This window comes from Perlabentimonas gracilis, from assembly GCF_011174675.1.
GTDB classification, from domain to species: Bacteria; Bacteroidota; Bacteroidia; order Bacteroidales; family Tenuifilaceae; genus Perlabentimonas; species Perlabentimonas gracilis.
In genome coordinates, this window is sequence record NZ_JAANIG010000016.1 from 1 (window position 1) to 57,671 (window position 57,671).

49 protein-coding genes, 3 tRNA genes and 1 riboswitch (1 of these 53 running past the window's edge) are annotated in these 57,671 nt (G+C 43.5%); of the genes, 25 read left to right on the forward strand and 27 right to left on the reverse strand.

The window, feature by feature from the left end:
• Positions 1–233: 233 nt before the first annotated feature.
• The 5 genes from pyrF to G8O23_RS08545 all read right to left on the reverse strand — a co-directional run bounded on the left by pyrF (position 234) and on the right by G8O23_RS08545 (position 3,657).
• A complete protein-coding gene (gene pyrF, locus G8O23_RS08525) occupies positions 234–1,067 on the reverse strand; it encodes an orotidine-5'-phosphate decarboxylase (RefSeq protein ID WP_166363773.1) in 834 nt (277 codons plus the stop codon).
• Between the two features lie 43 nt (positions 1,068–1,110).
• Positions 1,111–2,196 carry a peptide chain release factor 1 gene (gene prfA, locus G8O23_RS08530; protein WP_166363775.1) on the reverse strand — a complete coding sequence of 362 codons (1,086 nt, stop codon included), beginning with the start codon at positions 2,194–2,196 and terminating at the stop codon, positions 1,111–1,113.
• Positions 2,197–2,416: 220 nt separating this feature from the next.
• A complete protein-coding gene (locus G8O23_RS08535; protein WP_166363777.1) occupies positions 2,417–2,728 on the reverse strand; it encodes a hypothetical protein in 312 nt (103 codons plus the stop codon).
• A 138-nt stretch (positions 2,729–2,866) separates the two neighbouring features.
• Positions 2,867–3,460 carry a hypothetical protein gene (locus tag G8O23_RS08540; protein WP_166363779.1) on the reverse strand — a complete coding sequence of 198 codons (594 nt, stop codon included), beginning with the start codon at positions 3,458–3,460 and terminating at the stop codon, positions 2,867–2,869.
• 124 nt (positions 3,461–3,584) lie between these two features.
• Positions 3,585–3,657: transfer RNA gene (locus tag G8O23_RS08545), tRNA-Phe, on the reverse strand.
• A gap of 255 nt (positions 3,658–3,912) precedes the next feature.
• Between G8O23_RS08545 and G8O23_RS08550 the strand changes: the two genes are divergently transcribed.
• The 4 genes from G8O23_RS08550 (at position 3,913) to G8O23_RS08565 (ending at position 7,554) form a co-directional block, all read left to right on the forward strand.
• Positions 3,913–5,133 (forward strand): M16 family metallopeptidase, encoded by a 1,221-nt coding sequence (locus G8O23_RS08550; protein WP_166363781.1) that lies wholly within the window; start codon positions 3,913–3,915, stop codon positions 5,131–5,133.
• Complete coding sequence (locus tag G8O23_RS08555; RefSeq protein ID WP_166363783.1) at positions 5,133–5,780, forward strand: O-methyltransferase; 648 nt, start codon at positions 5,133–5,135, stop codon at positions 5,778–5,780. The genes G8O23_RS08550 and G8O23_RS08555 overlap by 1 nt, the downstream gene beginning before the upstream one ends.
• Positions 5,781–5,859: 79 nt before the next feature.
• Positions 5,860–6,735: a MerR family transcriptional regulator gene (locus G8O23_RS08560; RefSeq protein ID WP_166363785.1), complete on the forward strand. Its 876-nt coding sequence runs from the start codon at positions 5,860–5,862 to the stop codon at positions 6,733–6,735.
• Between the two features lie 321 nt (positions 6,736–7,056).
• Positions 7,057–7,554 carry an RNA polymerase sigma factor gene (locus tag G8O23_RS08565; protein ID WP_166363787.1) on the forward strand — a complete coding sequence of 166 codons (498 nt, stop codon included), beginning with the start codon at positions 7,057–7,059 and terminating at the stop codon, positions 7,552–7,554.
• 146 nt (positions 7,555–7,700) lie between these two features.
• Here G8O23_RS08565 and G8O23_RS08570 read toward each other — a convergent pair.
• The 5 genes from G8O23_RS08570 to accC all read right to left on the reverse strand — a co-directional run bounded on the left by G8O23_RS08570 (position 7,701) and on the right by accC (position 11,647).
• Positions 7,701–7,788, reverse strand: a tRNA-Leu gene (locus tag G8O23_RS08570).
• A 62-nt stretch (positions 7,789–7,850) separates the two neighbouring features.
• Positions 7,851–7,923, reverse strand: a tRNA-Gly gene (locus G8O23_RS08575).
• Between the two features lie 144 nt (positions 7,924–8,067).
• The gene (locus tag G8O23_RS08580) at positions 8,068–9,609 is read right to left on the reverse strand and encodes an acyl-CoA carboxylase subunit beta (RefSeq protein WP_166363789.1); all 1,542 of its coding nucleotides are present in this window, start codon (positions 9,607–9,609) and stop codon (positions 8,068–8,070) included.
• Between the two features lie 11 nt (positions 9,610–9,620).
• Positions 9,621–10,130: a biotin/lipoyl-containing protein gene (locus tag G8O23_RS08585; RefSeq protein WP_166363791.1), complete on the reverse strand. Its 510-nt coding sequence runs from the start codon at positions 10,128–10,130 to the stop codon at positions 9,621–9,623.
• A gap of 2 nt (positions 10,131–10,132) precedes the next feature.
• A complete protein-coding gene (gene accC, locus G8O23_RS08590) occupies positions 10,133–11,647 on the reverse strand; it encodes an acetyl-CoA carboxylase biotin carboxylase subunit (protein WP_166363793.1) in 1,515 nt (504 codons plus the stop codon).
• A 339-nt stretch (positions 11,648–11,986) separates the two neighbouring features.
• On the opposite strand from accC, the gene G8O23_RS08595 reads away from it, so the two are divergent.
• On the forward strand, positions 11,987–13,333 hold the full coding sequence (locus G8O23_RS08595) for a phosphomannomutase/phosphoglucomutase (RefSeq protein ID WP_166363795.1): 1,347 nt from the start codon (positions 11,987–11,989) through the stop codon (positions 13,331–13,333).
• A gap of 84 nt (positions 13,334–13,417) precedes the next feature.
• Here G8O23_RS08595 and G8O23_RS08600 read toward each other — a convergent pair whose 3' ends face one another.
• Positions 13,418–13,921: an LPP20 family lipoprotein gene (locus G8O23_RS08600; RefSeq protein ID WP_166363797.1), complete on the reverse strand. Its 504-nt coding sequence runs from the start codon at positions 13,919–13,921 to the stop codon at positions 13,418–13,420.
• Positions 13,922–14,029: 108 nt separating this feature from the next.
• On the opposite strand from G8O23_RS08600, the gene G8O23_RS08605 reads away from it, so the two are divergent.
• The gene (locus G8O23_RS08605; protein WP_166363799.1) at positions 14,030–14,794 is read left to right on the forward strand and encodes a hypothetical protein; all 765 of its coding nucleotides are present in this window, start codon (positions 14,030–14,032) and stop codon (positions 14,792–14,794) included.
• On the opposite strand, the gene G8O23_RS08610 is transcribed toward G8O23_RS08605, so the two are convergent.
• Positions 14,791–15,276 (reverse strand): hypothetical protein, encoded by a 486-nt coding sequence (locus G8O23_RS08610; RefSeq protein ID WP_166363801.1) that lies wholly within the window; start codon positions 15,274–15,276, stop codon positions 14,791–14,793. The two genes, G8O23_RS08605 and G8O23_RS08610, sit on opposite strands and share 4 nt — an antisense overlap.
• Before the next feature lie 129 nt (positions 15,277–15,405).
• Entirely contained in the window at positions 15,406–16,686 is a 1,281-nt protein-coding gene (gene glyA / locus G8O23_RS08615) for a serine hydroxymethyltransferase (protein WP_166363803.1), read from the reverse strand.
• Between the two features lie 608 nt (positions 16,687–17,294).
• Here glyA and G8O23_RS08620 point away from each other — a divergent pair.
• On the forward strand, positions 17,295–17,981 hold the full coding sequence (locus G8O23_RS08620) for a Crp/Fnr family transcriptional regulator (protein WP_166363805.1): 687 nt from the start codon (positions 17,295–17,297) through the stop codon (positions 17,979–17,981).
• A 12-nt stretch (positions 17,982–17,993) separates the two neighbouring features.
• On the opposite strand, the gene G8O23_RS08625 is transcribed toward G8O23_RS08620, so the two are convergent.
• Complete coding sequence (locus G8O23_RS08625) at positions 17,994–19,775, reverse strand: chloride channel protein (protein WP_166363807.1); 1,782 nt, start codon at positions 19,773–19,775, stop codon at positions 17,994–17,996.
• Positions 19,776–19,886: 111 nt separating this feature from the next.
• Between G8O23_RS08625 and G8O23_RS08630 the strand changes: the two genes are divergently transcribed.
• A complete protein-coding gene (locus G8O23_RS08630; protein ID WP_166363809.1) occupies positions 19,887–20,720 on the forward strand; it encodes a DUF3108 domain-containing protein in 834 nt (277 codons plus the stop codon).
• Between the two features lie 92 nt (positions 20,721–20,812).
• On the opposite strand, the gene G8O23_RS08635 is transcribed toward G8O23_RS08630, so the two are convergent.
• From G8O23_RS08635 to G8O23_RS08655, 5 genes are all read right to left on the reverse strand, one after another.
• Entirely contained in the window at positions 20,813–21,766 is a 954-nt protein-coding gene (locus tag G8O23_RS08635) for a methylenetetrahydrofolate reductase (protein ID WP_166363811.1), read from the reverse strand.
• Positions 21,767–21,866: 100 nt separating this feature from the next.
• Entirely contained in the window at positions 21,867–25,526 is a 3,660-nt protein-coding gene (gene metH, locus G8O23_RS08640) for a methionine synthase (RefSeq protein ID WP_166363813.1), read from the reverse strand.
• A 108-nt stretch (positions 25,527–25,634) separates the two neighbouring features.
• Positions 25,635–26,840, reverse strand: a complete 1,206-nt coding sequence (locus G8O23_RS08645) for a homoserine dehydrogenase (protein ID WP_166363815.1) — start codon at positions 26,838–26,840, stop codon at positions 25,635–25,637.
• A 195-nt stretch (positions 26,841–27,035) separates the two neighbouring features.
• Positions 27,036–28,070: a homoserine O-acetyltransferase family protein gene (locus G8O23_RS08650; protein WP_166363817.1), complete on the reverse strand. Its 1,035-nt coding sequence runs from the start codon at positions 28,068–28,070 to the stop codon at positions 27,036–27,038.
• 99 nt (positions 28,071–28,169) lie between these two features.
• Positions 28,170–29,456, reverse strand: a complete 1,287-nt coding sequence (locus tag G8O23_RS08655) for an O-acetylhomoserine aminocarboxypropyltransferase/cysteine synthase family protein (protein WP_166363819.1) — start codon at positions 29,454–29,456, stop codon at positions 28,170–28,172.
• Between the two features lie 290 nt (positions 29,457–29,746).
• A riboswitch (SAM riboswitch) is annotated at positions 29,747–29,850 on the reverse strand.
• A 140-nt stretch (positions 29,851–29,990) separates the two neighbouring features.
• Here G8O23_RS08655 and G8O23_RS08660 point away from each other — a divergent pair.
• Positions 29,991–30,317: a hypothetical protein gene (locus G8O23_RS08660; protein ID WP_166363821.1), complete on the forward strand. Its 327-nt coding sequence runs from the start codon at positions 29,991–29,993 to the stop codon at positions 30,315–30,317.
• 157 nt (positions 30,318–30,474) lie between these two features.
• Here G8O23_RS08660 and G8O23_RS17625 read toward each other — a convergent pair whose 3' ends face one another.
• Complete coding sequence (locus tag G8O23_RS17625) at positions 30,475–32,706, reverse strand: SpoIIE family protein phosphatase (protein ID WP_166363823.1); 2,232 nt, start codon at positions 32,704–32,706, stop codon at positions 30,475–30,477.
• 346 nt (positions 32,707–33,052) lie between these two features.
• Between G8O23_RS17625 and G8O23_RS08670 the strand changes: the two genes are divergently transcribed.
• The 4 genes from G8O23_RS08670 to pyrI all read left to right on the forward strand — a co-directional run bounded on the left by G8O23_RS08670 (position 33,053) and on the right by pyrI (position 36,021).
• Positions 33,053–33,937 (forward strand): DMT family transporter, encoded by an 885-nt coding sequence (locus G8O23_RS08670; RefSeq protein ID WP_166363825.1) that lies wholly within the window; start codon positions 33,053–33,055, stop codon positions 33,935–33,937.
• Positions 33,938–33,942: 5 nt separating this feature from the next.
• Complete coding sequence (locus G8O23_RS08675) at positions 33,943–34,557, forward strand: IMPACT family protein (RefSeq protein ID WP_166363827.1); 615 nt, start codon at positions 33,943–33,945, stop codon at positions 34,555–34,557.
• Positions 34,558–34,638: 81 nt separating this feature from the next.
• The gene (gene pyrB, locus G8O23_RS08680; protein ID WP_166363925.1) at positions 34,639–35,547 is read left to right on the forward strand and encodes an aspartate carbamoyltransferase; all 909 of its coding nucleotides are present in this window, start codon (positions 34,639–34,641) and stop codon (positions 35,545–35,547) included.
• Positions 35,548–35,565: 18 nt separating this feature from the next.
• Entirely contained in the window at positions 35,566–36,021 is a 456-nt protein-coding gene (gene pyrI / locus G8O23_RS08685) for an aspartate carbamoyltransferase regulatory subunit (protein WP_166363829.1), read from the forward strand.
• Positions 36,022–36,081: 60 nt separating this feature from the next.
• Here pyrI and G8O23_RS08690 read toward each other — a convergent pair whose 3' ends face one another.
• Entirely contained in the window at positions 36,082–36,543 is a 462-nt protein-coding gene (locus G8O23_RS08690) for a DUF4293 domain-containing protein (protein WP_166363831.1), read from the reverse strand.
• A gap of 11 nt (positions 36,544–36,554) precedes the next feature.
• Positions 36,555–37,370, reverse strand: coding sequence for a prohibitin family protein (locus G8O23_RS08695; protein ID WP_166363833.1), 816 nt, complete (start codon positions 37,368–37,370; stop codon positions 36,555–36,557).
• 221 nt (positions 37,371–37,591) lie between these two features.
• Here G8O23_RS08695 and G8O23_RS08700 point away from each other — a divergent pair, with 221 nt between their 5' ends.
• Positions 37,592–38,464, forward strand: a complete 873-nt coding sequence (locus G8O23_RS08700) for a nucleoside phosphorylase (protein ID WP_166363835.1) — start codon at positions 37,592–37,594, stop codon at positions 38,462–38,464.
• 13 nt (positions 38,465–38,477) lie between these two features.
• Positions 38,478–39,350 (forward strand): transglutaminase-like domain-containing protein, encoded by an 873-nt coding sequence (locus G8O23_RS08705; protein ID WP_166363837.1) that lies wholly within the window; start codon positions 38,478–38,480, stop codon positions 39,348–39,350.
• On the opposite strand, the gene G8O23_RS08710 is transcribed toward G8O23_RS08705, so the two are convergent.
• Positions 39,351–39,572, reverse strand: a complete 222-nt coding sequence (locus tag G8O23_RS08710; protein ID WP_166363839.1) for a (2Fe-2S)-binding protein — start codon at positions 39,570–39,572, stop codon at positions 39,351–39,353.
• A gap of 145 nt (positions 39,573–39,717) precedes the next feature.
• Here G8O23_RS08710 and rpsF point away from each other — a divergent pair, with 145 nt between their 5' ends.
• From rpsF to rplI, 3 genes are read left to right on the forward strand one after another with little or no spacing between them, the layout of a single operon-like run.
• Entirely contained in the window at positions 39,718–40,068 is a 351-nt protein-coding gene (rpsF, locus tag G8O23_RS08715; RefSeq protein ID WP_166363841.1) for a 30S ribosomal protein S6, read from the forward strand.
• A 3-nt stretch (positions 40,069–40,071) separates the two neighbouring features.
• A complete protein-coding gene (gene rpsR, locus G8O23_RS08720; protein ID WP_166363843.1) occupies positions 40,072–40,341 on the forward strand; it encodes a 30S ribosomal protein S18 in 270 nt (89 codons plus the stop codon).
• Positions 40,342–40,359: 18 nt separating this feature from the next.
• Complete coding sequence (gene rplI / locus G8O23_RS08725) at positions 40,360–40,806, forward strand: 50S ribosomal protein L9 (RefSeq protein WP_166363845.1); 447 nt, start codon at positions 40,360–40,362, stop codon at positions 40,804–40,806.
• A gap of 68 nt (positions 40,807–40,874) precedes the next feature.
• Here rplI and G8O23_RS08730 read toward each other — a convergent pair whose 3' ends face one another.
• Positions 40,875–41,252: a RidA family protein gene (locus G8O23_RS08730; protein ID WP_166363847.1), complete on the reverse strand. Its 378-nt coding sequence runs from the start codon at positions 41,250–41,252 to the stop codon at positions 40,875–40,877.
• A gap of 32 nt (positions 41,253–41,284) precedes the next feature.
• On the reverse strand, positions 41,285–43,957 hold the full coding sequence (locus tag G8O23_RS08735) for a putative LPS assembly protein LptD (RefSeq protein WP_166363849.1): 2,673 nt from the start codon (positions 43,955–43,957) through the stop codon (positions 41,285–41,287).
• An 80-nt stretch (positions 43,958–44,037) separates the two neighbouring features.
• Between G8O23_RS08735 and G8O23_RS08740 the strand changes: the two genes are divergently transcribed.
• The 3 genes from G8O23_RS08740 to dnaA all read left to right on the forward strand — a co-directional run bounded on the left by G8O23_RS08740 (position 44,038) and on the right by dnaA (position 48,016).
• A complete protein-coding gene (locus G8O23_RS08740) occupies positions 44,038–45,234 on the forward strand; it encodes an N-acetylmuramoyl-L-alanine amidase family protein (protein WP_166363851.1) in 1,197 nt (398 codons plus the stop codon).
• 11 nt (positions 45,235–45,245) lie between these two features.
• The gene (locus G8O23_RS08745) at positions 45,246–46,229 is read left to right on the forward strand and encodes an MlaD family protein (protein WP_166363853.1); all 984 of its coding nucleotides are present in this window, start codon (positions 45,246–45,248) and stop codon (positions 46,227–46,229) included.
• 350 nt (positions 46,230–46,579) lie between these two features.
• Complete coding sequence (dnaA, locus tag G8O23_RS08750; protein WP_166363855.1) at positions 46,580–48,016, forward strand: chromosomal replication initiator protein DnaA; 1,437 nt, start codon at positions 46,580–46,582, stop codon at positions 48,014–48,016.
• Positions 48,017–48,113: 97 nt separating this feature from the next.
• Here dnaA and cysQ read toward each other — a convergent pair whose 3' ends face one another.
• The gene (gene cysQ, locus G8O23_RS08755) at positions 48,114–48,938 is read right to left on the reverse strand and encodes a 3'(2'),5'-bisphosphate nucleotidase CysQ (RefSeq protein WP_166363857.1); all 825 of its coding nucleotides are present in this window, start codon (positions 48,936–48,938) and stop codon (positions 48,114–48,116) included.
• 432 nt (positions 48,939–49,370) lie between these two features.
• Between cysQ and G8O23_RS08760 the strand changes: the two genes are divergently transcribed.
• A complete protein-coding gene (locus G8O23_RS08760; protein WP_166363859.1) occupies positions 49,371–50,831 on the forward strand; it encodes an aminoacyl-histidine dipeptidase in 1,461 nt (486 codons plus the stop codon).
• A gap of 36 nt (positions 50,832–50,867) precedes the next feature.
• Positions 50,868–52,139 (forward strand): hypothetical protein, encoded by a 1,272-nt coding sequence (locus G8O23_RS08765; protein WP_166363861.1) that lies wholly within the window; start codon positions 50,868–50,870, stop codon positions 52,137–52,139.
• Between the two features lie 81 nt (positions 52,140–52,220).
• Here G8O23_RS08765 and G8O23_RS08770 read toward each other — a convergent pair whose 3' ends face one another.
• Positions 52,221–55,442 (reverse strand): GEVED domain-containing protein, encoded by a 3,222-nt coding sequence (locus G8O23_RS08770; RefSeq protein WP_166363863.1) that lies wholly within the window; start codon positions 55,440–55,442, stop codon positions 52,221–52,223.
• Between the two features lie 256 nt (positions 55,443–55,698).
• Between G8O23_RS08770 and G8O23_RS08775 the strand changes: the two genes are divergently transcribed.
• Positions 55,699–56,415 (forward strand): LytR/AlgR family response regulator transcription factor, encoded by a 717-nt coding sequence (locus G8O23_RS08775; protein ID WP_166363865.1) that lies wholly within the window; start codon positions 55,699–55,701, stop codon positions 56,413–56,415.
• A 3-nt stretch (positions 56,416–56,418) separates the two neighbouring features.
• A protein-coding gene (locus G8O23_RS08780; RefSeq protein ID WP_166363867.1) for a sensor histidine kinase crosses the window boundary here: on the forward strand, positions 56,419–57,671 show its 5' end (the start). The gene runs 2,005 nt beyond the window's last position; 1,253 of the gene's 3,258 nt are visible here — the first part of the coding sequence; it begins with the start codon at positions 56,419–56,421; its stop codon lies beyond the right edge, outside the window.

The following is a 57,671-nucleotide window of genomic DNA, read 5'->3' on the forward strand; positions in this document are numbered from 1 at the left end:
GAACCTTCGGTATAACAGTCACCATCGGTCGTTTGTCCGTTGGTAAAAATAAATAATAAAATTGTAAAAAAAATGCTTGGTTATTTAGGGTTAAAACAACCTGATACAAAGATAGGGTAGACCAATAGGCTGTGAAATAGCCCACAATGTCTATTTTCTTCTAAGTGATAGTACTTAGTCAGGCTGGTTGCAGGATGGCTCTGTATAAAAATATAGGTATGCCGAGAGATGAACTAGATCAGCCCAACCTCTTTCAGCAGTCCTTCCATCTCTTTCTGAAGTAGCATGGCTTTGGCGCGAGCTGCGCCAGCAAAACGCATCGATTGGTCGGTGTAAAGAATTCCTCGGGCCGAGTTTACCAGTAGGCCACACTGACTATTCATGCCATACTTGGCCACATCGGCAAGGCTTCCGCCTTGCTCGCCAACTCCGGGAACCAGCAAAAAGTGGTCAGGTGCAATTTTTCTAATCTCTTTCAGCATTTCGGCACGCGTGGCTCCCACCACATACATCATATTGTTCTCGTTGCCCCATAGCATCGACTTGCTTAGCACTTCTTGGTACAAGCGTTTTCCGCTTTTGGCATTCTCAATTAGCTGAAAATCGTCGAAGCTGCTGTTTGAAGTAAGCGAAAGGAGTATAACCCATTTACCCTCGAAGGCAAGGAAAGGCTCTACCGTATCGTGACCCATATAGGGCGACAGGGTGATGGCGTGAAAATCGAGATGATTAAAGAATGTGCGGGCGTACATCCGTGAGGTGTTGGAAATATCGCCCCGCTTTGCATCTGCAATGGTAAAGATATTGGGATGTTTGGTACGGATATATTTTACGGTTTTCTGAAGGCTTGTCCATCCGGTTGCCCCATACTGCTCATAAAAAGCAAGGTTTGGCTTATAGGCCACGGCAAATTCAGCGGTAGCATCAATTATTGCCTTGTTAAACTCAAAAATGGGATCTTCTTTTGAAAGGAGAAACTCAGGAATGCGATTAAGGTCGGTGTCAAGCCCAACGCATAAAAAACTTTTCTTTAGCTTTATTTGCTCAAACAGTTGCGTTGCATCCATAATTTTCCGCTAGTTGAGTTTTTCCTTAATCCGTTAGCTATGTTTATACGTCGCTCATTTTAAGCCTTTCAGCATTCTCGGCCATCTGCAACTTTTCAATTATCTCATCAATTTCGCCGTCAATTATTGCCGAGAGGTTATAGAGCGTAAGGTTAATTCTATGGTCGGTTACCCTACCCTGCGGGTAGTTGTAAGTTCTTATTTTTGCAGAGCGATCGCCAGTTGAAACCATAGTTTTCCGCTTCGATGAAATTTCGTCGAGATACTTTTGGTACTCAAGATTGTATAGGCGGGTTCTTAGCTCTGCTAAGGCCTTATCGTAGTTCTTAAGCTGCGATTTTTGATCCTGACATTGTACTACAATACCCGATGGGATGTGCGTAAGGCGAATGGCCGAGTATGTTGTGTTAACACTCTGACCACCCGGCCCCGATGCACAAAACGTATCCTTGCGAATGTCCTCGGTTCTTAAATCGATATCAAACTCCTCGGCCTCAGGAAGCACGGCAACCGTTGCGGCTGATGTGTGAACCCTGCCCTGGGTTTCGGTTTGCGGTACGCGCTGTACACGGTGAACCCCCGATTCGTACTTTAGAACGCCATAAACACCATTACCCTTCACGTTTAGCACCACTTCTTTGTAGCCCCCAACGGTACCCTCCGAAAAGTGTGACACTTCGTACTTCCAACCCTTACGTTCAATATACTTGGTGTACATACGGTACAAATCGCCGGCAAAGATGCTGGCTTCATCGCCTCCAGTTCCCGCCCTTATCTCAAGTACTGAATTCTTACCATCCTGCGGGTCGGCTGGCACAAGCATAAGCTTAATGTCAGTTTCTAGCTGTTCCTGTTCATCCTCAAGGCTTTCAATTTCCATCTTGGCCATTTCGCGCATCTCCTCGTCCTTCTCGGTATTGAGCAACGATTTGGATGATTGAATATTGCTTAGGATGTTTTTGTACCTATCGTATGCCTCTACAATGGGCTCCAGTTCGCGGTACTCCTTATTAAGGCTAACGTATCTCTTCATGTCGGCCATCACGGCAGGATCGGTGATCTGCTGACCAATCTCTTCAAACTTTTGCCGTAGCCCTTCTAACTTCGATAGTATGTTGTTTTCGCTCATATCCCTTTGAAAATTGGTGCAAAGTTAGAATTTTTATTCCAATTCTGTTTACGCCAGTCATACATAGTTAATCGAAATGAAAATAATTATAGGCTCTAGTTTTTGGGTGTGCGATACGTGCGAGGCAATCTAATACCTCACTTTAAGGTAAGATATAAGGCTTGCTTCGTTTGAGCTGTGTTCTTTGGTAGCCTTTTGAAGTTGGAAAGTAGGGGGTAATTTACTGTTTCTCTTCGCAGTCCTTAACGTAAATTCTAACGGTTTTAATAGAGAAAATACCGGCGGTACCGTAAAAGATTACCGTGTCAAAAAAATCTCTTTTCTCAACCTTTTCGTAATCCGTTAGGTTAATCATTTTCTCTGTTGTTCTAAGGGGAACCATTTCCCAGAAAAGGGCAATATCTTTTCCCTTAGTATGTCGTTTGGGTCTACAGTCGGTGGCGTCGTAGTTACCTACGCTAACTCGTTGTGCTCCGCACGAGGTAAGGATTATAAAGGAAAGTGAAGCGGCGATAAGTTTAGCTGTTTTCATATTGTTATAATATCTTAGGGGCAAATTAAGGCAACTTGCGGATGCTACATCAAATTAAAACTAAATTATTCAATTTTCAAAGTGTTTTAGAAATTGCACCTGTATTTCATCAATAATTGTGCCTCTTATGGGTTGCATTCACCCCCTATTTTTGAAAAGTTTTCTATTTAATGCTCCTAAAAATATGGAAAGCGAAATGAAAAAGAACAGCTCAAATATGCCATTCATTCCAAATACGAACAACATTAATAGCGATCCTCCTACCACAAGATAAAACATTAAAATAGACCAACGATATACCTTTTGATCGCTAATGGAGAGGTGCTTAATAAATAGATACAGTGAAAGGGTGAGGGAGATGGCAAACCCTGCTGCTACTAGAATATGAAAAATCATAAGCACAGGTAGCCTCTCTAGGGAGGGGATGAGCACAGTTAACAGCAGGAACACTAGCGCCCAAACCAAAAGTCTTCGTGCCCTTTGGTTGTGAAACGACTTTAGCACGAATAGCCTGATGATGAAAAAAGTAAGTAGCAATCCTGTAACAATGCCCCATATTATGAAGTTAAGTCTATATCCCAGTCGGTTCCCTATCATGCTTAGCGTGTAGTAGAATGGCGATTCCTTAGTGCCAAATAGGTAAGTTCCCAGAGGAATCATTATAATGGCAAAAATAGCCAGCCAGGTCACCTCTTTGTTTTTAAAATGCTGCTTTTTCAGCTTACTAAGCATATCAATGGTTTTTGCGAGTTAATACTGTAGCTTATTCTTCGCAATACTATTTAAATTCGTATTGCTCTATACCTTATTTGCTGCTAAATAAAAAAACCCCAACCGTTTAGGTTGGGGTTTAGGGTGGTGCCACCAGGAATCGAACCGGGGACACACGGATTTTCAGTCCGTTGCTCTACCAACTGAGCTATGGCACCAGCGTTTTGCGGTTGCAAAAGTATGCAAATTTATTTTATCAGCAAATATTATGTATAAAAATATTCGCTGTTTTTAGCATCGCGTTTGATTATCAGATTTCTTAGCCTTACCCTACGATGTTATTTAGATTGATTCAATATAGCTTAGTGCGTTTAGTGGTGTTTAAAAGATGAGCGACGATACGTACCGTTAAAAATATCCCTTTGGCATATCGTTGTAATTCACTACGTTTGCAGTTCAAAATTTTTTACCCAATGACATTTGACAATTACACGCTACAAAACGGTATTAGAGTAATACATGGGCGTACCGACTCGCCGGTAGCGTACTGTTGTATGATGGTGAATGCTGGTACTAGGGACGAGATGGAGCATGAGCATGGGCTAGCGCATTTTATTGAGCACGTGCTGTTTAAGGGGACTAAACGTCGTAAAGCATACCATATAAATAGTAGGCTCGAGGATGTGGGGGGCGAGTTGAATGCATACACAACCAAGGAAGAGACGGTAATTCACTCAACTTTTTTAAAGGAGGATTACCATAGGGCAATTGAGCTTACATATGACATTCTCTTCCGATCAACTTTTCCCGAAAGGGAGTTGGTAAAGGAGAAGGATGTTGTGCTCGATGAGATAAACTCCTATAAGGACTCGCCCTCTGAGTTAATATTCGACGATTTTGAGGAGTTACTCTACCCCAATCACTCGTTTGGTAGAAATATTTTGGGTTCAAAGAAGTACATAAAACGTTTTTCACGGAATGATATTTTCAACTTTATTGAGCGGAATTACAATACCGATCAAATGGTTTTTTGCTCCATTGGTAACATCCCCTTTTCGAGGGTAGTGAAGTTGGCTGAACGTTATTTTGGCTCAATATCAGCAAATCTTCGTAAGGTAACTAGACTTGATATTCAACCCTCACAACCATTGGTGAGAGAGGTTCGTAAGCGCACCTATCAACAGCATTGCATTGTTGGGTGCAGAGCCTACGATTTGCACGACCCTAACAGGGTGGCCATGTACCTGCTGAACAATGTGCTTGGCGGGCCGGGTCAGAACTCACGCCTAAACCTGGCCCTTAGGGAGCGTACTGGTTACGCTTATAATGTGGAGTCGTCTTACACACCCTACTCCGACACCGGGGTTTTCAGCATTTATTTCGGTAGCGATAAATCTAATTTTGATAAATCCCTCGAAATGCTGCACACTGAGCTGCGCGTGCTTCGAGAGAAGAGGCTTGGCGTCCAGCAGCTAGCCAAAGCTAAAAGGCAGCTAATAGGGCAAATGGCCATTGCAGCCGAGAATAATGAATCGCTTATGCTCAGCGTTGCACGGAGCTATATGTTTTACAATTCGGTTGAAAGTTTTAGTGACATCAATGCTCGAATAGAGGCTATTACAACTGATAATCTGCTCAGAGTTGCCAACGAAATTCTTTCGCCCGAGAGCTTAACAACCTTAATTTACAAGTAATGGAAACCGGTTTGTATCACTCCAACGACATGGAGGACTACCTCTTAAAGCATACTACTCCCGAGGATAAAGTGCTGTATGAACTGAATAGACATACCCACTTAACTAGCTTGCAGCCACGTATGCTGAGCGGTCCAATCCAAGGAAAACTCCTTGAGATGCTAAGTAGGATGCTTAAGCCCCACAGAATACTCGAGATTGGAACATATACGGGCTACTCGGCTTTATGCTTGGTCAAAGGGCTAGCCGAAGGAGGACAGCTACACACCATTGAGGTTAACGATGAGGTTTGTGAAACAGCGCTGGATTTTTTTCGTAGGGCAGGAGCTGAGGGTAAGATAACTCTGCATGAGGGCAGCGCATTAGATGTTATTCCACAACTCGACGAGGTGTTCGATCTGGTCCTAATTGATGGAGACAAGCGGCAGTACCCTCAATACCTCGAGATGGTATTACCAAAGGTAAAATCCAATGGGTACATTTTGGCCGACAATGTGCTTTGGGGAGGAAAGGTTTTGCTAAACGAACCCGATGATGCTTACACTAAAGGTGTTATGGATTTTAATGATATGGTTGCCGATGACAACAACCTGGAGCAGGTTTTATTACCCTTGCGTGATGGATTGATGCTAATTCGTAAGCTGTAACCCATAATTCTGTTCATCTGGGGTAATGAACCAATTTACCAATCAGTTGTTTAAACATTACTAACAACGCAAAATGATTATGTATAGCATTAAGCAGCTCTATGTTCTTACCGGCATAAAGCCACATACCATAAGGGTTTGGGAGAAGCGATATAGTATGTTTTCCCCAGAACGAACCGATACTAATATCCGAAGATACTCCGAGGACGATCTGAGGCTGGCCCTTAATATTAAGATGCTTTTAAGCGTAGGTTACAAGATTAGCCGCATCTCTAGGATGTCGCAGGACGAGATGTCGACCATAATAAATCAGGGTAATAAATATGTTGGCCCGCCTCCAGTTCCCGAAAGTTTGCTCACTGCTGCCATTAATATGGATGAAGATTCCTTTGTGGGGAAGCTGAATGAGTTTATTCGTGAGCGAGGCTTCGAGTGGACATATGAAAACCTCTTGGTGCCCTTTCAGAAACGGATGGGGCTGCTTTGGCAGTCGGGAGGCATTGTCCCTGCTCAGGAGCATTTTACCTCAAACATACTTCGAAACGCTATAATAAAGGCTACACTCGATTTGGATGTGAAGACATCACACGAGAGCCGGATCCTTTTCTACCTGCCCGAGGGCGAGCTGCATGAAATAGGTCTGTTGTATTTCAACTATTTAGCCCTGTCAAGGGGCTACAGCACAACCTATTTGGGGCAAACAGTACCTGTTGATGATGTGATAAAGGTCGCGTCTAAGCAAGATATCAACGTACTTTTCGCCTCGTTTACCGTTTCTATGCCCAAGGATGTTTTTGCTAAGCACTTCGAAAAGCTCAAAAACGAGCTGCCAAAGGCTACACTAATTGTTACAGGCCACTTAGTAGAGGAGGGAGAACTGGAGCTGCCCAAGGGAGTGCTAAAGGTATCGTCGGCCAATCAGTTTACACAACTTTTAATTAAGCAGGTAAAGTAGTGAAGCGCTTTATTGTTTAGGTAATACACTGAAGGTCAGTAATTAACTCTCTATTCTGTCAGCTGTTTTTCTAACGGTCTGATAAACAGTTGTCACTGTTTATCTTTGTATTTTTTACCACAAAACATTTATTTAGAATTAATTTAGACAAGATTCCGTCAAGCATAGACAGATCAGTCTATACCTTTATCTTTTTATTTAGAATACACATAGATATCAGGCTGTTTGGAGTGGTTTCGATTTGGTTTTGTTTAATCCTGTCGTATATTTGCATAGACATTTATTTAGACTGATTAAAAATAAAACTTAAACCATATCATTATGTCAACAGCAGAATTCAACACAGCACTTATTGAGCTTGAGCCAAATCTTGAAAGATTTGCCTATAGTTTAACTGCAAATCCTGAGGATGCTCGCGACCTACTTCAGGAGACTTATCTTAAGGCCTTAACCTATAAGGATAAGTTTGAAGATAATACGAACATAAAGGCATGGACCTTCACCATAATGAAGAATACCTTTATTAACAACTACCGCAAGGCAGTTAAGCAGCGCACCACTTTCGATTCGAGCGATAACCAGTATCTGGTTAATGGGCGCACCTTCGATGAGGGCCCTGAGTCGACCTTCTCGCATAGCGAGATAAACCAAAAGGTGAACGAGCTCGACGACGATTTCCGCATCCCATTCCAGATGCACACCTCAGGGTATAAGTACAAGGAGATTGCCGATAAGCTTAACCTTAAGATTGGCACAGTAAAGAGTCGAATCTTTTTCTCGCGCCAGAAGCTTATGAATGCATTACCCGATTATCAATAGTTTTTCCATGTTTTAGTTTAGGTGTTTACAACAAGTTAGATTTGTTAGCAGCAGCGGGGCGATTCGGAAACGGATAGCCCCGTTTTATTTTTTCGATGTGGAGTGTGCTAATACAAAAAGCCTGACGAGTGGTCAGGCTTTGGTTTTGGTACCCGGAGCCGGGGTCGAACCGGCACAGCCGCAATGGCTACAGGATTTTAAGTCCTGCGTGTCTACCAATTCCACCATCCGGGCCCATTACGAAAAGAAAAGTGTTGATAGAAAAAAAGCGGACTGTATCCGCTTTAAATCTGTTGAGCGGAAAACGAGACTCGAACTCGCGACCCCAACCTTGGCAAGGTTGTGCTCTACCAACTGAGCTATTTCCGCAGTATGTCAATTTTTCTACACTTCACTAACCATCCCCTCAATTGCGAATGCAAAAATATTGTATTTAGCCAAACCAACCAAAAAAAATGAGGTTTTTTTTAACCAAACGAACAAAAAAATCCTTTTTTGCTGATTAACATCCTTTTATAACACAATGTTCCCGTGCTTTCGCGCAGGCTGTTGCTGGCTCTTATTTTGCGTAAGTTCCAAGGCTTGAACTAGTTTAGCTCTAGTTTGCTTAGGATAGATAATTTCGTCGATATACCCTAGCTCTGCTGCTTTGTATGGGTTGGCCAGCGTTTCGCGGTACTCGTCAATGAGATTTTGACGATCGGTTTCGTTACTTATGCTGTGCCTATGGATAATGTTAACCGCCCCCTCGGGACCCATTACGGCTATTTCGGCGGTGGGGTAGGCGAAGTTTACATCGGCACCCACCTGCTTGCTCGACATAACGCAGTATGCTCCACCATATGCTTTTCGAGTAATTACTGTTATTTTAGGTACTGTTGCTTCGGCGTATGCATAAAGAAGCTTTGCCCCATGTTTGATTATGCCATTTTCCTCCTGATTGACTCCTGGTAAAAATCCTGGGACATCAACATAAGTAATTAGCGGAATATTGAATGCATCGCAGAATCGAATAAATCTGGCAGCCTTAACCGAGGAGTCAATATCGAGCACACCTGCTAGGTAAGCAGGTTGATTGGCTACTATACCCACAGTTTGGCCTGCCAGCCGGCCAAATCCCACCACAATGTTCTTTGCAAAGTGTGCTTGTACCTCGAGGAAGTTTTTGTCATCGAGTACAACAAGCAGTAGATCTTTGATGTCATAAGGCTTATTGGGATCGGCTGGGACAATAGTTTGAAGCGACTCATCCTCCCTAAATGGGTCATCGGTTGTTGGGTACTCGGGGGCATGCTCCATATTATTGGCTGGGATAAAACCCATAAGCTCGCGAATCAGCATCAATGCTTGCTCCTCGTTATCGGCCATAAAATGCGCAACTCCGCTTTTGGCGTTGTGGGTGGTTGCTCCCCCAAGTTCCTCTTTGGTCACATCTTCATGGGTTACAGCTTTTATCACATCGGGACCCGTTACAAACATGTAGCTGGTGTCTTTCACCATGATGATAAAGTCGTTTAGGGCTGGGGAGTATACCGCTCCACCGGCACAGGGACCCATAACACAGGTAATTTGAGGAATTACCCCAGAGCTTCTCACGTTGTTGTAGAAAATCTCGGCATAACCGGCCAAACTTTGCACACCCTCTTGAATTCGTGCGCCTCCCGAGTCGTTGAGACCAATGATGGGAGTGCCGGTTTTAATTGCCATATTTTGCAATTTGATAATCTTATCGGCATTCGCTCGGCTAAGCGTGCCACCCAAAATGGTAAAGTCGTAGGCATAAACGTAAACCAGCTGGCCATCTATCTTCCCATACCCAGTTATAACTCCATCGCCTGGAATCCTTGTTTTTTCCAGCCCAAACTCATACGATCGGTGGGTAACCAGCTTATCAAATTCATTAAATGTATTTGGGTCTAAAAGCTCAGCTATGCGCTCGCGGGCACTCTGTTTCCCTGCAGCATGCTGTTTGGCAATACGTTCTTCGCCTGCTCCTTGCTCGGCTTGTTTTACTTTCTGCTCAAACAGGGAGTACTTTTTTTCTAAGCTATCCATATTTCTTTAGGTTATTCTAGTTCGATAAGTGGTTGGTTGTTGGCCACGGAGTCACCTTCGTTAACGTGTATCTTTTTAACAATACCATCCAGGGTTGCGTTGTAGTCGCTTTCCATTTTCATGGCCGATATAACAATAAGGGTATCACCCTTGGTAACCCTTTGCCCTTCAGACACAGGAATACGGACAACCTTACCGGGCATTGGGGTGGTGATTATCTTTTCGGTGGATTCTATGCTATCCTTATTCCTGCTCTTTTGGTATCGGCTTTGCGCATCAATAATTTCAACCTCATAGGCTGATGAGTAGGTGTTCACAAAGTAGTTTTTGGGGCCATTGCCCGGGATCATCTCTACGCTGTACGATTTTCCGTTGTGTAGGATCGAGTACACACCCTCTTCGACCATAACGATGTCAACCTCATATGCAATGCCATCCACATCAATTGTAGCCTTTGAGCCATCCTTTTTAACAAGACGGACATTCGCCTCGCGATCACCAATTTTAATATCTATTGCCATGGCTAAATCCTTTGAACTGATTTTTTTAGTGCGTACTCCTTCCATTTGTCGTTTGTACGCGTTAGGGTAAAGTCGCCCATTGCGGCCTTTTCCATTTTATTGGTATAGTCAATGTAGGTGGCAATTATGGCCATATCGACACTAACAGTTTTTTCGTTGGCACAAGGGGTAAGCAGCTCCTCGCTATGCTTTTCAATAAAATGAGTATCGTATTTTCCATCCCTGAAATTCTTATTCATCATAATTCGTTCAAGGAATTTTGTTGACGTTTTAACGCCTGTAATCTTATACTCATAAAGGGCTCTTCGCATTCTATCGATGGCCTCGGCACGAGTTCTGCCCCAGGTAATAACCTTGCTAATCATGGGGTCGTAGTGCATAGGAATTTCGTATCCTTCGTATACATATCCATCGGTTCTTATACCCAGACCGTTAGGCTCGCTGATGTGCCGAACAACGCCAGGGCTTGGCATAAAATTATTGAATGGATCCTCCGCCGATATACGGCACTCGATGGAGTGGCCAAACTGGAATACTTCCTCTTGTTTAAACGACAGTGGCTCACCCGACGCAATGTTTATTTGCTCTTTTACAATATCAATTCCGGTTGTTCTTTCGGTGATGGGGTGTTCAACCTGCAAACGCGTATTCATCTCAAGGAAGTAGAAATTCCGATTGGCATCCACAAGGAATTCGATAGTACCTGCGCCCTCGTAATTCACGGCTTTTGCAGCAGCAATTGCGGCTTCGCCCATTTGCTCTCGGAGCTCGGGGGTAATGAACGGTGATGGCGTTTCCTCCACCACCTTTTGATGGCGACGCTGAACAGAGCACTCCCGCTCAAAAAGGTGCACAGTGTTCCCTTGCTTATCGGCAAGGATTTGAAATTCGATGTGGTGTGGCGATTCGATGTACTTCTCGATGTAAACGGTATCGTTGCCAAACGACGACATGGCTTCGGATTGTGCCATTTTTACAGCAGAGAACAACTCCCTTTGATCTCGGACCAGGCGCATCCCTTTGCCACCGCCACCTGCCGATGCTTTTATCATTACAGGAAGGCCTATCTCCTCAACTATCTTTTTAATGTCATTGGGGTTTGTTACGCTTTTCTGTGTTCCGGGAACCACAGGCACACCTGCAGCTATCATGGTTTGCCGAGCAGTAATTTTGTCGCCCATTTGGGTAATGGCCTCACTCGATGGGCCAATAAATTTTATGCCCACCTCACTGCACCTACGTGCAAAATCAGCGTTCTCCGACAGAAAACCGTACCCCGGATGAATAGCATCCACTTTGGCTTGCAATGCAACCTGAATAATCTTTTCGGCAAAAAGGTAACTTTCACGCGATGGCGATGGGCCTATGTAGTAAGCCTCGCTGGCGTATCGAACATGCATTGCAGCACGGTCAGCATCAGAGAACACAGCAACAGAACGAATACCTAACTCCCTGCATGAGCGAATTATGCGCACAGCAATTTCGCCTCTATTGGCAATCAAAATCTTTTTAATCATAATTAGTCCCTTAGCATTATTTTGATTTGTTTCCCAACAAAACAATCAAAAGATGTTTGTTATCTCGTGGCAAATATAAACAGTAAATATGTTGTACGGCATATAAAAGTATAAATTTAATGCTGGGCAGCATACAGAATGTGTTTAACGATCGTTTAATCAGAAAATTAGATGAATAAAAAAAACTACTCAAAATGGTATTTTATAGATATTAATGATTTCATCTTCTTAGTTCATTTAATTAGCATCTCAAATATTGTAAACAATTTGCCTCTGGCTTTGGTTTAGGTGGTTGATAAAAGGGTTAAAAATTTCTACTTTTGGGAAAAATTAATGATTATGGGAGCATTTCATGCATACGACATTAGGGGCATTTACAATAAGGATTTTAACAAGGACGATGCCTACAAGATTGGATACTTTTTGGTAGAACTACTTAGCACCAAAAAGGTGTTGGTTGGCCGCGATGCGCGGGTTTCATCCGATGAAATTTTCGGATATCTAGCCAAAGGCATTACCGATGCGGGTGCCGACGTGTACGACGTTGGCTTGGCTACTACACCCATGGTGTACTACTCTACGGCCAAGTATGAGTTTAATGCATCGGTTCAAATAACGGCTTCGCATAACTCCAAGGAGTATAACGGCATGAAGGTATCGCGCGAGAATGCCTTGCCCGTAGGTTACGACACTGGACTTAAGCAAATTGAGCAGCGAATTAAGGAGGGTGCGCCCATCGTTAAGTCGCAAACGCCAGGCGAGATTAAAAAGCTTGATGTTAGGGGCGAGTACTTATCGTTTTTGAGAAAGTATGTTGCCGATTACAGCAATTTGCGTATTGGAATAGATTGCTCTAACGGTATGGCCGCATTGCTAATTAAGGAGTTACTGGGTGATGCACCAGTTTACATATACGATGAGCTCGATGGGACATTCCCAAACCATGAGGCCAATCCTTTAGTGCCCGAAAATGTGGTGGATTTACAAAACCTTGTAAAAAGCGAAAAGTGCGATATTGGGGTAATTTTTGATGGCGATGCCGACCGGGTGATGTTTGTTGATGAGAACGGCAGGTTTATCTCCCCTGACTTGATGATAGCCTTGCTTGGACACTATTTCCTTGAGGAGAAGGGCGAAAAGGGGTTAGTGTTGCAGGATATTAGAACCTCCAAAGCAGTGGGCGAGTACCTTAAACCGCTAGGAGGCGAGATGCGCACCTGGAGAGTAGGAAGGGCATTTGCTGCTCACAAGCTGCGCGAAATTGGAGGTATATATGGTGGCGAGCTGGCAGGCCATTACTACTTCCGCGACTTTTACTACTCCGACTCTGGCCTAATGGCGAGCCTTCTTATACTTGATGTTATTGCCAAGTTTAAAAAAGAGGGGTACACATTGTCGCAGCTAATCTCGCGAATTGAAACCTATGCCAACTCAGGTGAGATCAATTTCCGCATCGAGCGAAAGAAGGATGCTATGGATGCAGTTCGTGATCATTTCACATCGCTTGAAGAACCCACCGCCTCGTTCGATTTTGATGGCTACAGGGTGGAGTTCCCCGATTGGTGGTTCAACATTCGACCATCGAACACCGAGCCGTACCTTAGGTTTATTGCCGAGGCAAAAACTCAGGATATGCTGGACGAGAAGGTTGCAAAGGTAAAGGAGATTGTCAAAGGTCTATCGTAGTACGCTATAGCAATTGATAGGATTGATATGATGAAGGCTGCAAACAAAATCATTTGTTTGCAGCCTTATCTGTTTCGTTAGGTATTACTGGGCGCTGGCCAATAGCTCCTTGTAGGCTTTCGATTTGGCCACCGCTTGGTAAAGCTCCTTGTCATTCTTTATCTGGTCGACAAAGGATTGTGATATATTCTTCTTTGGCATCTCAACTAGCAGATATACGGTATGCGTCCCATTCCTCTCTGCTGTATGCTTCTCAATTACTCGCGTGTCATGCAGGTTTGCCACAACCGATTCTCGTATAACCTGAACCCTTTCCTTTAGCACCTTGTTGTTACGTACAACACTTTGGAGGCGGGTGGTTTGGGTTTCTATTGTTGGCTCAACTTGTTTGGCCAAAGCAACACTGGCATTAAGCCTAGCCTTACGTTCAGCCACATCAGGGGTTGACGATGACCCCTCACCAACAGCATAAAAACTACCTCCCGATTTGGGCGGATTTTTTACCCAATCCGGAGTTCGTTGTCCAAATAGTTGGCTGTAAGCAAGTATGGGCAACGCTACAATTACTAGTGCAATAATCCGTTTCATGGCTTGTCTTTTTAATGATACTGGTGATGTTATACATAATTCGTGCCAGTAGGCTTTATGTAATAAGATTGCTATTTTTGTGTTACACAAACAGCTGATATGTGGTTTATGCATAATTTTTTTTCAACTATTACCTTTTTACTTTTCACTATTACCCCATCGTTGGCTCAGGTTGAAAAAGAGTTGTTGTTTGCTGTTGATAAGCTAGAGCATCCCATAGAGAACTCGAAATGGCTGGATACTAATATTCCAACGGTTTATATTGATAAGTACAAACCTGAGGAGATTCGGACAATTACTTTGGCCAATGGCTACGCATTGTATGCTTTGGAGTCAAGCGCCAGCTTGCCTTTGTCCGAGAGTAGTAAAGTTCCTATTGAGGTAGATATTGTTTACACTCATTATCCAATTAGTAAGGAGGACTGGAGAACCAATTACTATGAACTTATGGCAAATAGGATAAAGGAGCTGATAGGTCTTGATTCTAGCCTTAACTCACCCCAGGTGCAATGGCGCTTGGTAAAGCAGACCAGCTGTACCAATGAGCTGCAAGCGCAAAGTCTATTCCACGGTGTTGTTATAAGGTACAAACATTCGCTGCCCAAAGCTTTGAGTATAATTACTGATGTTTCGGTACGTTTACCTATACTTTATCTCCCCAAAGCAAATCTGCTTGCAGCAAATGCTGTGGACAGTGAAGACATTGACAATGAGCATCTGAAATCGATTCTATACCCAAGCAGTGTTTATAATCGGGATATGAAGCAGTACATACCCCCAGCAACTAGGCGGAAGGGGGAGCCAGGGTGTCCCACATTTACAACCCGTGCCCATAGGCCAAGGCAGAGCCTTTGGTCAAGGCTTTTTCGCTAGCTAGTTTCCTTGCTAAACTCGGCAACTTCCAGCTCTATTCCTTTGCCTTGTGCGTATGTGCTAACCTTACTTTTAATCTCAATAACTTTAGCGTAGGGCAGCCAGCCCAGCTGTACCTTTTTACCTTTACCCGATTTTTTTGAGAAGGTAATGTACGTTGGCCCTATTCGAACCTTCTTAATCACGTCCCACATGATGCTAGTGGGTGTTTTCAGAAAGAATCCAAATTGGTACTCAATGGCAAAATCATCGGCTTTAAAATAAATTTTGGCTTTACGACCTGCGTATGCAAAGTAGATAAAGCCTAATCCGTAGATACCAAAAGCAAGAAAAATCCATTCTCTGGGATCGTTTTGCTGATTAAGAATTAGGAACGATAAAATTGCAGCGGCAAAGAATAGGACCATGAGGATTACCAAAAACTTTTTATACCTGTTGCCAGTTTCGGTTGTTTGGTTTAGGTTAATATTGAAGGGTTCCATGGGGTATTGGTTTTAAGGTTGATCAATTCCAAAGGTAAAATAATTTTTATCAGGATGTTTATCTTCTTAATATAAAAAAAGCCCCTGGGGAATTATCCAGAGGCTTTTGCATATGTGATTTATGAATGGTTACCAAGCAAACAAGGGGAATCCTTCCATTAGCTTATTTACCTTCTCGCGAACCGATGCGATAACCTTCTCATCGTCGATATTCGAGATAACCTCGTCAATCAGATCAACTATGGTAGCCATATGTTCCTCTTTAAGGCCACGGGTTGTAATAGCTGGAGTTCCCACCCTAATTCCTGAGGTTTGGAAAGGAGAACGAGAATCGAAAGGTACCATATTCTTGTTGATGGTGATATCTGCAATAACCAAAGTGTTTTCAACCTTTTTACCAGTTATTTCGGGGAATTTTGGTCTTAGGTCAATTAGCATGGAGTGATTGTCGGTTCCACCCGAAACCACCTTGTAGCCCTTATTAATAAATGCTTGCGCCATGGCGGCAGCATTCTTCTTCACTTGGGCTTGGTACTCTTTGTACTCGGGCTGTAGAGCCTCGCCAAAGGCAACGGCCTTAGAGGCAATAACGTGCTCAAGAGGACCACCCTGAACACCAGGGAAAACGCTGCTGTTTAGAACTTGCGACATCATCTTGGTAACCCCTTTAGGAGTTTTTAGTCCCCAGGGGTTTTCAAAATCTTTACCCATAAGGATAATACCACCACGTGGGCCACGTAGGGTTTTATGAGTTGTTGAAGTTACAATATGTGCGTATTGTACGGGGTTGTCTAGCAGTCCGGCAGCAATAAGCCCTGCAGGGTGTGCCATATCTATCATAAGGATTGCACCAATTTTATCGGCAATCTCGCGCATACGCTTGTAGTCCCATTCGCGTGAGTAGGCCGATGCACCACCAACAATAAGCTTGGGTTTGTGCTCAAGGGCAATCTTCTCCATCTGGTCGTAGTCAACCGTTTCGGTTTCTTTGCTCACCTCGTACGATAGGGCGTTATACCATATCCCCGACATGTTAACGGGCGATCCGTGCGACAGGTGTCCACCGTGCGACAGGTCTAATCCTAGGAAAGTATCGCCGGGTTGCATAACGGCCATGAATACGGCCATATTGGCTTGTGCTCCTGAGTGGGGCTGTACGTTGGCGTATTCAGCGCCAAAAAGTTCCTTAAGCCTATCGATGGCCAGCTGTTCGGTTTGGTCCACAATTTGGCATCCGCCATAGTAGCGAGCGCCAGGATATCCCTCGGCATACTTGTTGGTAAGAACCGACCCCATTGCCTCAAGCACTTGGGGGCTTACAAAATTTTCTGATGCTATCAGCTCAATGCCGTGCATCTGGCGTTGTTTCTCCTGATCAATCAGGTTGAAAACTGTATTATCTCTTTGCATAGCGAAATTTTTTTTGTAAAAGTAATAGTTTTAATGGAGTTGTTAAAACTATTATAAAGCATAGTTCCTAAGCTGCCAATACAAAAAAAACTTTTGGTTCAGCGATGTTTCAGGGATTAATGCAAATCATAAGGTTCTATTCCGTGGCACAAACCCTTAGGTTTCCATAATTACTTGTAGTAAAAGGTTAGTGACATCTCATTTAATGTCCGCCATTGATAATTGCAATATTCACTTTATGTGGTGAAAATCACCGATGAAAAATATAATTTTATCATATTATATGTTTGAAGGTCAGTGTTTAGAGTAGCCATACCCGGTGCTTAAATCTATTTCTGGTGTTTCCAACTCATTATGGTGGGGGAATTGTTCATACATTAATTTTGCGATGGAATCACTATCGCAAATACAGCCGTAACTTAGGTTGTATGAAATTTATTCAATTCGTTTATCAAAAAATATGTTGGATTAACCTTCCGTAATGGTGCGTTTGGTCATAAATACCGGTATGTACGGTAACCTATGGTGTGCCAACCGTATAAAATTAATAGTTCAAAACTAACTTTATTGAGCAACTAATATATCTAAACGTATAAATATATTTTACTATGGATCAGAATCATCAAATATACCAACTGTTGGGGGATCATTGGTTAACAGCTGTTGTATCCAAGAACGATTTGCTAGAGCTATTAACCAAGACCACTTTGGTTACTTACAGGAAAAGAGAAACCATTGTGAAACGAGGTGAATTCTCTCATCATTTGGTGTTCCTGCTAAATGGTTACGTTAAGCTTGAGATTGAGGAAGGCCGAAGAGATTTTATTATCGATATTGATAGTGGTATGAAATTTCTTGGGTTACCCCTAACGCTTACAATTGATAAGCATTTGTTCTCAATTGTTACGTTAACCGATGCCAAGGTTGTGTTTATTCCTGTTTCTGATATCCTAGAGCTAATGAAGAAAAACTCAAAGCTGACTTCAGAAATTATTAAGTGCGGAAACGAATCCTTTGTTACTCCGATGCTAGAGAAGCTAACCAGCTCGGCTCAGAATAATATCCGTGGAAGGCTTGCCAAGCTACTATTACACCTATCAACAAAGGTTCACAAGTCGAACAACTTTGCACTGCTGATAAGCCGGCTTGAAATATCGCATATGATCGGCTTCTCGCGTGAGAATGTGATTAGGGTGCTGGCAGAGTTTAATGCCGAGGGAATTTTACAAATATCAGGAAAGAGCATTGAAATTTTGGCTCCCGAAAGGCTCGAAGAAATTACCCGATATAGCTAACGACATTGGTTGCTACTCATCGGAGAACTGAACTAGCACATTACGATAAGCCGAAAATATTTTCGACTTAGACACAAACCCTACGTATTTTTTATCACCATCAATAACAGGTAGGTTCCACGCTCCAGTGGTTTCGAATTTATCCATAACCTTCTCCATGGGTTCATCAATAACGATGAACTCAGGAGGGGTGGTCATAAGTTCTTTTACCTTAGTTGATTCATACTTATCGGTGTCGAACATGAGCTCTCGCACATCGTCGAGTAGTACTATGCCTATAAGTTCATCCACTTCATCTACAACTGGGAATATGTTTCTTCGCGATTGGCTAATTGTTCGTACCAGTTTTCCCAAGGAGTCAGTTGAATGAACAACGCTAAAGTCTTTTTCAACCACATTGCCAAGCCTCAGTAGGGTGAGTACTGCCTTATCTTTGTGGTGAGTGATAAGTTCGCCTCTCGCGGCAAGTCGCTTAGTGTAAATTGAGTGGGGTTCAAAGTACATTATGGTGATGTAGGCAATGGTAGAGGTTATCATCAGGGGGATAAAGAGGGCGTAGCCACCCGTTAGTTCTGCTATAAGGAATATGGCTGTTAGGGGTGCATGCATCACTCCAGCCATCATACCCGCCATTCCTACCAGCGTAAAATTACCCTCGTTTAGCGATGTGCCCACGGTATTGTTCAACAATTTTGCCATGAAATACCCTGCTACTCCTCCCATAAATAGCGTTGGAGCAAATATACCGCCCACTCCTCCAGCTCCGGTGGTTGCAGCCATAGCAAATACCTTGAAAACGAGCAGTAGTGCCAACGAGGCCAAAACTATCCATACGTTATCACGAAGTGGATATAGCAAGCTGTTGTTGAGAATGGCCGAAGGTTCACCATCGAGTAACGATTGCAGCGTGTTAAAGCCCTCACCGTATAGCGGAGGGAACAGAAATATTAGTAGACCTAAAACCAGTGCACCAACCAGTACCCTTTTGTATGGATTGGTAATGCTGGTGAAACGGCCCTCAAACTGCATAGCAGTTTTGGTAAAGTAATATGATATTAGCCCACAAAAGATTCCCAGCAGAATAAAGAATGGGATTTTGTATAGGGCAAAGGGTTCAATAATCTCAAAGGCAAAGGTTACCTCTCGTCCAAGCAAAAAGTACGAAATGGTGGTGGCGGTAACAGCAGCAATTAGGAGAGGAACAATTGAGGCCATGGTAAGATCTAGCATAAGAACCTCTAGGGTGAAAACCAAGCCAGCCAAGGGAGCCTTAAAAATGGATGCAATGGCAGCAGCTGCTCCACAACCCAGCATTAGGGTTATGGTTTTGTAGTTAAGCTTAAAAAGCTGCCCTATGTTAGACCCAATGGCTGCTCCGGTAAGCACAATGGGTGCCTCGGCACCAACCGATCCGCCAAAGCCAATGGTTACGGTGCTCGATACTATTGATGTGTAAGTGTTGTGTCGTTTTAACTTGCTTCCTTTTTTGGAGATGGAATAAAGTATACGCGATACCCCATGCCCAATATCATCTTTAACAAAGTACTTGATGTAAAGAACGGTGATAATTATTCCAATGCCAGGTAATGCTAGGTATAGAAATCCAAGAGTTCCTTGCTCCATAATACGCTGAATCAAGTCGCGGGTCAGGTATACGGTATTTTTCAGTATAACCGCTGCCAATCCGCTAAGTATACCAACCACTACGCTCAGAATGAGGATTAACCTCTGCTGACCAAGCCTCTGCAGCGCATGTAGCCATGAGTTTAGCGTATCCTGAATTTTTGCCTTCATTATTTGAATTTGGGTTTGGGTTGCAAAATTAGCAAACCTTAACGTTCATACCTACAACTTTTGTTTTGTTTTCTGAAAAATCGGTTCTATTATTGCCGTAAGTTAGCAATTATGGAAAAGTTAAGGCCAACAATTATAACTTTTACAGTGCTTTTGAGCATAGTATCTTCAAGCATCTATTCGCAGGAGGTGGTTAGCTGTGCCATTAAAAACAATTCGTTTGGCTCCGGCGAGCAGCTAACCTATGTGCTGAGCTACACATGGTTTTTTATATGGACAGATGTGGGAGAGGCCACCTTTACTGTTAAGCAGGATGAAAAGTTTGGGCAGGACGCATTACATCTGCATACCTATGGAATGTCGTATCCATTTTATGATGTTTTTTTTAAGGTTCGCGATATATACGAGTCTTGGGTCGACCCCAACAGCCTTCAACCAATATATTTTAATCGCGATATCAACGAGGGGGGGTATACCAAGGAGAATGAGTATGTTTTCGACTGGGAGAATGGATTGGTAAACGCTCGTATCCGAAGGCGGGGAGGGGAGAACCGTTTTTACGAAGTGCCAGTAAATCCTTGTACCTACGATGTGGTAACCGCAATATACGTTGCTCGCAACCTAGATTTCAGTAACCTTAGCCCTAACCAGTCGTTTCCCGTTGATGTGATGCTCGACCGCGAGGTGTACAATGTTAGCTACACCTATATGACACGTGAGCTTAAGAAAATTAAGAACATAGGAACATTTAGTACCCTAAAGTTTAGGGTTGAACTTGTTGCCGGCGATGTGTTTAAAGAGGGGCAGTACCTTTTCGTTTGGGTAACCGACGATGCGAATAGGATCCCAGTCTACATTGAGTCTCCCATTAGAGTTGGCACAGTTAAAGCTCGTATTTTAAATTGGGAAGGCCTTAAGTACAACCTAACCTCAAAGGTAAATTAGTTAATTCCCTTGTTTTACAGTACTTGTAATTTGTGCCGCATACATATAGCGGCACAAATTATTAGGTTTAATTACTATGATTGAGTAGTAAACTAATTGCAAACTCCTTTCGCAATCTCAACAATATTGTTTGCTCTACCCATGGTGTACAGATGAATTAGCGGTGCTCCGTTTGCCAGTAGCTCCTTTGCCTGCGCTGTGCACCATTCAACCCCCAGCTGCCACACATCGGAATTGGTAGCGCATCTGCTCATGGCTTTCGATAGTTCAGTGGGTATAGTAACCCCAAACATCTTAGGTAAAATATTTTGATGTTGCTTTATGGCAACAGGTTTTAGCCCCGGAATAATGGGCACAGTTATACCTGCCTTTCGGCATCTATCCACAAAGTCGAAGTACACGTTATTGTCAAAAAACATTTGGGTTACAATGTACTCGGCGCCAGCATCAACTTTTTGCTTGAGGTGAAAAAGATCGGCATCGGGGTTGGGCGATTCCTGATGTTTCTCGGGGTAGCCGGCAGCGCCAACCGAGAAGTGTGTTGGGCTGGGGTTATCGATATACCTCTCAAGGTAATCGCCTTGGTTCATCCTCATTATCTGGTGTAGCAAGTCGATAGCATGGGTGTGCCCCTCATGATGAGGTTCGAACTGCCCAGTAATTTTGTCGCCATCGCCCCGGAGAACAAGCAGGTTACGGATGCCCAAAAAATCGAGGTCGATAAGCGCATCCTCGGTTTCGTGCTGCGAGAAGCCACCACAGATAATGTGCGGCACAACATCTACCCTGTATTTCTCCTTTATAGCTGCTGCAATGCCCACCGTGCCCGGGCGTTTACGGACAACTGCTGGAACTTTTTTTCCATTCTGGGTAAGGTATGTTAGCTCCTCGCGGTGGTATGTTATGTTGATGTAGGGTGGGGCGAACTCCATCAGCTGGTCCAGGGTTGAGAAGATGGTATCGATGCTACTTCCCTTAACCGGTGGAAGCAGTTCGAACGAAAGGGGCGAGCCCTTTAGGTTATTTAGATGTTCTGGAATTGTCATTGTTTATCATTTCTATAGAACACGGATGACGCGGATTAAACAGATGAACACGAATAAAATTTATTTTAGTAATCTGCGAAAATCAGCAATATCAGTGTCATCAGTGTTCTATGTTATTAGGTATGAATTTTTCTGTTTCTATAGTCTCTCTGCCCATGCGTTGAGAGTAATCGTCAAGTTGCTCTTGGTCAATTTTCCCAACGTCGAAGTACTTTGATTGCGGATGAGCAAAGTAGTATCCCGATACCGCTGCGGCGGGTATCATCATCATACTCTCGGTTAGCTGTATTTTTGCATTTTCCTGCGCATTAAGTATGCTAAAAATAGTTGCCTTTTGCCTATGATCGGGGCAGGCCGGATAGCCCGGAGCGGGTCGAATGCCTTGGTACTTCTCCTTGAGCAGTTCGTTTGGCCCAAAATGTTCGTTAGGGGCGTAGCTCCATACTTCTTGGCGCACTTTTTTATGCAAAGTTTCGGCAAAAGCCTCGGCTAGCCTGTCCGCCAATATTTTTACCATCAGCGCATTGTAGTCGTCGCCTTGGGCGGCATACCCGTTTGCCAGCTCGTTGGCACCAAAACCTGTCGATACGGCAAAAAAGCCAATCCAATCGGGTGTTCCCGAGTTGGCTGGTGCTACAAAATCGGCTAGGCATAGGTTTGGTTCTCCATCGGCCTTTGGTTGTTGATTTCTGAGTTGAGGTAGTATGTGTTGCACTTTTTTTCTCGACTCATCTTCGTAAACCAAAATATCATCGCCTAGCGATGCTGCTGGGACAATGGCTACAACTCCATTGGCCGTAAGCAATTTTTGTTCAATGATTTTACCGAGTAGCGCATTGGCATCGTTAAAAAGCTTTGTAGCCTCGATTCCCTTAACAGCATCGGTAAGTATTTGCGGATATTTTCCCTTAATTTCCCATGAATGGAAAAAGAATGTCCAGTCGATATACTCCCTGAGCTCGTTTAGTGAGTAGCTGCTGAAGGTTTGTACACCCAAAAACTTAGGCTTTTTAGGTTGATATTGGTTGCTACCGTACTCCAATCTATTATTACGAGCATTGGCAAGCGATATAAGAGTTGTTGATTTTGCTGTATGCTTAGCAATGGCATGGTTATATTCGTTGTTAATCTGCTCTAAAAAATCGGTTTTATGTTTGGGCGATAGCAGCTTAACGGCTACCTCGCTTGCCTGCGAAGCATCCTTTATGTGAATCACTCCGCCGCTGTATTTATTGTTTATTTTTAGCGCCGTATGCAATTTCGATGTGGTTGCACCGCCTACCATTAGCGGAATTTGCATCTGGTTTTGCTCCATTTCGGAAGCTATGTGGGTTATCTCGTCGAGCGATGGGGTGATAAGCCCGCTAAGCCCAATAATATCGACCTTGTGATTGATGGCTTCTTCAATAATTTTTTCGCAAGGAACCATAACGCCAAGGTCAATTATTTCGAATCCGTTGCAGGCCAGCACCACGCTTACAATGTTTTTTCCAATATCGTGTACATCACCCTTAACCGTGGCAAGCATTATTTTGCCGCGCGAAACCGACTGCTTTTCCCGTTCCATTATGGGTTCGAGAATGCCCACAGCCATTTTCATTACCCTGGCACTTTTTACAACCTGTGGCAAAAACATACGACCCGAGCCAAACAGCTCGCCAACGGTTTTCATACCATCCATTAGCGGTTCTTCAATTATTTGAAGAGCCGATCTGTAAGTCTGTAGCGCAGCGTTTACATCGTCATTAATAAATTCTGTAATGCCTTTAACCAGCGCGTGTTCCAAGCGTTTTGCAACGGGCCAGCTTCGCCACTCAAAGGTCTTGCTGCTATCTATTCTCTCGTCTTTTACGTTTTGAGCATAGATTAAAAGCCTTTCGGTTGCATCTGCTCGTCGGTTTAGCACCAAATCTTCAGCTAGCTCAAGTAGCTTGGGCTCAATCTCGGTGTAAACCTGAAGCTGCGATGGATTTACAATGGCCATATCCATTCCAGCCTTTATGGCGTGGTAAAGAAAAACGGAGTGAATGGACTCGCGAACGGTATTGTTACCCCTAAAAGCAAACGATAGGTTGCTAACGCCTCCGCTAATCTTGACATAAGGAAGGTTTTCTTTTACCCATTGCGTCGACTCAATAAAGCTAACAGCATAGTCGGCGTGCTCTTTCATTCCCGTTCCAACGGCCAGAACGTTGGGGTCGATAATTATGTCGCAGGGATTTACACCTACCTTTTGGGTAAGGATTTTATAGCTCCGTTGGGCAATTTCAATTCTACGCTCGATGTTGTCGGCCTGTCCGCTCTCATCAAAAAGCATAACCACCATGGCTGCGCCGTAACTTTTTATGATTTTGGCCTGCTCAACAAACTTTTCTTCGCCCTCTTTTAGGCTTATGGAGTTTACAATACACTTGCCCTGTATGCATTTTAGCCCTGCCTCAATTATGCTAAATCGCGATGAGTCGATCATGAACGGTACTTTGCAAATATCGGGCTCAGAGGCAAGGTAGTTTAAAAAGGTTACCATAGCCCGTTCGCCGTCAATAATAGCATCGTCCATACAAATGTCGATAACTTGGGCACCACCATCTACCTGCTGACGAGCCACGGCAATGGCTTCCTCGTATTTGTTTTCGGCTATTAGTCTTGCAAATTTTCGAGAACCAGCCACATTGGTGCGCTCGCCAATGTTTACAAAGTTGGTGTCGGGACGGATTTCGAGTATCTCCAGACCGCTAAGCCTGGTGTACCTAGGCGTTTTGGGTGCTGTACGGGGCTTGTAGCCCTCTACTGCCTTGGTTATGTGCTTAATGTGCTCGGGCGATGTGCCACAACAACCCCCCACAATATTTAACAAACCTTTATTGAGCATTCGGTCAATTAGGTTGGCCATTTCGCGAGCCGATTGGTCGTACTCGCCCAGCTCGTTGGGTAGCCCAGCGTTGGGGTGAGCGCTTACAAAGTACTCGGTGTTTGCAGCTAACTCCTCAATGTATGATATTAGCTGCTCAGCACCCATTGCGCAGTTTAACCCTATGCTAAAGAGTGGGTAATGGCTAACCGACTCGATAAACGCCCGCAGGGTTTGACCCGCTAGGGTACGCCCGCTAGCATCGGTAATTGTTCCCGATACCATTACGGGAATATCAACATTTTTAAGGCTAGTGGCTTGCTCAATGGCAAAAAGCGCGGCTTTGGCGTTAAGCGTATCGAAGATTGTTTCAACCAGCAGAATATCTGCACCGCCTTCTATTAGTCCAAGTGCCTGCTCTTTGTAGGCATAGGCAAGGGTGTCGAATGTTACTGCTCGGTAGGCTGGGTTGTTCACATCGGGCGATATGGATGCCGTGCGATTTGTTGGCCCCATTGAGCCAGCAACAAATCGTGGTTTATCGTGGTTTGCTGTTGTAAACTCATCGGCAACTTTACGGGCAATCTGAGCCGCTACTCTATTAATCTCAAAAACCAGATGCTCAGTTCCGTAGTCGCTTTGCGCTATTGACGTAGCATTAAAGGTGTTGGTTTCAATAATATCGGCACCCGCCTCAAGGTAAGCTCGGTGAATCTCCTCAACCACATTGGGGCGGGTTAGAGATAATATATCGTTGTTGCCCTTTAGGTTGTTTGGGTGATTTTTAAATTGGTCTCCTCTAAAATCATCCTCGGTTAACCTATATCGTTGCAGCTGAGTTCCCATTGCCCCATCGAGAATAAGGATGCGTTGGGATGCTATTTTGATTAGTGCTTTTTTTCTTGACATATCAGTTTGATTATAGAATTAGGATTAACGTATGATGATTTAAGAAGTGGATATGCTCGGTACATTAATTCCGAAATCAAAAAAACGTAACTCCTTGTTCAGCATTCATTATACCTTTTCTGGTATATCAACAAACGCCACAAAAACATCCAGTTTCGATATCAACTTCTGCACCTTATGTAGATTTTTTAGGTTGATAGTGCCAATAACGTAGTTGTAATCTTTGCTGGTGTACTTCTCGTCGATGCTCTCAAAATCGAAATGCTCAAAATCTATCACGTTTTTATACCTCAGGTATATTTTTATTTGCACATCGTTGGTGAACTGGGGACTATCGAAGTACTTTCGTTTTTTGTATTCGTACTTGTACCCGTGCATACGGGCTGTAATGTCGGAGAGCACCGCACTACCCGTTGGAAAACCACCGGCCCCCTTGCCAAACATAAACTGTTTTTCGTAGAATTCGCCCTGTATCACTACGCCATTGTATTCATCTTCTACATTAAAGATGTAATCGTCGGCTGTAACCAGCTTGGGCATTACCAGTAGGCTAAACGAGTTGCCGTTTATTTTGGTAGCCTGAGCAATCAGCTTTATTTTTAGCCCTTTTTCCTTTGCAAACCGAATATCGAAGCTATTGAGCTTGTCGATTCCCAAAACAAAAACTTCGGATGGGTTAACTATGGTTCCAAAACCATGGGTAGCAAGGATTATCAGCTTATTTAGAGAGTCCTGTCCGCTCACATCGAGCGTTGGGTCGGCCTCGGCAAAACCCAACTCCTGCGCCTTGCGCAGCGCCAGCTCGTAGGAGCTGTTCTCGTTAAATATTTTTGAGAGGATGTAGTTTGATGAGCCGTTAAGAATACCTGTTATGCTTAGTAAGAGGTCGTTGTCGTAATACTCTTCTAGATTTCTGATTACGGGAATACTACCGCAGGCCGAAGCATCGTATAAAAGCGCAACACCATTTTTATTCTGAATTTCAATCAGTTCCTCAAGATTATTTGCTAGCATCTTTTTGTTCCCTGACACAACACTTTTTCCCGATAGCATAGCTGATTTTACAATCTTGTAAGCCTCATCAGCGTCGCTAATTAGCTCAACTACAAGGTTAACCTCGGGGTCACCTAGAATTGTGTTATAATCGGTGCAAAAGGCTTCTTTGGCTAGTGAGCGCTCTTTCTGAGGCTCCTTAATGCAAATAGATTTTATTATGGCTTTAGTAGTCGGACTCTTCTGCAGCACGTTGTACAGGCCTTCGCCCACCACGCCAAATCCGAAAAGTCCTATGGTTTGTTTTGTACTTGTTGTCATTTCTTTTTGTTTTTAACGCAAAGTCGCTAAGACACTAAATCTTTATTAGCGATTTGGCGAGTTAGCGTTTAGTAGTTCGTTTGTAATTATCCCACTCAGCTGCTCACTCTCAAGCAAGAATCCTATGGTTTGTTTTGTACTTGTTGTCATTTCTTTTTGTTTTTAACGCAAAGTCGCTAAGACACTAAATCTTTATTAGCGATTTGGCGAGTTAGCGTTTAGTAGTTCGTTTGTAATTATCCCACTCAGCTGCTCACTCTCAATAAGAAAGCCATCGTGTCCAAAGTCAGAGTCAATCTCGGCGTAAACAGCGTTGGGAATGTATTCTGCCAACCGTTTCTGCTCAATGGGAGGGAAAAGGATATCGGTTGATATGCCAACGCAAAGCGTTTTGGCAGTTACCTTTGCAAATGCTTGCTCGAAACTGCCTCGGCCACGTGCCACATTGTGCGTATCCTGACTGCGTGTTATGGAGTGATAACAATGTGCATTGAACCTATCGACCAACTTTTTACCCTGATACCTTTGGTAGCTCGATGCCCTGAAGTTTTCAACCTGCTCGTTATCCTTTTCACTTTGGGTAAGGTTGTAAGCCTCGTATCCACGGTAAGAGAGAAGTCCTAATCCGCGTGCAGCGGCCAGTCCTGCCTTACCACCATTGGGATCACCGTTGAAAAAGGTAGAATCGGCCTCAATGGACATACGCTCGGTTTCGTTAATGGCATTCGCCCATGCCGTTTGCATATAGCTGGTAGCCACTAGCATCATATGCTCAAACCTTTTGGGATGCATTATGGCCCACTCCATGCTTTGAAACCCACCAATGGAGCCACCAGCAATAAGGTGAATTTTTTCTATGCCTAGATGATCTCGGAGCAGTTCATGGGAATTCGCCCAGTCGCGTACGGTTATCAAAGGAAAACCGTTGAGCCATTGCTTGCCGGTTGCGGGGTTTATGCTTAGTGCACCCGTTGAACCATAGCAGCTGCCAAGAATATTAGCGCACACCAGCGTGTACTTATCGGGGTCGAATAGTTTCCCTTTTCCTACCATTCCGGGCCACCAGTCCTCAGCATCGGAGTTGGCGGTGAGGGCGTGGCAAATCCATATCACAGGTTTCGTCCTGTCAATTGTCGCCTCGGATATATGGTAGGCAATTTCTATGTCGTTTAGGGTTTCACCCGATTCTAGGGCGAATGTTCCTTTGTGGGTGTAGGTTTTCTTTATCATTTCATTATGATTTAAATGCTAAGACACTAAGTCGCTAATTTTATATTATGATTGAGATACTTTTGGTCTTGCGTATTTGCGATTTAGCGTTTTTTTAAATTATATCCTCCCAAAAGCACTTTCAAAATCATCAATAATATCATCAATATGCTCAATACCCACCGATACCCTAAGTAGGCTAGGGGTTACGCCTGCTGCTACCTGTTCCTGTTCAGTTAGTTGTTGGTGGGTAGTGTTGGCGGGTTGGATAATTAGCGTGCGCGAATCGCCAACGTTGGCCACGTGGCTAACAAGGTTTAGACTATCAACCACCCGAGTGGTTGCATCAAGGTTACCATCAACTTCAAAGGAGAGCATACTTCCAAATCCATTCCGCAGATATCTTTTAGCTAGATTGTGCGATGGGTGCTCGGGCAAACCTAAGTAGTTTACACATTTTACTTTAGGATGCTGTTGTAGCCATTTTGCCAATGCCAGCGCATTTTGGCATTGCCGCTCGGCACGGAGCGAGAGCGTTTCAAGTCCTTGAATCATCAGAAATGAGTTGAAAGGGCTTATGCAGGGGCCAAGGTCGCGCAGCCCCTCGCAGCGAGCGCGGGCAATAAAGGCAGCATTGCCAAACGCTTCGGTGTATCGTAACCCGTGGTAGCCCGCTGATGGTTCCGATAGCAATGGAAACTTCCCGTTTCGCCAGTTAAAGTTACCCGAATCGGTAATTACACCGCCCAGTGCCGTGCCGTGGCCGTTAATCCATTTGGTGGCCGACTGCACAACAATATGTGCACCGTGCTCAATGGGGCGACAAAGGTAACCTGCAGCAGCAAAGGTGTTATCAACAATTAGCGGTATTTGGTACTTGTTGCTCAGTTTGCTTAGCGCATCAAAATCAGGTACCGAAAAACCTGGGTTGCCAATGGTCTCAACATATATTGCTTTGGTGGTTTCATCTATTTGTGCCTCCAGGTCTTCTGTCTTTTCGCTTTTGGCAAAGCGAGTGGTTATGCCAAAGTTTTTCAGGTAAACCTTTAGCTGGTTAAAAGTGCCACCGTAAAGGTATGGCGAAGCCACCAGCGAATCGCCTTGCGAGAGTATGGTTGTGAAGGCTATTAGCTGTGCTGCATGCCCCGATGATACTACTAGCGAGGCCAGCCCATTCTCGAGGGCTGTGATTCGTTTTTCTAGCACCTCGGTGGTGGGGTTGGTTAGGCGGCTGTATATGTTGCCCTGCTCCTCCAGTGCAAAAAGTCGTTGCGCATGTGCACTATCCTTAAACCTATATGCTGTGGTTAGGTTTAGCGGTACGGTTTGCGATAGGGTAGTGGGGTCGGTATTATAACCAGCATGTATTTGGAGGGTTTCGTAGTGTTTGTAATGTTGTGTACTCATCTTATAAATGTAAAATGATAAATGTATAATATAGAATGATGAATGAACAGTGTAGTATGTATATGTTGCCCCCTGCAATCCCTTGGATTGCATAGAGATAAACCCACTAAGTGTAAATAGTAAGGGGCAAAAGGGTTACCAGCTGCGCTGGCCGCGCATGGAGCATGCGGACCCTTTCTGACTGCTACAGAGGAATGAAAACCTATGTTGGATATACGAAATAATTAGTCCAGCATTGGACAAGGCGTAAAACTGATGTGTGAAAGTTTGTGTGTTCATTTCTGGTTTTTAATTTATAACTCCCTATCGGGCAGGTTTTAGCACCTTTCTGCCTGTATGGCTGAGGTTGCTAGAGCATCAATGAGCCTGTTCTCTCCGCTCTTCTTTATAAACAAACCTTTTGCAAGGGATGGGTGGTTAAACACCGATGCAAATATAATGCATTTTTGGAAAAACAAAAACAATCAGATCTATTGCAAAAAAAATAGCAACATAAGCTAATTCCTTATACTTTTGTGCCCTATTAAAGGTGATATGGGACAGAAAAAGATTTCGGAGCGTAAGGTTATAGAGTATACTGCTGGATTAGTGGTGTTTACTGGTATTATTCGGTTTTTTTTCTATTCTGCAGGAACTGTTCTTTTCTACTTGGCTTTTGCCCCATTCCTTACATACAGGTTAGTATCAATTGTAAAGAGCCGAAAGGAGGATAAGTCGCCTATTAGACTATACCGTGGAATAGTAGTGACCCTAATGCTTGTTACCATTGCTCTTAATGTGGCCGGATGGCAAGAGGCTGATTTTTTTCTGATATTCTTACTAATGGTTGATTACCTGCTAGTAATTAACAAAAGGTTTTAGTTTAACTATCATTAGTGTCCGACTAAGTATTTTGTAAAATGATAATAATGCGATAGATTTCGAGCGCCTGCCTGAATGACGCAGTCAGGCAGGAAGCGAGACCATGAAGTAGCAGCGAAGCTAAATCTATATTTATTAGTCGGTCAGTAGTGTTTAATTATATCTTCACGCCAAGGAAACCCACATCATCAACCTGAGTTAAATTACCTTTCCACTGATTAAATGTTTCCTCAAGGGTTGTCTTTTGCTCTGCAAGCGGCAATTCGGTTAGGCTTAAAATTAGCCTGTATAGCTGTAGTGATTTAAATTTTCTCCTCTCAGGACCACCGAACTGATCAGCAAAGCCATCGGTAAACAAGTAAATAATGTCGCCCTCCAGAAGCGAAATGCTGTGGTTTACAAATGCTTTATTCTCGTAGAACGATCCTATGGGCTGCTTGGTGGGTCTTACGCTATACAGGGAATGGGTCTTTCCCTTGGCAATAGTTGTACTTGTGGGTTGGGGCTGTTCATTGGCTCTGCAAATATACAGCGGCAGGTTTGCTCCTGAGTACTTTAGCTCCTTTGTTTTCGGGTTAAAACAGCACAGGGCAATGTCCATACCATCGAATATCTCGTTAGGGTCTCTTTGCTTAAGGTGTTGCTCGAAAAGCGTATTAACGTGATATAGCACATCCCCAGGACTATTGATGCTTTGGTCGTTAACCACCTTGTTTAGGCTGTAGGCTCCAATCACGCTCATTAGCGCACCGGGAACGCCATGCCCTGTACAATCGGCCAAAGCAAATAGAACGCTGTCGCCTTTTTCTTGAATCCAGTAAAAGTCGCCGCTAACAATATCCTTGGGAATAAGTATGGTGAATGACTCGGGAAATAGGTTTGGGAGAGAATGCGAGCTCATGAGTATAGCTTTTTGCATACGCTGGGCATAGTTCAAGCTTTCGGTAAAATGCCTTGTTTTTCTATCCGAGAGTTTCTTTTGCTTTTCAACCTCATTTTTTTGAGCAATTAGAAGATCATTGGCTCTTCTTTTATGTAGGTACTCCCTAACGGCAAGGGCTATAATGGCAATAAAAAGGCCAATTGTTATCACCAGTAGAATCTGCCACCTTTTTTGTTGCCCTATAAGCTCTTTACTACGTTCCAGTTCAATGTTTTTAAAATGGATTTCCTCTAGGTGTTTGCGGTGTGTGGCTTGTTCCTCAAGCTTGTTAGCCTCGCTAATTTTTTGTGCGTTGAAAAGGCTATCGGTAATTCGTGTGTAGTGGCTAATATTTGTGTAAGCACTTACAATATTGCCAACCATATTGTTAACTTGCGACATACCCTTATATGCTTGCCGAACAATATCGGTAAGCCCTGCATTTGATGCTATGGATAGGCTATGCTTGTAGTTTGTGGATGCTTTTGCAAATTGGCTATTGCTTTTTTGCAGGTTTGCAAGGCATAGATATCCGTATGCTTGGCCTGTGTAATCGCCAATAGTCTGTTGCTGGGCAAGCGTTCTTTTTAAAAGGCTTTCGGCCTGAGCATAAAGTTTCTTTTTTGAAAGTATTTCGGCAATTTTAGCCTCAAGCCTTAGGGCTTTGATCTCATCCAGAGGGCGAAGAATTTCAAGGGCGCTATCGCAGCAAAGTTTTGCTTCTTCAAGCTTATCCTCAAGGATAAAAAGTTCAGCTTGCGCTACAATTATGTGAGCATTAGCATAATCAGATGATTTGCATTTTTGGGAAGCTAGCAGGCTTTTGGTTATGTCAATACATCGTTGCGATGTAGTGATATTCCCTAGCTGGTTGTGAATGGCGCTTAGCTGGAGCAACGAATAGATTAGCCTTAGCGTATCGTGGTTCTGCTCGAAGTATGCTTTCGATTTTAGTGCATACTCCATGGCACGACCTATATTGCCGGTTTCTAGCTCTACCTGTACAGTAACCGGAAGATACCAGCTTATCATAGCGCTATCCCTAAGCTGTTCGCTAAGCGATAAGCCTTTGTGAAGATAATCGAGCGATTCAATCCTAAGGTCCTTGGCCAAATGGATTTTCGATAGGAGAGTGCTAGCCTCTAGGATTTGATGCTCAAGACTTTGTTCTAGTGAGTTTACGTAGGCTGAGTTAATGGTGATAAGGGCCTCGTCGAGTTGCTGGCTATTTACAAAGTATTTGCCCTTGCTAATTAGTAAATTATGGAGTCCTTTGACATCGCGCTGGCGCTGTGCTCTCGAAACCTCAATGTTTATCTCCTCCAGCGATTTGCCAGGTGGTTCAATGCTCGCCAGCATTCGGTAGTTTAGGTTGTAGTAATGAGGATCAGGGAGTTGTTCACAAATGCCAGGGTTATTAACCCCGGTTGTTAGCATGATAAGGAACCAAATAGCTTTTCTAATCACAGGTTGATATTTTTATTGAACGTGCTGGGTACTATGCAAGCACAAATTTATCAAATTTATTCAATGTGAAGTAGATAATGCATTTCACTTTTAGCTGTTAAGCTTGTTGGCTAAAAAACTTCTACCTTACAATAGTAAGATTGGAATAGTCAATCATCCAAAATCCTTTCGTGTGGGGGGTGATGTTTCGCTTCAGATCGATAGACAAGTTGGTGCGCAAGTAACTTGCAAACTTGGTTGGAGAATGGTGACGATGTTAATAACTTTTTTAAAACATACTGCTTAGTCGGTATTTTTTCGATTGCAGAGAAAAAAAAATAAACTAATTTTACCCAAACTTTAAGGAATGATATTTTTAGTATTAAGTATTCTATCCTCTGCTTCAATTTACGTGGTCTTTAAGCTTATCGACCGTCATCGGGTTTTCACCTTCAGTGCCATTGTAATCAACTATATTGTAGCCTGCCTAGCAGGTTTTTTTTTGAGCAATAGTAGCCCCATTACTTTTGATGTTTTCACTCAAAATTGGATGCCCATAGCCTTACTGGTTGGGGTTATGTTCATTGTAATGTTTTACGTAATTGCCAAAAGCACGCAGAAGGCCGGGGTTGCCGTTACCACAGTTGCTGTTAAGATGTCGGTGGTTTTTCCCATCACCTTTTCCATATGGTACGATGCCAACGACTCCATTAATACGCTTAAGTTGCTAGGGATTTTTCTAGCGCTAACTTCTGTTTTTCTCACTGTTTATAAAAAGAGTGGAAAATCAATTAGTTCAAAAGCAATTCTCCTGCCAGCGTTTCTCTTTATAGGTATGGGTGTGGTCGATTCCTTTGTTAAGTATGCCCAGTCGGCCTACATCACCGGCGAGTTAGCCTCTACATTCTCTACCGTTGTATTTGCATACGCCTTAGTGGTAGGTTTGGTAATACTACCCTTTAATAAGCCAGCGCAGAAAAGTATCATTAAATTTAAAACCTGGGTGTTAGGGGCATTACTAGGGGTTGCCAATTTTGGTTCTATATACTTCCTTCTGCTCGCTTTAAATCATATAGATATAAAAACCGGACAGCAGGCTATGGGGTCGGTTGTTTTCGGAATAAACAACATTGGAATAGTTGTGCTAAGCGTAATTATTGGATTTCTGATATATAAGGAGCGACCCTCAAAAATTAACTGGCTAGGAATTGCCCTTTCGGGCGTATCTATAGCAGTTTTGGCAACAAGCTAATATTTATGGAGCAAAAGGATACATATAAAACAGTTGCACGGCAATCGGAAGGGCTATACAAGGAGAAGGGGAGCAAGTTTATTGCCTTGGCGTATCCCGTATCCACAGAGGAAGAAGTGAAGGAGATTCTTGCCGAACTCCGAAAGCACTACCATGATGCCCGCCACCATTGCTACGCCTACGTTATTGGGTACGATGGCCAGAGCTGGCGTGCCAATGATGATGGTGAGCCATCGAGCACAGCAGGAAAGCCTATTTATGGGCAGATACTAAGCCGTGAGCTAACCAATACCCTAGTGGTGGTGATTAGGTACTTTGGGGGAACCAAGCTTGGCGTATCGGGGTTAATAAACGCCTACAAAGTTGCTGCCTCCGAAGCGCTTGATGCCAATGAGCTAGTAGAGCGCACGGTGAATGATATCTACAGCATAACGTTTGCCTACCCAGCAACCAATGAGGTGATGCGATTAATAAAGGAGGAGGAGTTACCAGTGCTTGCTCAGCAATTCGATTCCAGCTGTGCTGTCACTGTTGGCATTAGGCAGGGCAAAATATCGATGGTGCTAGATAAGATTGATAAGATTGACTCGGCCGTTGCTGAGTACTTAAGAACCGATTAGCCATTTTCGCCTCGTTTAGTAACGAGGCTTTTTTTTGAAATTTTTTTTGACCCTTACAATAACTATAAAACTTGAACGATGATGAAAAACAAAAGCTTGGTAGCGATTAATGATCTAAGCAAGGAGGAGATCATTAAGATCCTCGATTTGGCTGAGGAATTTGAGAAAAATCCTATACAGGATATTCTTAGCAAAACTGTAGTTGCCACCCTTTTCTTCGAACCCTCAACCCGCACCCGCTTGAGCTTCGAGAGTGCCGTTAGCCGTCTGGGGGGGCGTGTAATTGGCTTCTCGGAGGCGGCCAGTACTTCGGTATCGAAAGGTGAAAGCCTAAAGGACACCATCCTTACCGTAGCCAACTATTCGGATCTTATTGTCATGCGCCATCCTATTGAGGGGAGTGCACGGTATGCCAGCGAGGTATCACCAGTTCCCATAATCAACGCTGGCGATGGAGCCAACCAGCACCCTACCCAAACTCTGCTCGACTTGTACTCAATACGCAAGACCCAGGGGACGCTTCAAGACCTCAACATCTTTTTAGTGGGCGACCTAAAGTATGGCCGTACCGTGCACTCGCTGATGATGGCTATGAGCCAGTTTGGGGCAACATTTACCTTTGTTTCGCCCAATGAACTAAAAATGCCCAACGAGTACAAAATGTTTTTGGACAGCCAAGGGCTTAAGTATTACGAGCAGATCGATTTGAACGAGAACCTCGATAAGGCAGACATAATCTATATGACCCGTGTACAGCGTGAGCGTTTTTCCGACCCGTTGGAGTACGAAAAGGTAAAAAATGTTTATGTACTAAGGAACAAGATGCTTGGGAATACGAAACCAACCATGCGTGTGCTACACCCACTACCAAGAGTAAATGAAATACATACCGATGTGGATACTAGCCCAAAAGCATACTACTTTCCACAAGCGTTAAATGGGGTGTATACCCGTATGTCAATAATGTCACAAATTCTTGGTTTATTATAATCGATAAAACTACAAGCGATGAAAGAGATGAAACTAAGCGTAAGCGCTATAGAGAATGGTACGGTAATCGATCATATCCCAGCACAAAATTTATTCAAGGTCATATCTATACTTGGTTTAGAGAGAATAGATAACCTGATTACATTTGGAACCAATATGGAAAGCCAAAGGCTTGGCCAAAAGGCTATTATTAAGATAGCTAACAAGTTTTTTGAGCGTGACGAGATTAATAGGATTGCCCTAGTTGCTCCCCATGCCAAGCTAAATATTATTAAAGATTTTAATGTTGTTGAGAAACAGGTTGTTGAGGTTCCCGAGAGCATAACGGGTATTGTGAAATGCGTAAATCCGAAATGCATCACCAATGTGGAAGCCATTAAAACAAAATTTAATGTCATCGATAAGCAGTCAGTGGCTTTAAAGTGCCACTACTGTGAGAAAATTACCGACCAGGAGCATATGGTTTATTTGTAGGATGAAAAAAACCCGAGTACTGCTCGGGTTTTTTTATTTTACTATTCAGTCAAGCTATATTTACCGCAATCTATCTAGGCTCCGAACCAATGCCTCATCGCGGGCAATTGCTCTAAGGGCAAGGAAAACTAAAATTGCAGCTGCAAGCGGGAACATAAATATTATGGAGTAGGAGGTAGCCCCATCAACCATCGACTGAGCTGATCGAACATAGTAGTACATCAAGCCCATGAGCCCTAGGAGTAAAACAATATTTACTACGCTTAGCCGAATTTGCAGCATCCTTTTCTTAAATAGAAAAATGGTTGCCACGCAAAGCCCTAAGCATAATCCTATTAAAATGGACATGGGCATAGAGCCAAACTCAGGAGCAGAATCGCTATTTCCAATCAGACCCTTAAACCCTAACTCGTAAATTGTTCCATCAGCAGTGCCAATAATATGCGCAACGGGCATAAAAACTACGAATACCATTAGGATGGTAGCAATAAGAAGGAATACGGTTTGAATCCTTTGAATCATAAAAAAAATATTTAGTTACCGCCAAGAATAATTGGTAGCCCATCCTTTCCGCTACCCACAACAATAACTTTGGTATTGGGCGAGTTTGCGAGCGCTGCAGTGGCTTCAATCCCTCTCATCTTAAGCAGGTTGGTTGTTAAGCTGTTGTTGATTATCTGGTTAGCACGCGATTCACCTTCGGCAGCAATGCGCCTACGTTCTGCTTCGCTTTTTTCCCTTTCAAGCTTAAACTGATACGCTAAAAACTCTTGCTCTTGGGTTAGCTTACTCTCAATGGCTTGTTGAATCTGGGCAGGTAGATTTATACTCCTAATTAGCAACGCCCTCATATCGATGTAGTTGCTGGTTAAAATCTTGTTTGTCTCCTCAATAATGGTTTGCTCCACTTCGCTACGTTTGGTCGAGTAGATCTCCTCGGCGGTAAAACGTCCTGTAACCTGCCTAACCGATGAGCGAACCTCTGGGATTACTAGCTGATTTATGTAGTACTTGCCAAAAACCTCATGGAGGAAACCAATCTTATCGTAAATAGGGTTAAACCTAACGGATATGTCAATAATTACCTTAAGGCCATTCTTATCGAGCACATCCATGGTTTCCTCGGCTTTTTGCTCCTTTACATCGTATACGTGCAGGTCGTTCCAGGGCGCAATAATGTAAAATCCTGGGATTTTGATATCCTCCTTGTCTAGTCCACTGGTAAAAGGTCTGAAGATGATAGCACGTTCGCCGGGTTGGATAATATGGAACATACGGCTACTGAAAAGTAGCAGAACGATTAGGGCAACCACCCCAATGATAATAATGATTTGCTTGTTTTGTTTCATTGTGATATTGTTTTTAGGTTTCAAAATTAATTCAGTGTTTAACCCTACAAAGATATGATATTTGATTAGAATAGAGGTGTGCGAATAGCTATCTTACCCTCATCTACGTAAGTGGCTGATAATGCTGTTATAGATGGTATCCTAGCGTTTAAAAATTAACTCCTAAAATTTGTTGTTACCGAAATTTATTTACTTTAGCAGTGTTAAAATAGGAGGACATTATGAGAATTATTGAACCATCAGAGCTGATAATCAACCCGAATGGAAGCATTTTTCATTTGCATTTACGCCCACAGGATGTAGCCGATACCATTCTGCTTGTTGGCGACCCTGGTAGGGTCGATACTGTTGCTTCGTTTTTCAGTAAGGTTGAGTTCAGCGTTACCAATAGGGAGTTTAAAACCGTAACCGGTTTTTTTAATGATAAGAGGATAAGTGTTGTGTCAACCGGTATAGGTACCGACAATATCGACATAGTTGTTAATGAGCTGGATGCTCTGGTGAACATCGATTTGCAGACAAGGCAAGAAAAACCCGAGAAACGACAGCTAACCTTGGTGAGGTTGGGAACATCTGGCGCCCTGCAAGCAGATATTGATGTTGATAGCTTTGTGCTAACAGGTACTGCCATAGGTTTCGATGGCCTGCTTAATTTTTATAAGGGTCGTAACCAGGTGAGCGATTTAGTTATGGAGGAAGCCTTTATTAAGCATACCAACTGGAATACCCTTTGCGCCAAGCCCTACTTTGTCCACTCACACCCCGACTTGGTAGATATGTTTAAGGATATGGCACGCATAGGCATTACCATATCTGCCCCTGGCTTCTATGGCCCCCAAGGGCGCGTACTTAGATTACCCCTGGCCGACAGCAGCTTGAACCATAGTATCGAAACATTTGACTTCAGTGGTCAAAAAATCACCAACTTCGAAATGGAGAGCTCTGCTATCAACGGATTGTCGTTGTTGTTGGGGCATAAATCTGTAACCATGTGCGCTATTATTGCAAACAGGGTAAATAAGACCGCATCGTCCGATTATAAGCCACATATTAAACGACTAATTGAGCAAACGCTTATCCGTTTAACCCGGTAAAAACCGCTAGCGAATGAGGCCCAAAGAGTTTGCCGCTCTTGTTTCCTTACTAGAGGATCCCGATCAGGAGGTGTATAAGTCTATCTCCAACAAGTTGGTAACCGAAGGCATACCTTTGGTGCCATTGCTTGAGCAGGCTTGGGAAGTTTCCGATAGCGACATACTGCAGAGTCGAGTGGAGGATATTCTCCATAAAATTCAGCTAAACACCGCCAAACGAAACTTGGCTGACTGGGTAGCCACAGGATGTAGCGACTTGCTTGCAGGTGCAGTATATGTAGCTCAGTATCAGTACCCCGATATTGAGTACGAGGTTGTTGAAAGCTACATCGATAAGCTTAAGCAAAAGGTATGGATGGAGCTGAACGAGAGCCTAACGGCTCTTGAAAAGGTGAAGGTGCTTAACCATATCCTGTTCGCTTCATGTGGGTTTGCAGGCAATGCCGATAACTTTTTTGCACCCCAAAACCATTTCATCAATCAGCTTATTGAGACCAAAAAGGGTGGCCCAGTGCTCATCTCAATCTTTTACTCGCTTGTAGCTCAACGCCTTGGGTTGCCAATATATCCGGTAAGCCTTCCTCGAAACTTTTTGGTAGCCTATAAGAACAGGTACGGACATACTGCTGGTGGGGGTGAGGTTGAGCAATCCATCCTCTTCTACATTAATCCATTTAACCAAGGCTCTGTGCTAGCCCGGAAAGATATTGAGCAGTTCCTCTCGCAGAATAAGATACCACCTAAGGAGGAATACTTTTTACCCTGCACAAATTGCAGCGCCATATCCCAGCTTTTGGGGAGCTTACTTTTGTCGTTTCAAAAATTGGGGCAAACCAGTAAGATTGATGATTTGAAGTTGTTGCTCGATATTCTGCATAAGCAGTAGCTAAAAGTCAATCCTGAGCTGCATTCCCTTGGAGTTGATTTTTTCAAGTTCTACCTCAATCAACTCCATTACAAGCGGCTTACACCTCCCACAACCAGTTGTGGCTCGTGTTAGGTTTTGTACATCCAGTATCGATCTGGCGCCACTCCTTCTAACCGATGATTTTATCTCGGCAGGGGTAACCGACTTGCATTGGCAAATAAACTTTGAAACCTTGTGCATGGTGTAACGAATGTTTGCTGTTTACAGGATGCAAGTATAGTAAATACATTTGTAGAGTAAAAAATAAGCCGAAATCTTTTGTGTAATAGTGAAAAAGATGTACTTTTGCGGGCTAATTATAAACATTAACCAAATCGTTTAAACTATGTTAAATCAGTACGAAACCGTTTTCATAGCTACTCCCGTTTTGTCTGAGGCCCAGATGAAGGAAGCGGTTGACAAGTTCAAAGGTGTAATCACCGGCAATGGCGGTGAAATAGTACACGAAGAGAACTGGGGACTAAAGAAATTGGCCTACCCCATTCAGAAAAAATCCACAGGATTTTACTACCTCATTGAGTTTAAGGCTCCTGGCGATCTGATCGACAAACTAGAAATTCAGTACCGTCGTGACGAGCGCGTTATTCGTTTCTTAACCTTCCGTATGGATAAGCATTCTGTTGAGTATGCCCAGAAGAAGAGATCAAAGGTTGAACAACAAAAGAAGGAGGAGTAAAACATGGCACAGAATCAGAGCGAAATTAGATATCTTACACCCCCAACCGTAGATATCAAGAAGAAGAAGTACTGCCGTTTCAAGAAGAATGGTATTAAGTACATTGATTATAAAGATCCTGAATTTCTTAAGAAGTTCCTAAACGAGCAAGGTCGTATCCTGCCTCGTCGCCTTACCGGAACCTCGCTTAAGTATCAGCGTAAAGTTGCCACCGCTGTGAAAAGGGCACGCCATTTGGCATTGCTGCCATTTGTAACCGATTTGTTGAAATAAACTCTGGAGAACAAAGCGATGGAAATTATACTAAAACAAGACGTAGCCACACTTGGCCACAAAGACGATATCATCACTGTAAAGGATGGTTATGCACGCAATTACCTTATACCACAGGGTTATGCAACTGCTGCCACCGAGTCGGCAAAGAAAGTTTTAGCCGAGAACATTCGCCAGCGAGCTCACAAAGAGGCTAAAATTAAGGGCGATGCTGAAGCCATTGCTCAAAAGCTCGAAGGGCTTAAGCTTACCATTGGCGCAAAAACTAGCACCACTGGAAAAATCTTTGGTTCGGTTAACACTATTCAGATAGCTGAGTCGTTGAAGGAGAAAGGCTTCGATATCGATAGAAAAGTTATCCTTATCAAGGAGGAGCAGATTAAAGAGGTTGGCTCTTACACTGCCGAAATTAAGCTTCACCGTGAGGTGAAAGTTAGCATTGAGTTTGAAGTTGTAGCGGAGTAATCGCTGTAACTTTTACATAACAAAAAAGGCCTCGGATTCGAGGCCTTTTTTGTTTGATAAACCGTTCGTTATCGAACAGCAATAGCTTCTATTTCAACAAGTACACCTAGGGGAAGTTTTACCACTCCGTATGCAGCTCGCGCAGGCATTTTCTCGGTAAAGTACTTGGCGTAAACCTCGTTCATGGGAACAAAATTGTCCATGTCGTTGAGTAGGCAGGTAGTTTTTACAACATTCTCGTAGCCAAGTCCAGCTTCTGCCAGGATGGCGCCCATATTCTTGAGAACCTGCTCGGTTTGCTCAGCAATACCACCCTCAATAATTTTCCCAGTTTCGGGTACAACAGGAATTTGACCCGAAATGAATACTAGTCCACCTGCTTCAACGGCTTGGCTATATGGGCCTACCGCTTTAGGTGCTTTTTCGGTATTAATTATTTTCTTCATACTAATTAATTGTTTGGGGTTTAAGAAATATACTATCTATCGTAATGGCTTTGACGACGAGAGAGCTTAAGATCTCGAAGCGTACCCGATTTAACGTTAATTTTAAAGCTAAAACTCCTTAGGTATCCCAGGGGTACAACCGAAAGGCTCATCTCCCAGCAATGCAGGTCTCTAAAAAAGTTGAGCGAAGTGGTGGTTAGCTTCTTGCCTTTAAAGTCGTACCCCGAGCGGAAGCCAATCTTCCATTTGGGCGAAAGGCTAACATCGCCTGAAAAAGAAAGCGTTTGGGTTGTAACAGGTTCAAGCCGCTGTTTAGCGTATGAAAAGGAGTAGTCGAACCGCATATTCCAAGGTACATCAAAGTCAACGTAGTCGCTATCGATATACCCTGTGCCTATGCTTTCGCCAAACATAGGATTGTCCATATCTCCTCCCATCGGCATGCCGTCTAAACCTCCCCGCATGTCCCCCCTGTGAGCATCGAGACTACCTCCGTGGCCACCCGATCCACCGCCACCTTCGCCCCCACTTAGCGAGAAGCTCACACCAGCACGAAAACTTGTTAGCCTAAATAACTGACGGTTAAGGTCAAACTGAAACTCTTTAACTTTATTACCTCGCTCATCAAGGCCATATGGATCGAGAGTTCCAGAAAAGTTGATGTTAAACATTTCGAAGAGGGTGGTGCGGGCAGTTACGGAAACTGGGCTCCAGTTTATGGAGTCGGCAAGCATATTATATCCGGTGTTGAGGTTAAAGCTTTCAAGAAGTTTTATTTTTCGAGTGTTAGAGGTCGTGTCCTTGTCGCTAAGTACCTTCATCTCAACATTATTGGTAAGTCCAAAGCTTACTACCCCACTTTTGCCCTTGCCGGGACTACCAAAGAGGGCTCCCTGAAAGATTGAGTATTCATGCTCGCGGGTGCCAGCCGAGTCAGCTTGCACAGTCTCATAAAAGCCATACTTGGCCTCGCTAAAATCGGGCCTGTACGAGAGTGATACGTTGGGAGTCATTACGTGCCTAATGGCTTGTACTTTCGATGTTGATCGAAAATTGTACATTCCATAAAGTTTGGTGCTTGCCGATACCGATGAGTTGTACTGGTAGGCTCGTTTAAAACCCTGAACATCTTCGGTTACAATTTTCTGCTCCTCCTGATCCCAGCGTTTGGTTATTGTTTTGGTGTACCAGCTCTCGTTGTAGCTTACCGAGGGGCTAACTGTGATGTAGTTAAGCACATTGAATGAGGTTGATATGGGAATTCGATGCTGCATTCCGTTCCTCATCTTTTCAAATGTACTTAGCGATAGGATGGAGTCAGTTCGGGTATTTACTGAGTTGTCGAGGTTACCACTGTACGATAATCCAATCTTTTCGTACCATGCCGGAGCGCCAATATTGTTCTTGCGCTTAAATGGATATATTCGGTTCATGTTCAGCGCCATCTTTGGGAAGCCAATGTTGATCGTGCTATCCCGGTTGTTTTGCGAGTGGTTCATCGATGCGGTCATGCTGAAGGGTGTTCCTGGCCAAACCTTTGAATAGGAAACGCTTGATGAGATAGAGTTGGTTAGGAAGTTATCAACGCTTTGTGCATTGTAACGGTTATGGCTTGGCGATCCCAGGTTTAGCCTTGCCTGAAATGTAGAGTTAGGGTTAGCCTTAGGATCTTGGCTGTGGCTCCATCTTAGCCAGTACGACTGATCCTTCATGTAGTCGGGGTACCCCTTTTCGCCCAGTATATTCTGCGAAAAATCGAAAGCAAAGCTGCCTGAGTATCTATAACGCTTACGGTAAGAGGTAAGAAAGTTGGTTGCCCATGATCCTTTTGAGTAAATGTTCCCTGTTACTTTAAGGTCAAAGTAATCACTCAGCCCAAGGTACATCCCCCCGCCACGTAGGAAAAAGCCTCGCTGAGCCTCCTCGCCGTACTCTGGCATCACAATTCCCGAGGAGCGTCCTTTCTTGCTGGGGAAAAAGCCAAAGGGGAGAATTAATGGGAATGGAACATCCTCAATAACTAGGAAGGCTGGCCCAGTAATCAACTTGTCGTTAGGGAGGAGCTTTGCTTTTGAGATGGAGATGTAGAAGTGCGGCTCCTCATGATCGCACGTGGTGTACTTTCCACCCATTACATTTATCGACTTGTCGGGCATAAGCTTGGTGTCGTGGCTATGCAAAAAGCCATCGGCCTCCTCGGTAATTACCCCATATATCTTAGCCTTTTGGGTATCGAAGTTGTAGCGCATGCTCTCCATATTAAACACCTGTTCCCCCTCTTTAAATACTGGTTTACCAATAATATTCCCAGTGGAGTCAGGTCTTCCCCTTGCAAATACAATGCTGCTTTCCATATCGTACTCTATGTATGCCGCAGTTAGCTCCATACGTTGGTACTTTACCTTAGCATCGCCCCATAGGTATACCTTCTTCCCATCGATGGAGTAGAGGAGCGAGTCCTTGGCCTCTTTAAAAATGGGATCGTCGATGGGCGATTTGGTTTTAGGTTTTAGGGTATCGGCTGCTATGGTTACCGAATCCTTAGGAAGAGTTAACGAGTCGGTACTTATACTAAGGGTATCTGTTGGTATGGTTGTTGTGTCGGGCGATTGTGCAGAATAATTGCTAAGATTAGCGGCTAGTGTGTTTGGATAAACGTAGTTAGTCGCTAAAAAAGAAAGAAATAAAAAAAGAGTTGCTCTCAAATGCAATTTTAGTGCTATTTTTGTGGGATAATACTTAGAAATCGAGCTCAAAACTACTAAAAAAAAGAATCTTTGAGCATATGCGAGTTGTAAATAAAATTAAAAACATAATAACGGGCTTTCGGCTAGCCGTAGTATGGGTTGTAACCTTATTTTTACTCTTCCCCTCTGTTGGTTTTTCACAGGAGATATACAAGCTGCGGAAGGTGGTTATTGACCCAGGCCATGGCGGGCGCGATGTAGGAGCTTCAGGCAAAAAGTCTTTGGAGAAGGATATTGTGCTTAATGTTGCCCTGTTAGTAGGTAGTTACATTGAGCAGCACCTCCCCGATGTGGAGGTTATTTACACACGCAAAACGGATGTTTTTGTGCCCCTCGAAAAGAGGAGCCAAATAGCCAACGAGAATGAGGCTGATCTTTTCATCTCCATCCATTGTAATGCAAACCCAAGCCGATCGCCTTACGGAACTGAAACCTACGTAATGGGGTTACACAAGTCGCAGGACAATTTGGATGTGGCCATGCGCGAGAACGCTGTAATTGCATACGAGGAGGACTATACATCAAAGTATGAAGGGTACGATCCAACCTCAGCTGAATCATACATCATCTTTAGCCTGATGCAGAACTCCTTTCTAGATCAAAGCCTTAATATCGCTAGCCTTATTCAGGATGAGTTTAGGGAGCGCGCTAGGAGGCGCGACAGGGGCGTTAAGCAGGCAGGATTTGTGGTGCTATGGCAAAACTCTATGCCTAGCGTACTGGTTGAGCTAGGTTTTTTAAGTAACCCCAAGGAGGAGGAATACCTTATAACATCCGAAGGGCAGGCGTATCTTGCCTCAGCAATATTCAGGGCGTTTAGGGAGTATAAGAGTTTGGTGGAATCGAGGAGTGCGTTCACTGCCGAAAACCAGTTCGACCAGGTGTTGTCGTCGAGTAAAACAGTGGAGGCAACCACTTTAACAAGCCAATGGAGCGATGAGCAGCAGGGAGCAAAGCCAGCAGCTATTGGAAATGGGCTACACTACAAGGTACAGGTAACTGCTTCTAGTAATCCCATCCCAGCTACCTCACCAATATTTACAAAGCTAAGTAATGTTGAAGAACTTGCCGTTGATGGCCTGTTTAAGTATTTGGTTGGTAGCAAGTCCACATATACCGAAACAGTAGCCTTTTGCCAGCAAGTGCGAGAGCACTTCCCCGATGCATTTATTGTAGCATTTAAGGATGGCAAGCAGATTCCTTTAGATCAGGCTCGAAGAATTTCATCGAATTAAAATGTAACGTTATGAAGATAACTCGTGAAGCAAAGATTGGATTATTCACAGCAATATGTTTAGCCACCCTGTTTTGGGGGGTTAACTTCTTAAAGGGTAAAAATGTTTTTAGCCGAACCAATACATTTCATGCAGTTTACAATAGGGTAGATGGCCTAAAAGTTACAAACGATGTGGTGCTTAGTGGTTATAAGGTGGGAACAGTGAAGAGCATAAAATTTGAGGAGGGGCATACGGGTCGAATAATTGTAACGTTGCTTATTGAGAAGAAATACCTTGTGCCCAAAAATTCAGTTGCCAAACTTATTAGCTCCGATATTATGGGGGGAAAGGCCATTCGCCTTGAGCTCGCTCCCAATCAAGAGTACCATTCACAAGGTGATACGCTAATCTCGTCCATTGAAACAGGATTGCTCGATCAGCTTATTTACGAGATGGTTCCCATTAAGGAGAAAGCCGAAACCTTAATGGAAGATTTGGGTAAGGTTTTAACAGCTGTTGATCAGGTATTAAATCCACAAAATCAAGAGAACATCAATAGGAGCTTCGCCTCGCTAAGCAGTTCCCTGGAGAATATAAATAGCGCATCGAAATCTCTTGATGAGCTGCTTAACTCCGACGAGAGTGACCTAAAGAAAATTCTTAGCAATATGAATGAGCTAACCCACAGCTTAAAAAGTAACGCATCGGGTATCGACACTGTTATTAACAACTTTGCTGCAATTAGCGATACCATTGCTAAAGCTAACCTAGGGCGCATATTAGCTCAAACCGACTCGGCGTTGATGGCAGTAAACCAACTTATTACAAGTATTAATGCTGGGGAGGGGTCAATGGGGGCATTGATGCACAACGATACCTTGTACAATAATTTGGAGCAATCGGCAAAGAATTTAGAGCTGCTGCTTTACGATATGAAAGTAAATCCAAAACGTTACATCAACTTTTCTCTCATCGATTTCAGCCGTACCCGATATGTCGAATCAAAGGATTAAGCGCTGATATTTTATAATGCACTGTAAAACAAGGCAATAGTCCTATGAGGTTAATTCACAGTGACTTTGTATTTTTGAGTCACTTTACACTTCTTAGCTATTGCTTAAGATGTATGCTGCAAAGTTTTATCCCTCAACTTTTTATAGTTATCAACAACCTAGTGTTCAGATTAACAGGAGGATAGGGATTTGTGTGAAAAAAAATAAAAAATATTTGCATGATATATAACCGTTTAAATGAGGTTTGACAAAAGCAACATTTTTTTTGTTTTTTTTTCAGTAATTTTTTCACAATTTTGTTCTCCCTACTTCGATTAACCAAAAGTTTTAACATATAAATAGTAAGCATTGTGAAGGTTGTTGATTACCAGGAAGCCTGGGGTAATTGTCTGAAAATCATAAAGGATAACGTTCCTCCAGTTAGTTTCAAAACATGGTTTGAGCCCATTGTACCGTTAAGACTTGAGAACAATGTTTTAACCATTCAGGTACCAAGCCCATTTTTCTACGAGTACCTCGAGGAGCAGTTTATCGATATCCTCAGAAAGACCCTACGAAAAGAGTTGGGGCAGGGTGCAAAGCTCGAGTACAACGTTGTGATGGAAAATCACAGCGCCTTATCGAGTAAACCTGTAACCGTGGTGTTGCCAACACAAAACAAAACCGAGCTTAGGAATAAGCCGGTTTCGATGCAGCACACAAGCAATGGCGATTACAAAATCAAAAATCCATTCGTAATCCCTGGCATCAAAAAGCTGCATGTCGATCCGCAGCTAAACCCCGACAATACCTTTACCAATTATGTTGAGGGAGAGTGCAACAGGTTAGCTCGTTCGGCAGGGATGGCAGTTGCCAATGCACCTGGTAAAACGGCATTCAATCCTTTGCTCATATATGGGAATTCGGGACTTGGAAAAACCCACTTGGCTCAGGCCATTGGAATCCGAGTAAAGGAAAAGTCGCCCGAAAAGGTGGTTCTTTACGTTAACGCCGTTAAGTTTCAAACACAATACGTGGAGGCCGTTCGTAATAACAATACCAACGACTTTGTGCATTTCTACCAAATGATTGATGTGCTGATTATTGATGATGTGCATGAGTTTGCCGGTAAGGAGAAGACTCAAGATACCTTTTTCCACATCTTTAATCACCTACATCAGGCGGGGAAGCAAATTATTCTAACATCCGATAAACCACCTGTAGAGCTGCAAGGACTTGAGCAGCGCCTGTTGTCGCGATTTAAGTGGGGCCTTTCCGCCGATTTGCAATCGCCCGATTTTGAGACCAGGGTAGCCATCCTTCGTCAGAAGATATATAAGGACGGTATTGACTTGTCCGACGAGGTGGTTGAGTACATTGCAACAAACATCACCAATAATATTCGCGAGCTGGAAGGAGCCCTTATATCGTTGTTGGCTCAGTCTACTCTAAACCGTAAGGAGATAACCATTGAGCTAGCCTCCGAGATGATTGATAAGCTGGTTAAGAATACCAAGCGCGAAATATCAATTGATTACATACAGAAGATTGTAAGCGAATACTTTGGATTACCCAGCGATGTGCTGCATACCAAAACCCGTAAGCGCGAGATTGTGCAGGCAAGGCAAATTGCAATGTACTTCTCAAAAAGTTTAACCAAAAGTTCGCTATCTACCATTGGGAGTTTGATTGGGGGCAAGGATCATGCCACCGTGCTGCATGCATGCAAAACCGTTAATAACCTTATAGATACCGATAAACGGTTTAAAAATCAGATTGAGGATATAGAGCGTAAGCTGAAATTATAATAACTTTGGGGGTATAACTCCCAAAAAAGGCAGTATGCTGAATTCAGTATGCTGCCTTTTTTATATATGTATTCAAACTTGATTTGAAGTTTAAATATTACTCGTGCTTAACAACAAACCATGGGTTTTCAATATCCTCCTTGTTGTACGTAAGGCGCTTACCATCGTCAAGGGATAGCACTTTGCAGCCTGCACCTTCGGCTACAGCCTGACCTGCGGCCGTGTCCCACTCCGTGGTGGTTCCGAAACGAGGGTAAATGTCGGCATTACCCTCCGCTACCATACAGATCTTTAGTGATGATCCCCTGGCAATGATTTCAACCTCATCTTTCTCCTTTATAACCTTGTCGATAAAATCTTGCGTTTCGGGAGAGGTATGCGATCGGCTGGCCACAATTACGTAGTTGTTCCGTTTTGATGTAATGGGGAGTTTTTCCGATTTGTTGATAAACGAATCAATCTGCGATTGCTCATCAATTGGATTTGAAATGCCATTTACTCTATACGAACCAAGCCCATTGATTGAGAAATACAGCTGGTTTAAAACAGGAACATACACCACGCCCAGTATTGGGTAACCTTGGAACACCAAGGCAATGTTAACAGTAAACTCACCGTTACGCTTTATAAACTCTTTGGTGCCATCAAGAGGATCAACAAGCCAAAAGTACTCCCACCCCTTTCTCTCTTCGTAGAGGAGGTCTCGACCCTCCTCGCTAAGTACAGGGATTCTGGTTTTCATTAACGATTTTACAATTTCATCGTTGGCTAGCCTGTCGGCAAGGGTTAGTGGTGTAGCGTCCGATTTGAGGTTAACCTGAAAGTCATCGGAGTTGTACACTTTCATTATTAATGCACCTGCCCTAACTGCTGCGTTAATTGCTATAAAGAGCAAGTGCTTAAGTTCTGGTAGTTCAATCATTTTAAACTGTTTTTGCATACCAGTACAGCATGCAATTCATCTTTTTGTTGTCGAAAATTTGTGAAGCAAAATAATAACAAAACGATGTAAAGTCAAAATGAATAGTGAATATAATTACTAAAGACCATATTATCAGTCTAAAGTATGGTTGTGTATGGCTGGGTATAATGAAGATCCATCGTATGGCATCTATGGGCATTGTTCCGATCGAATAAAGATCGCTGCTACTATTCTGCAACCACTTTTATGTTCTACAAAATGCTTTGGCTAATAGGTTAAGGCAGAAAAGGCAAAGAAACAGAGGTGTAATAAGGGTAGTAAACTTTATTCACATAATCGGCTAAAGCCTATTGTGTTTTAAAAATTAATGCAATATTTGCATGAACTCATTTAATGCGATAAGTTTACGGGAATATTTAAAATACCAAAGTTATGAACGGAATAGAGAAACTGGCTCCTGCTGATATTTGGAAATACTTCGCTGAAATACTTCAGATTCCACGCCCCTCTAAGAAAGAGGAGAAAATAATGGAATACCTTATCAATTTTGGCAAGGAGCATAAACTAGAGACCCTAACCGATGACGCTGGCAACATACTCATACGTAAGCCTGCCACCAAGGGGATGGAAAACCGGATGTCTGTTGTTCTGCAAAGCCATATGGATATGGTTTGTGAGAAGAATAGTGATGTTACCCACGATTTCAACACCGATCCTATTAATGCCTATGTTGATGGTGCTTGGGTAAGAGCCAAGGGGACTACCCTTGGAGCCGACGATGGAATTGGAATGGCAGCCCAGCTGGCAATTTTGGCCTCAAAGGACGTGCCCCATGGCCCTCTCGAGTGTCTGTTTACTGTGGATGAGGAGACAGGGTTAACTGGAGCATTTGAGTTGAAACCCGGTTTTATAAAGTCTGATATACTTATCAACCTCGATTCCGAGGATGAGGGAGAACTATTTATTGGTTGTGCTGGCGGGATGGATACCGAAATTACATTTGCCTATGATACAGAGAAAGTTCCGAGCGACTTCAAACCCTTCCGTTTGGCAATAACTGGCCTCAAAGGTGGTCATAGTGGCGATGATATCGATAAAGGGTTGGGCAACTCCATTAAAATAATTAATCGGTTCCTTTGGAAGGGATCAAACAAGTACGATTTACGCATCTCTGAGTTGGAGGGGGGTAATTTACGCAATGCTATTCCCCGTGAGGCGTTTGCCACCTTTCTAATTCACCAGGATGATGAGGAGAGTATGATGGAATTCTATGGACAGTATAAGTCCGATATTTTTGCCGAGCTTAGCGCAGTGGAGCCAAACCTAAAGATAGAGATCAAAGAGGCCGATATGCCCCAATGGGTTATTGATGAGCCAACGCAATTTGACCTATTAAATGCCCTATATGCCTGTCCTCATGGGGTCATTGCTATGAGCCACTCTATCCCTGGGCTGGTTGAAACTTCAACAAACCTTGCCTCAATAAAGTTTATACAGGATAACCAGATACTTGTAACCACTAGCCAGCGGAGCTCTACAAACTCTTCAAAGGTTGATGTGGGAAATATGGTGCAAAGCGTTTTCCGCTTGGCCAATGCCAATGTGGTACATACTGGTGGGTATCCTGGCTGGACACCAAATACCAATTCTACCATTTTATCGATTACTAAGAGTTCGTACCAAAAACTGTTTGGTACCGAACCCGTGGTAAGGGCAATTCATGCTGGGTTGGAGTGCGGTCTGTTCCTCGAGAAGTATCCTAATCTTGACATGATTTCGTTCGGGCCAACCATTAAAGGAGCTCACTCACCCGATGAGCGTCTCGATATTGAATCCAACGATAAGTTTTGGAAATTGTTAGTTGATGTGCTGGGGAATATTCCAAAAGCATAGGATCTATTTTTTTATTGAATCTTAATATTTTACCATATGCGAAAAACTAAATGTGGTTGGCTTCTGGCGTTAGTTCTGGTTGCCAATGGTATCGGTTTTGTACAATCAGCAGTAGCTCAAGAGGCCGACGAGAAGGATAAAATAACATACGATTTTTACGGATACATTTCGCACGAGGTGATTTTCGATACGCATCGTTCGGTGTTTACCCGCGATGGTGAGCTGTACCTTTACCCAGCAGCTCCAGCTTATCATCCCGAGACAGACGAACTGATTAATGCTAACTCCCAGCTTGAAATGTTATCGTTACAGTCTCGGCTTGGGGTTAAAATTGCAGGACCCGATGTACTTAATGCAAAGCTTAGCGGGATGGTTGAAACCGATTTTTTTGCAACAGCCGAGGCTTACAAGCACCACCTTAGGGTAAGGCATGCGCTGATGAAGTTGCAATGGGAAAAAGTAAGCCTTACCCTTGGCCAGTATTGGCACCCGATGTTTACTCCAGAGCTCTTTCCACACGTTGTTTCATTTGGTGCTGCTGCTCCATTCAACCCTCTGAACCGATCGCCACAGGTTCGGGTCGACTACCTTCCTTCGCAAAGTATAAAGGTTGTTGTTGCAGCCTTGGCACACGGTTATCATTCATGCGTTGGACCCGAAGCTGCTCAACGCAATTCGGGCTTGCCCGACATGCAGTTACAGCTGCATATAGGTAATAAGCCCAACTTCACTACAGGGTTTACCCTAGGATATATGTGGTTACAACCCTTGGAGGAAGTGGCTGGCGGAATTCGATACTATAGCCCCGAACTTCTGGGCGCATACAATCTACAATGGTTTGGAAGAGTTAAGTTATCGAACCTTACCCTACAGGCTAAGATGTCGTATGGTGAGAATATGACCCATTTTGTGATGATTGGTGGTTATGGTCGCCTCTTGGACGATGCAGGAAATACGACTAATTATGGCTATGCCAATTTAAGAACTTATGCTGGTTGGCTTGAGGCTATTTATTCCTTTAACGAGCACTGGAATGCTGGTCTTTTTGCTGGTTCAATGGGGTCGTTGGGAGCCAAGGAAAGAGTTGATGTAAATGGCCCCATTTGGTATGCACGAGCAGCCAATCTGGCAAGTGGTTTACGTATTTCTCCACGAATTTCATATACCCATAAAAAGTTTAGCTTAGCAATGGAGTACCTATACAATACGGCCAACTATGGAGAATCGTTTACTGAGTTTGGGGTTCCTCAGAATGTTGATCATATGATGAACCATCGCATTCTTATTGCATCAAAATATACTTTCTAAGGCTACGGAACTAAATTCTACAGATAGAAAAAAGAGGCACGATTTCGTGCCTCTTTTTTCTATTACTCTATTTCTAAACACCTACATTTTAACAAATCGTTTGTTGATTGGCATTTTCTCTTCATCTACAGAGATAATGTAAACCCCTTTGGCAAGATCGCTTACGTCAATCTGAGTGTCGAGGTTGTAAAGGAATTCATCCTTAACTAATCTACCCTGAACATCGTAAATCTTAAGCGAAACGTCACCCCTTATGCCGTTAAGGCTAACGGTAATCATATCGCTTGCTGGGTTGGGGTACACGGTGTAAATCTCGCTGGTTTCCATCCCAAGATCATCAGCAAAAGGCTCGGTGGTTAAGGTTGATGTTTTAGTTTGCACCACATTAATCGTGTAATCTTCAACCTCGCCATAGCTAAAGGTTTCGCAAGCTGTTTGGGCAGCGTTATACTTCATGCTAACCCTCATGCGGGTTGTACCAAGAGCTGCACCAGTAGGTATTGTTACGTTGGCCGATAGAAGGTTGCTGCTCGATGAAGAACCATAAACAACACGCTCATCGGTATCAAAGGTACCGTTCTGGTTAAAGTCAATCCAGATGGACCAGTACTCGGTGTAGCTGCTACCGCTGAAACCGGCTTGAATGTATATTGGTAATGTTTCGCCACGAGCAACGGTTGCCGTCATGCTAGTAAAGTCAGCATATCCTCCATTCTTACCCGATGTGTTGTCAACCTCAGCAAATTGGACTCTTTGAATCCACTCGTAGTTTGCATTGTTACCCTTGCTGGTGCAGTAAGTTAGTGAAGCGCTTTGCGTGGTAAATGTTGATATGGCCGAGTAGGCGCTGCTACCATTCTGGTTGTTGGCTCTTACCTGCCATTCGTATGTTGCACCTGCAGTTAAACCGGTTGCATTTGCAGTAGTTGTGGTAACATTAGAAGAACTCCAGCTGCCACCCTGCTGACGGAACTGCACATCGTACGAGGTTGCTCCAGTTGAAGCATTCCAGCTTAGGCTTGCGCTTGATGTGGTGATGTTAGATGCGGTTAGGCCTGTTGGTGTTGCAGGAGGATTTGCTTGTGCGGCAACAATCTTTACAGTGTAATCTTCAACCTCGCCATAGCTAAAGGTTTCGCAAGCGGTTTGTGCTGCATTGTACTTCATACTAACCCTCATGCGAGTAGTTCTTGGTGCCGTTCCAGCAGGAATTGTTATGGTTCCGGTAACAGTCGTTTTGCTCAACGAACCTGCATCAAACATAAGGTCGGTAGCATCAAAGGTTGCGTTTCCATTCAGGTCGATCCAAATTTTCCAGTACTCGTTGTAAGTGCTGCTAGCGAAACCTGGGGTAAGGCTTATGCTATAGGTTTTACCTGCCTCTAGGGTTATTTCCTTAGAGGTAAAGTCGGTGTAACCGGCTGCTCCTGAGGTGTTGGTAAACGAACCAACCACAACCTTAGATATCCATTCGTACGATGAGTTATTTCCCTTGGATGTACAGTATGATGCCACATATTGCTGAGTAGTGAACGAAGCAATGCTTGAGTAGCTACTGGTACCTGCGCTATTTTTAGCCCTTACCTGCCACTCGTAAGTAGTGCTCGATGCCAGGTTGCTGGCATTGTAGCTGTTGGATGTAACGTTGTAGGTATTCCAACTTCCACCCTGAGGACGGATTTGAATGTCGTATGATGTGGCTCCACTTGTGGCACTCCACGATAGGGTTGCGCTGCTGCTGGTTACATTGCTAGAGTTTAATCCTGTTGGTGTTGAAGGAGGATTAGTGTTGAACATTCCCTGTAGGGCAACCAAAGCCTTTTGCGCATTAAGCCTACCCGATCCGAGCTTACCAATGTAACCTGAGTTAAGGGAGTAATGATCGTCCACATTATTTTTCAGAAGACTTGCTACTTGGGTGTTGGTAAGTATTACCCCGTTACGTACTGCATTTGATATTAGCAATGCGGCAACGCCTGAAACATGAGGGCAAGCCATAGACGTTCCTTGGTAAAAACCATAGGAACTGTTGGTTAAGGTGCTCAATACGCCCTTTGGATCGGTCGATGAGCTTTGCTCTCCACCGGGGGCGGAGATATCAACCCAGTCGCCGTAGTTTGAGTAGTAGCTTCTAACATCCTTATTATTTGTAGCTGCCACAGCAAAAGCACCCGAGTAGCAACCAGGATACCAGTTGCCAGTTTTATTGTCGTTTCCAGCAGCAAAAATGGTAATACCACCATTTAGCACGTTTCCACCACCATTAGCATTGAAATAATCGATGGCATCTAGAGTAGCCTGATCGTACACGTTAACACTGGTGTAACCCCAGCTGTTCTGCGAAATGGCGGCACCATTATCGGCAGCGTATATGGGAGCTTGGCCAAATCCTCCGCTGGATGTATTTGTGAAAACTTGGCATGACATAAGGCGAACACCATCGTTCGATCCCGTTCCACCAGCAACACCAGCAACACCAGTTCCGTTGTTGTTAACGGCAGCAACTGTACCTGCTACGTGGGTGCCATGGTCATGCGCTTGTATTGTGGTTGAGTTGGATACAAAGTTGTACCCTTTGCCCGACCACATATTGCCTGCCAAGTCGGGGTGGTTGGTTTGGATACCACCATCAACTACGGCAACTATTACACTTGATAGGCCGCGCTCCATATCCCATGCTTCGGGTAGATCGATATCCTTATCAGCAGTACCGCCTTGCTGACCTGTATTGTGGTAGTGCCACTGCTCGTTATAACGTGGGTCGTTGGGAGTCCATTTCGATTCTTTTGTAGCCTCTTCCTCACGATCGTTATTCTTATCATCAGGAATCACATTACTAATAAGGCGCTTCTTGTAAACGGGTTCTGCTATTTCAACCTCATCTAGCTTGGAGTACTCTTTTACCATTTCTTTCACATCAGCCTTTGAGTCAACCTCTACGACAAACCACAGGTGAAATCCCCATACTTTATGCCGTTCTCTGTATTCTGCTGACTTTGGAGACACATCGTACATCCCATGAAGTAGGGGCTTGTAAACCGAAGCACCGTAAGTTTGGTTTAGCTTGTCGAGCGAACCAATTCCGGTTACTACGTACCCACTCTTTTCTGCCGTCATTAAAACATCCGGAACAGATTTCTCAAGAGTTGGTTTCAGCTTAATTTGTACCATCCCCGGCTCGTAAGCATCTGCTGGTACGCTGTTTAAATCAATTGGTGGTCTTTCTCCTTTAACCACAGATCCCTGTGCAAAGGTCAGCGATGACATTAACACAATTGTAAAAAGGAATAGAAGTCTTTTCATACGTAGTACTTTTAGTTAATGGTTTAGTTTATGGTTGTTGGTTAAAAAAATAATGATGTTTGTAATTGGGAGGCAATATATGTATTAGTACTTAGCTGTTTTTTTATTTTCGACCAACGACAAGTATCTACCCACCAAAGGCAAGGTGTGTGTTTGTTATCTGTTTAAATTATTTTTTTCGTGATATTGTTCAGGTGTAATTAATTTAATTTGGCTATATTTCGAGCGATATGTAACACGTTTTAGCTGTACACACATGAGGTTACGATGCGCAATTGTTGATGATGAATCGCTATCCATCGACATACTTCAAGGATATCTTTGCCGTATCCCTAATATCGAGGTAGTAGCTACTTTCAATGATCCTATTTCTGTAGTAGATTTTTTGAACGAGCATCAGGTCGATTTTCTTTTTCTTGACATTGAGATGCCGAATCTCTCTGGTATTGATCTATTGAAAAGTCTTGTAGATCCTCCTTTGGTGATAATTACCTCGGCAAATAAAAACTATGCGCTGGAGGGTTACGAACTGGATGTGGTGGATTACCTCCTCAAACCCATTAGTTTAACACGTTTAATCCGTTCGGTGGGTAAAATCTCTGAAATCATTTCCAATAGATCGAATCAGATTGCATCGAGCTCCGACGAATACATATTCTTAAAGGAGAATAAGAGAATGGTTCGAGTTAATTTCCGCGACATACTATTTGTTGAGGGGATGAAGGATTACGTAAAGGTGGTTACCCGCGACAAAACGGTTATATCAAAGCAAAACCTCTCTAGTATCGAGGAGCTATTATCTACCAGAAACTTTGTTCGTGTTCATAAATCGTATATTGTGTCGCTCGATCATATTGATGCCTACAGCTGTTCCTTTATTGAGATTGGTTTGTTCGAAATTCCCATAGGACGTTCGCATAAGGATAAAGCGATGGAGCAGCTGGGGCAAATTAGCGATATTGATAAGCCCTAGCTTATGAAATGTGCTGGATGCTATGCCACAATTATACTGTCGCTGCTTTTATCAACAGTGTGTACTTCGGCTTTTACACAGGTAAAGGGCTTAATTCCTTCAAAATATTTCTCGGCGAAAAATTACAATGCTGGCACACAAAACTGGTCCATTGTTGAGGATACAAGGGGTGTTTTGTATTTCGGTAATGCACATGGGGTGCTAGAGTTTAACGGAAACGAATGGAGGTTGATAAGGCTTGGCAATGGTTCTGCTGCACGTAGCTTAGCCTTGGCCGACAGTGGGGTGATATTTGTTGGTGGATTTAACGAATTTGGTTTTTTGCTCCCCAATGGTAAAGGGCAGCTAGGATACACATCGCTATTACCAATGGTTGACGATGAGATGAAGGATTTTGGGGAGGTATGGAGCATTACAACCGTAAACGATTCGGTTTTCTTTACTACCAAACGATACCTTTTTTGTTGGGCGGATAATAACCTAACCTACTGGGAAAATGATAACGGTAGGTTTTACCTAAGCCATAACGTGGGTGGAAGGCTGGTTGTTCAGAATATAGGGTTAGGGTTACTTCAGCTTAGCGGAGGAGAATTGTTGCCTGTAAAAGGTGCGCAGCAATTTGTAGAGAGTAGGGTACATTCAATACTACCTCTTTCATCTGGCTATTTGGTCTGTACAAGAAACAGTGGTTTTTATATGCTAAATATGGTGGGTGAGGAGGTAGAGGTGATTCCTTTCGATAAGCTGGGCTCAAAGGCCAAAGCGCTGAATAAATATTTTATTGACAACACCTTTTACCAAGGAGCAAAACTTTCCAATGGGCTTGTTGGGCTGAGTTCTCTAGAGGGCGATGTGCTAATTGTTAATACCCAGTGGGAAGTTGTAGATATTATTGATAAGGAAACTATTGGTATTGCCAGTAAAGCATATTTCCTCCATCAAAGTGAGTATGGTTCGCTATGGTTGGCTTTAGATAACGGTATTGCAATGGTCGAAATCCTTTCGCCCTTTAGGCATTGGAACGAGGGTAGGGGTATAAATGGTATTATTACCGATGTGGCCGAGCTCAGGGATACATTATATATATCAACTGGATCAAGCATTTTTTTCACTCCTTGCTATGCCCAAAATCCATTTGAACTCTCACGATTTATATCTGTAAAGGCAACGGTAGAGCAAGCCTGGGAATTTCTGTACTTTATTCCTCCTGCACCCAACTGGCAATCGCCGTATAGCATCACCTCTCCCCCAAATTT

What these genes read in the sequence shown, in the direction of transcription:
- prfA (WP_166363775.1), bottom strand. Translation starts at nt 2,196, where the DNA reads ATGAGCGAAAACAACATACTATCGAAGTTAGAAGGGCTACGGCAAAAG.
- G8O23_RS08770 (WP_166363863.1), bottom strand. Translation starts at nt 55,442, where the DNA reads ATGAAAAGACTTCTATTCCTTTTTACAATTGTGTTAATGTCATCGCTG.
- rpsR (WP_166363843.1), top strand. Translation starts at nt 40,072, where the DNA reads ATGGCACAGAATCAGAGCGAAATTAGATATCTTACACCCCCAACCGTA.
- G8O23_RS08630 (WP_166363809.1), top strand. Translation starts at nt 19,887, where the DNA reads ATGGAAAAGTTAAGGCCAACAATTATAACTTTTACAGTGCTTTTGAGC.
- G8O23_RS08625 (WP_166363807.1), bottom strand. Translation starts at nt 19,775, where the DNA reads ATGAAGGCAAAAATTCAGGATACGCTAAACTCATGGCTACATGCGCTG.
- G8O23_RS08605 (WP_166363799.1), top strand. Translation starts at nt 14,030, where the DNA reads ATGCATAATTTTTTTTCAACTATTACCTTTTTACTTTTCACTATTACC.
- G8O23_RS08565 (WP_166363787.1), top strand. Translation starts at nt 7,057, where the DNA reads ATGTCAACAGCAGAATTCAACACAGCACTTATTGAGCTTGAGCCAAAT.
- G8O23_RS08555 (WP_166363783.1), top strand. Translation starts at nt 5,133, where the DNA reads ATGGAAACCGGTTTGTATCACTCCAACGACATGGAGGACTACCTCTTA.
- accC (WP_166363793.1), bottom strand. Translation starts at nt 11,647, where the DNA reads ATGATTAAAAAGATTTTGATTGCCAATAGAGGCGAAATTGCTGTGCGC.
- G8O23_RS08705 (WP_166363837.1), top strand. Translation starts at nt 38,478, where the DNA reads ATGAGGCCCAAAGAGTTTGCCGCTCTTGTTTCCTTACTAGAGGATCCC.
- G8O23_RS08655 (WP_166363819.1), bottom strand. Translation starts at nt 29,456, where the DNA reads ATGAGTACACAACATTACAAACACTACGAAACCCTCCAAATACATGCT.
- G8O23_RS08710 (WP_166363839.1), bottom strand. Translation starts at nt 39,572, where the DNA reads ATGCACAAGGTTTCAAAGTTTATTTGCCAATGCAAGTCGGTTACCCCT.
- G8O23_RS08595 (WP_166363795.1), top strand. Translation starts at nt 11,987, where the DNA reads ATGGGAGCATTTCATGCATACGACATTAGGGGCATTTACAATAAGGAT.
- G8O23_RS08550 (WP_166363781.1), top strand. Translation starts at nt 3,913, where the DNA reads ATGACATTTGACAATTACACGCTACAAAACGGTATTAGAGTAATACAT.
- G8O23_RS08535 (WP_166363777.1), bottom strand. Translation starts at nt 2,728, where the DNA reads ATGAAAACAGCTAAACTTATCGCCGCTTCACTTTCCTTTATAATCCTT.
- G8O23_RS08660 (WP_166363821.1), top strand. Translation starts at nt 29,991, where the DNA reads ATGGGACAGAAAAAGATTTCGGAGCGTAAGGTTATAGAGTATACTGCT.
- G8O23_RS08765 (WP_166363861.1), top strand. Translation starts at nt 50,868, where the DNA reads ATGCGAAAAACTAAATGTGGTTGGCTTCTGGCGTTAGTTCTGGTTGCC.
- metH (WP_166363813.1), bottom strand. Translation starts at nt 25,526, where the DNA reads ATGTCAAGAAAAAAAGCACTAATCAAAATAGCATCCCAACGCATCCTT.
- G8O23_RS08635 (WP_166363811.1), bottom strand. Translation starts at nt 21,766, where the DNA reads ATGACAATTCCAGAACATCTAAATAACCTAAAGGGCTCGCCCCTTTCG.
- G8O23_RS08600 (WP_166363797.1), bottom strand. Translation starts at nt 13,921, where the DNA reads ATGAAACGGATTATTGCACTAGTAATTGTAGCGTTGCCCATACTTGCT.
- pyrB (WP_166363925.1), top strand. Translation starts at nt 34,639, where the DNA reads ATGAAAAACAAAAGCTTGGTAGCGATTAATGATCTAAGCAAGGAGGAG.
- G8O23_RS08760 (WP_166363859.1), top strand. Translation starts at nt 49,371, where the DNA reads ATGAACGGAATAGAGAAACTGGCTCCTGCTGATATTTGGAAATACTTC.
- rpsF (WP_166363841.1), top strand. Translation starts at nt 39,718, where the DNA reads ATGTTAAATCAGTACGAAACCGTTTTCATAGCTACTCCCGTTTTGTCT.
- glyA (WP_166363803.1), bottom strand. Translation starts at nt 16,686, where the DNA reads ATGCAAAGAGATAATACAGTTTTCAACCTGATTGATCAGGAGAAACAA.
- pyrF (WP_166363773.1), bottom strand. Translation starts at nt 1,067, where the DNA reads ATGGATGCAACGCAACTGTTTGAGCAAATAAAGCTAAAGAAAAGTTTT.
- G8O23_RS08645 (WP_166363815.1), bottom strand. Translation starts at nt 26,840, where the DNA reads ATGACAACAAGTACAAAACAAACCATAGGACTTTTCGGATTTGGCGTG.
- G8O23_RS08695 (WP_166363833.1), bottom strand. Translation starts at nt 37,370, where the DNA reads ATGAAACAAAACAAGCAAATCATTATTATCATTGGGGTGGTTGCCCTA.
- G8O23_RS08585 (WP_166363791.1), bottom strand. Translation starts at nt 10,130, where the DNA reads ATGGCAATAGATATTAAAATTGGTGATCGCGAGGCGAATGTCCGTCTT.
- G8O23_RS08580 (WP_166363789.1), bottom strand. Translation starts at nt 9,609, where the DNA reads ATGGATAGCTTAGAAAAAAAGTACTCCCTGTTTGAGCAGAAAGTAAAA.
- pyrI (WP_166363829.1), top strand. Translation starts at nt 35,566, where the DNA reads ATGAAAGAGATGAAACTAAGCGTAAGCGCTATAGAGAATGGTACGGTA.
- rplI (WP_166363845.1), top strand. Translation starts at nt 40,360, where the DNA reads ATGGAAATTATACTAAAACAAGACGTAGCCACACTTGGCCACAAAGAC.
- G8O23_RS08740 (WP_166363851.1), top strand. Translation starts at nt 44,038, where the DNA reads ATGCGAGTTGTAAATAAAATTAAAAACATAATAACGGGCTTTCGGCTA.
- G8O23_RS08675 (WP_166363827.1), top strand. Translation starts at nt 33,943, where the DNA reads ATGGAGCAAAAGGATACATATAAAACAGTTGCACGGCAATCGGAAGGG.
- G8O23_RS08560 (WP_166363785.1), top strand. Translation starts at nt 5,860, where the DNA reads ATGTATAGCATTAAGCAGCTCTATGTTCTTACCGGCATAAAGCCACAT.
- G8O23_RS08620 (WP_166363805.1), top strand. Translation starts at nt 17,295, where the DNA reads ATGGATCAGAATCATCAAATATACCAACTGTTGGGGGATCATTGGTTA.
- G8O23_RS08670 (WP_166363825.1), top strand. Translation starts at nt 33,053, where the DNA reads ATGATATTTTTAGTATTAAGTATTCTATCCTCTGCTTCAATTTACGTG.
- cysQ (WP_166363857.1), bottom strand. Translation starts at nt 48,938, where the DNA reads ATGATTGAACTACCAGAACTTAAGCACTTGCTCTTTATAGCAATTAAC.
- G8O23_RS08690 (WP_166363831.1), bottom strand. Translation starts at nt 36,543, where the DNA reads ATGATTCAAAGGATTCAAACCGTATTCCTTCTTATTGCTACCATCCTA.
- G8O23_RS08610 (WP_166363801.1), bottom strand. Translation starts at nt 15,276, where the DNA reads ATGGAACCCTTCAATATTAACCTAAACCAAACAACCGAAACTGGCAAC.
- G8O23_RS08650 (WP_166363817.1), bottom strand. Translation starts at nt 28,070, where the DNA reads ATGATAAAGAAAACCTACACCCACAAAGGAACATTCGCCCTAGAATCG.
- G8O23_RS08700 (WP_166363835.1), top strand. Translation starts at nt 37,592, where the DNA reads ATGAGAATTATTGAACCATCAGAGCTGATAATCAACCCGAATGGAAGC.
- G8O23_RS08775 (WP_166363865.1), top strand. Translation starts at nt 55,699, where the DNA reads ATGAGGTTACGATGCGCAATTGTTGATGATGAATCGCTATCCATCGAC.
- G8O23_RS08540 (WP_166363779.1), bottom strand. Translation starts at nt 3,460, where the DNA reads ATGCTTAGTAAGCTGAAAAAGCAGCATTTTAAAAACAAAGAGGTGACC.
- G8O23_RS08745 (WP_166363853.1), top strand. Translation starts at nt 45,246, where the DNA reads ATGAAGATAACTCGTGAAGCAAAGATTGGATTATTCACAGCAATATGT.
- G8O23_RS08730 (WP_166363847.1), bottom strand. Translation starts at nt 41,252, where the DNA reads ATGAAGAAAATAATTAATACCGAAAAAGCACCTAAAGCGGTAGGCCCA.